Origin of the sequence: Micromonospora sp. KC723 (assembly GCF_004348595.1) — a bacterium.
Taxonomy (GTDB): Bacteria; Actinomycetota; Actinomycetes; order Mycobacteriales; family Micromonosporaceae; genus Micromonospora.
On sequence record NZ_SMKD01000016.1, the window covers coordinates 1 to 56995 of the forward strand.

A 56995-nucleotide genomic window follows, 5' to 3' on the forward strand; every position below is an offset into this window, starting at 1 on the left:
CGGTCCGCCGACGCCACCCGACCCGGCGACAACACCCCCCGGATCATCCACACGACAGGGGCAGTAAGTCATACCGGGCCAGGCGACCGAGCAGTCCCCGGCTGGGGACGATCAAAAAGGTAACGGGGCACAAGATGCCGTCAAACATCGTCAACCGATGACCAGTCGTGGCAGCCCGAGACGCCGGGTGACCAGGCGTCTGCACTGTTCTCGCTGGTAGACCGATCGTGGCTCTTAGTTCCGCTTCAACGTCTGATTTGGCTGCTCGGCGTGGACCAGGAGGTGTACTAGCCTGGCCCAGTGCCGAACGGCGACGAGGATGACGAGCTGGTGCTGGGCGCTCTGGCGTGTTACGAGCGCGCGGTGCACCGGGTGGCGCAGGACTTCGCCCGTCGGGGCGCCGTCATTCAGCCGATGGGCGTGTACCTGGACTCCCTCGACGCCTTGCATGTGTGCTTCGGCAAGCGTGGGCAGGCGCACGTGGGCATCCTGGGCAGCCTGCGTCCAACCGGCGAGCTGGAGCTGGCGGTTGTCGAGCTGGCCGACCTGCTGCAGGAAAAGGAGTTCGATGAGGGCGACACCGCCTGGCCCGGATGTCTGCCCGGCCACTCGCATCCTCCAATCGCAGCCCTCGTCAACGGGTTTGCCTGCTGGCAATGCCCGCAGAATCACGCATCCGTCTTCCCGATCGGTTAGGCAGTCGGCAGGTTGTCGACAGCAACAGTGACAGCAACAGGGGCTGAACAGCGGGAGCCGAAGCCAGCCGGCGGCGGATCAACGCCCGACGTCAGAGACGTGCGCGGACGGGGCCGGACGGCGCGCCCAGAACTTACAAGCGAGGGGTCCAGGCCGCGCCGGTGACTGTAGGGAGGGCCTACTCGGCGACGAAGACGCCCACGCCTGGCAGGGTCTCGGTCATCCCCTTGATCCGTAGCACCTGCATGGCGCGGTCGATCACGGGCTCGGTGACGCCGTAGTGCTCAATCAGCTCTCGACGGCTGGGCAGCTTGGAGCCTGGCGGGAACTCGCCTGACGAGATGCGTCCGGCAAGGTCATCGGCGATCTGCTCGTAGCGGTAACGCGGTGGCACGGTGTTCCCCTCGGTTGGCAACACGAGTAGACCACCTACGTCAGCCCTTGACTACCCAACGGTACCTATGGGGGGTTGCCGAGGAGGTCGATTCCCCCCGTTGGCGCTGTGGGCCGTCCTCGCCGGCGTGGATGTCCGGCGCATCCCCCGCGATCGGGCATCCACGCCTCCGGACACCTGCGGCACGAGGAGGCGGCAATGCGCCCTTCCAGTTCCCCAACGCGGCGGTTCGCGGCCCTGGCCGCTGTGGCGGGCCGATGAAGCGGGTGTCGTACGACGAGTACGTCCTGGCCGTAGCGCTCACTCTCGCCCGTCGCCATCGGCCCGTGTGGTCCTGGCGGCACTGGCGACACATCTGCCGCTGCGGCGCGACCCTGCCGTGCCGAAGCCGCCACCGCATCCCGATCAACCGCGGCCACTGGCCCAGCCAGGACGGCCCGCGATGACCACTCACCACCCGGTCAAGCCGGCCTGGACGTGCGGCGGCTGTGCGGGGGAGTGGCCCTGCCAGACCCGCCACCGGGAGCTGCTGGCGGAGTACGACAAGGCCCCGGTGTTGCTTGCTCTCTACCTGGCCGCCCAGCTCGTTGACGCCGCCCAGGACCTGGCCCACGTCCCCGCCGGTCACCTGCACCACCGGTTCCTCGGCTGGACCCGGTGAGCATCCTTCGGCCCGGGGACGAGAAGTTCCACTACAGCGACGGTTCCCACAAGTGGATCCCGCCGGACCCTGACTACGACCAGGAGGTCTGGGACGAGCAGGTCCGCCAGCACAAGCAGGGCCACCTCAAGAACGAGCGCCCGAAGGTCCGCAGCCAGCGCCTCGTCTGATGCCAGCAGTACAGCAGCGAAGTACAGCAACCGTGCCAGCCGAACCGGACCGAACAGCGCGTTATCAGGCCACTTGACCTCGCATCGAGCCCGGTGCAACCGGCTCGCCGAGAGTTCGCATCGAGGGGGTCAGGGGTTCAAATCCCCTCAGCTCCACCCAGTTCAAAGGCCGTTTCCGTGACTCGGGGACGGCCTTTTTCGATCTTGTGCAGCAGCGGAGTACAGCAGCAGTTGTCGAACAGTTATGCCTCGCCGGTTTCGCCACTACTGAGACGGCTCATGAGCTTGCTCCCTAGGTCCCAGGACGGGTCTTGCAAGCTCTCAACTAGGCAAGTGAGGCTGAAGGCGAGGGGCCAGGAAACTGCGTGCCGATATGTAGGCGGAAGAAGGTCGAGCGGCTCTACCGCCGACCAGTCACGGACTGAGGGAAACCGTATGGCCGCTACGTCGCCCACGAAAGAACGCTCATCAGGCCGAATCGGCTTCCGCAGGACTTGATCTGCTGATTTGTTCAGCAGCGCGAGTGCGCAAAACTCGGGCATTGCTCCTCTGCTTACCCACCTGCCATAGCCAATCACCTCGGCCTCGCCTGCTAGGTCTTCCTGCTCGAGGTGGCACTCCTCGCGAAGTTCCCTAAGTGCCCCGCTCAGGATCGTTCGCTGAAGACTGCTAGCTCCGGCGCCCGCTAGATCACGAGGCTCCAAAGCGCCTGAGCCCGACGGGGCAACCAGGCCAGGGCTGCCCGCGACGTCAAGAGTCTGACACACCACGAGCAACTTACCTTCGGTCGTGAACGCCAGGACGGAGACGCCAACAACGTTTGCGAGCCTGCTGAGCGACAGGTTCCGCAGGTTTCCTCGGCTATCGAAGATCAAGCTACGGCCATGAAGCAGAGGTTCTTGACGGCCAACTTCGCCGACATCGTAGGGTGACAACAAGTTCGTGGAGACGAAGTCGTAGTACCCAACAGGGCGAAAGACTGCAGGACTCTTCGGTGCGTTGGGGATGTCAGCATCCAGTCCTAGCGTCATCCCATTGAACATCATGGACTGCCGCAGGCGGTGAGACAAGAACAACAACGAGAACTTCTCGATATGGGGATGGAGCGTGAACGGTTCCTGGTTGACTTTAACCGGGATCAGATTGTTGCGTAGAAACTCCGTTTCCCGAACCATCTGGATGCCTACGTCTCGAGGTGTGCGGACGACTCGGCCAGCCTTTTCGTGTCCTGACAACAGGTCGCGATAGTCATCCGCTTCCCGTCGCTGAAAGCGGATTTTCCGAGCTTGACGCACGTTTGAAAGTACTTCGGTGGTGGACACGATGATACCGGCGAGCGCGGCGACGACGCTAACTGCGGTCGGCGGATTGCTGAACGCAGTTGCTGCTCCCAGAGCGGTAAGGCTGATGCCCATTGCTGTTACCTGGTAGCGCCGCACGATCCGCCGGCCTATATAGAGACTGGCTTTCAACCGCGTCGTTGCCTTCCACACGAGAGACTCACTCCCAACGCTTTGCTCAGTACGAGGCATGCCCAAGCGGCACAGATAGATGGTGTGGGGTGCCGTCAAGCAGCGGTTGGAACATGTCAGGCGCTGGCCCCTCAGATCAGAGGGCGAGGAGGTCGCCCTCGTGAGCGACGAGGGAGGGCGCGTGCGGCGTGTCTCGTACGACGAGTACCTGTCGGCCACCGCGTTGACTTTCGCCGGCGGCATCGGCCGGTGTGGTCGTGGCAGCACTGGCGGCGCATCTGCCGGTGTGGTGCCGACCTGCCCTGCCGCACCCGGCACCGCGTTCCGATCAACCGGGGCCACTGGCCGCGGGAGGGTGTGCGGTGACCGGCTGTCCGGAGCGGGTGATCCTGGCGGTGCACGTGCCGGGGCTCGACGGCATGTGCGTCGGCTGCCGGGCGTGGTGGGCGCGGCTGGCGCCGTACCCGTGCTGGCAGGTGGACTGGGCGACCAGCCGGCAGGCGCGCGCGAGCGTCGCCCGGTTCCTGGGCGGTGTGCGGTGAGCACTCACGGACCGGTGCTGCCGGTGTGGAGCTGCGGCGGCTGTGATCTGCCCTGGCCCTGCCCCGACCGCAGGCGCAAGCTACGCGCGGAGTATGCCGACGCGCCGGTGTCGCTGGCTCTCCACCTCGGCTCCTACCTCGTCCATCCCACCGCGACGAGCCTCAGCAGGCCGGATGACCTCGGATGACACCCGATCCGGCCGGCTCGCCGCCGCTCGCAAGGGGGTCAGGGGTTGAAGTTCCCTCAGCTCCACCCATATTGCCAATGACCAGCGGAAACGCTGGTCATTGATTGTTTGGCGCAGATCCGGCACAATCCAGCCCGGGAAGTGTCACCCCAGAGCGGTTACCCGCAGCCTCCTGAGGCGCCGTGCTGACGGTGTTTCGGCGACGCTTCTTCTTGGGCCACCAGTGCACGTAGGTCTCCAGCATGATTCGCATGCCGGAGTGCCGTAGGGCGCGTTCTGCGCGTCCGTCGGGTCGGCATCTGAGGATCAGGCGAGCCGCGAAGTGGTGCCACAGGGAGTGCAACGTGCTTTCCTCGGGCCAGCCCGCCGCCTTACGCCAACCACGCCACAGGTGGGACCAGCGCTGATCATGGATCCGTCTGCCCTGTTCGTCGGTGAACAGCAGCGGGACACGCGACGTTGAGTGAAGGTGCCTTCTTCTCTACAGTGGACGATATCACAATGCGGAAGAGGTGGCAGGTGAGTCGTCGTGGGCAGTACCGTCGGCCGAATCTTCACAACAATCGTCCGCCTATGTGGGCGATTGTTGCCGTCGCGCTGGCGGGTCTGACATATCTTGTCTGGAATGGCACCGTTCGTGCTGCTGGCTTCGTTGAACTCCTCGGCACTCTGGCGGGTATCGTCTGTATAGGTGGTGTGGCGGTTTTTGTTCTGTGGATGCTTGCCGTGGCCGCTCGATCTTACGTTCGGAACTATAGAATCGCCATCCCGGCAACTGCCGGTTTCGCGCTCGTCGGCACCATGCTGTGGCAAGTGTTCAGCGGACTGGGGCCAGGCGGGAAGTTCGTAATGGTCGCTGTTCTTTTTGTTTTGTTCTTTGTCGTTCTTTCCATTCTGCAGAATTAATGGTCGAAGTGACTGGCGGGTCGTTTCGCCACGATCGGCAAGTCGCGGTAAGCCCTCTCGCCCGCATCATGAGTTGCCTGTGTGGTCCCGCTGCCCAGGGCGCAGGAATCGGTTGGCGGCTTGCCCGGCGGATCGCAAGACGATCATGCATATACCGTGCTGAGTGGTGCAGACGAGGCTAGGGTGGCCAGCCGGGACTGAGGCGCACCACTCGTGATCTGCTGGTAACGGGAAGCGGTCAACTGGGGTCCGCATGATCATTGGACGCAGATCCGGCACAACCGAGCCCGGACACGGGTGTAGAACGCCGTGAGGCGTTGACGGTTCCTGCCCTGGTCAGAAGCCGGTCCTGCCCAATTCCGGGCGATCGCTAACCGGCTCCCGGCGTTTGTGGGCGGGCGCTTGCCCGGCATGGTGGCCCCGGGCGCGGGGCGCAGACGTCCAATGCTGCTCGTGGAGGCGCTCGAAGCCGTCGAGAAGGAGATCGAGCGCGAACTCGAACTCGAACTGGTCGTCACAGCCCGACCCGACGACCGACGTGTCCTCGTGGGCCGCCGCCATGGCGATCTCCGCGAGGTGGGGGTAGGTCGATGTCAGCTCGCGGGCCACGACGGTCGAATCGGCCGGCGCGGCTTGGGGGGTGAAGAGCTCCTGCGTGAAGCCCAGGATCCGGCTGCCCATGGCGTGCACGACGTGGTGGGTGAGGTCGGCCGAGAAACCGCCGGTCCGGAACGCGCCGATCATCGCGTCCAGGTACGCGAGCACTGCCGGTGTCGGGACCTGGCGCGTCTCGATCGCCCGCGACGCCCACGGGTGCCGCAGCATGGTCCGCCGCGCCGCGAGAATCCGCTGCCGGATCGCAGCCTTCCAGTCGGTGCCGTCCTCCGGTGGGTCGATCTCGCGGACGACGACGTCGATCATGCCGTCGAGCAGCTCGTCCTTGTTCGTCACATGCTTGTACAGCGCCATCGGCACGACGCCGAGCTCCTGGGCGAGCTTGCGCATGCTGAGCGACTCGATCCCGATGTCGTCGGCCAGGGTGACGGCTGTGCGGAGCACCCGGTCCCGGTTCAGGGGGACACGGCGCAGCGTTTCCGTCTGCTCGGCCATCGGCCCGCCTTTCCCTCGTGTGACGGGTCGACGATATCGCCCTTGACAGGTGTACGGCGTACGCCTACCGTCGAGATAGTGATGGTGTACGTCGTACACCTATGTGTTGGTCGGAAGGGGCAGGCGATGAAGGCGATCGTGCAGGACCGGTACGGCGCAGCGGACACCTTGGAGTTCAAGGAGGTGGACCGGCCAGCCGCCACCGGCGACCGGGTGCTCGTACGGGTGCGTGCGGCCGCCGTCAACGCGTACGACTGGCATGTGATGCGGGGTGACCCCCGCCTGGCACGGCTGAGCGTCGGTTTCACGCGGCCGAGAGCCCGGATCCGCGGCCGGGACTTCGCGGGTCGGGTGGAGGCGGTCGGGCCGGCGGTGACCCGTTTCCGGCCCGGTGACGAGGTCTACGGCGACCTCGGCCCGGTCGACGGGGCGCTCGCCGAGTACGTCAGCGTCGCCGAGGACCTGGTGGCGCCGAAGCCGGCCGGCCTGACGCCGGAGCAGGCAGCCGCACTACCTCTCGCCGGGGTCACCGCACTCATGGGCGTGCGTGACCTGGGGCAGGCCGGGCCGGGGCGGCGGATCCTGATCAACGGCGCCTCAGGCGGTGTGGGGACCTTCGCCGTGCAGCTGGCCAAGGCGTTCGGCGCGGAGGTGACCGGCGTGTGCAGCACCAGGAACATCGAGCTGGTCCGCTCCCTCGGCGCCGACCACGTCGTCGACTACACCCGCGAGGACTTCACCACCGACGGCCGCCGCTACGACGTCCTGATCGACCTCGTGGGCAACCGGTCGCTGGCCGACTACCGGCGCGCGCTCACCCCCACCGGGACGCTGATCCTCTCCGGCGGTGGTGCCTACCAGGGCGGCAGCCTCCTCGGGCCGATGCGGCTGATCCTGCGGGGCAAGCTGCTGTCCCGATTCGTCCGGCAGCGACTGCTGGTCCTGACCGCGGTGCCGAGCCGGCGAGCGTTGGCGGTACTCGGCCAACTGGCCGAAGCCGGCGCCCTGACGCCGGTGATCGACCGCACCTATCCGCTGCCCGCGGCGGCCGACGCGCTCCGGTACCTCGAAGGTGGGCACGCACCCGCGAAGGTCGTCATCACGGTCTGGGAACCCTGACCACCGCCCGGGGCGGCAGCACGCCACACCGGCGCGGCCCTCGACGCCGCACCGTGGATCGTGCTCGTCGCCGTCGTCCTAGAAGTAGGACGGGAAGAGGTTGTGGCTGGGCCAGCTGGTCACCCGACGCGACGCGGCCCAGAGGTCCGGGTCGATGGTGGAGTAGCTCAGACCCGAGGCGTCGTCGCGCTGGTTGAACAGCGCGACGAAGGACAGCCCGTTGGAGCCTCGGACGAGCAGGGTGGAGGTTCCGGGCAGGCTACCGGTGTGCCAGGTGTTGCGTCCGGTGCCGCCGCTGACCGGCCGTACCTGCCAGCCGAGGCCGTAGTACCAGCCGCTCGGGTTCACGCCGACCTCCGGTCGCGCGAAGATCCGGCTCAGCGAGCTGTTGTCGAACACCGGTCCGGCGGCGTCGAAGGCCGCCGCCCAGCGGGCCAGGTCGACCGCGGAGGCGGCCCACCGGCCGTTACCCTCCTGCAAACGCATGCTGAACGCGCCGTACGGCGCCGGCACGGTGTCTCCGGTCTCGTTCAGCACGGTCGTGCCCGTGTACTGGGACCGGTACGGCACCTCGCCGGTGAGCGGGGCGACGCTCCAGGCCAGCTTCATCCGGGTGATGCCGAGCGGTGCGAAGAGGCGCTGCTGGACGTACGAGGCGTACGGCAGCCCGCTCACCTTCTCGATGACCTGCCTGGCCAGCCCGTACCCGTAGTTGCTGTAGGCGACCCGCGACCCGGGGGCGAAGTCGAGCGGGCGGCCGGACATGTAGCGGACCACGTCTGCGAGGTGCAGTTCCATGGGTACGCCGAGGGCCCGGGAGATGGTCCGGTCCATGAACATCGGGTCACCGGAGAGGCTCCGGTCCCAGCCGCCGGTGTGTTGCAGCAGACGTGACATGGTCACCTGGGACATCCGCGGATCCAGTTGCTGCCCCGCCGGCGGCACAAGGTTGATCAGCGAGGTGACGGGTGTGGTCAGGCCGAGCTTGCCGTCCTGGGCCAGGGTGGCCACGGCGGCGGCGGTCACCGACTTGGAGACGCTGGCCACCCGGAACAGCGAGGTGGGTTGGACGGTGAGCCCGGCATCCTCGCTGTAGGTGTAGCCGCGGGCCAGCACCAGCCGGCCCTGGTAGGTGACCGCCAGTTGGCCGGCAGGGATGTCGCGGGCCTGCATGAATCCGCGCATGGCGTCGTCGAAGGGCTGGAGCGAGGCCGCGGACCTGCCGGTGACCCGCCAGGTCGGTGCCGCCACGCTGGGCGATCCGACCAGGACACCGCCGGCCAGCGCTCCCAACCCGGCGGTGCCGGCCAACCTGCCGAACGTCCGCCGGCTCGTCCTGATCCGCTGCATGGCGATCCTCCGTCGGGTCCCCGTGGTCCATCCGGCGTCGACCGGCCGGCTCGGTCAGCCTGCCGCATCACGTACCGGAGAGAGAGGTCGGCGGGGTACGGCGGCCGTCCACCCACGACAGTCCCAGCGTCGAAAGCAACACGCGCTCGCCCCGGTGTGATCCCATGTTCCGATGGAATCGACTGTCCAGGCTCGACTGCAACGGGAACGGAACGTCTGGTTGTGTACGGTGCGCCGGGACGGCTCGCCGCACGTGACGCCGGTCTGGTTCGTCCATCACGGCCGGACGTGGTGGATCGGCTGCGACGGCCGCAGCGTGAAGGTGCGTAACGTGCTGGCCAATCCGCGGGTGTCCCTGGCCCTGGAGGACGGGACGGCTCCGGTGGTGGCCGAAGGGCTCGCCCGGGTGCATCGAGGTGACTTCCCGGAGGCGGTCGTCCGGGCGTTCGCGGCCAAATACCAGGGCTGGGAGGTCGCGGCGACAACCCGGCCGGACGACACCCGGGTACTGCTGGAGATTCCCGTACGGCGATGGCTGCTCGCCGGCTCGGCCCAGTGACCTCCCCCCGGTCTCCCGCACCGCCGGGCGGCAACGGTACGGGCCGGTCCCCGCCCGGGGGACCGGCCCGTACTCACCGGGGCGCGGTGGTCACGGCTTCCAGGAGCCGGCCGTCTCGAACTCGTGCTCGTACTCCAGGACGCCGGTCTTGTTCTTGACGTCGAACGCCACCACCCCGGCGCGCTTGCTGCCGCTGGGCAGGCCGTTGCCGGTGCCGAGCAGGTCGCCGCCGCAGCCGGAGAGCGCCGCGGAGATGCCGTTGCTGGTGGTGCCGTCCTCGGCCACCCATTTGAAGAAGAACGGGTTGATCGACCCCTTGCCCTCGGTCACCGTGGCGGTGACGTGCGCGACCAGGAACATGCCCTTCTCGGGCGGCCGGCCGTACGAGCGGCAGGCCTTGGTGAAGGTGCTGAACCTGCGCACGGTGATCTCGATGATGCCGTCGTCGTCCTCGATGACCAGCGTGTCGCCGGGCTTCATATCGAAGGTCTCGCCGTCGTCCGGCGCGCCGGTGGAGGGCCTTGCGCCGGGCAGTTCCGGCAGCGTGGTCGTATTCGGGGTGGGCAGGGACCGCTCGATCTCCCTGGCCTTCTTCTCCGCCTCGTTGCCGACGGTGACGAGGGCCGCCACCCCACCGCCGCAGCAGAGCAGGAGCAGCACCGCCACCACGACGCCGACGACGATCCACACCGTCTTCTTCGAGCCGGACCGCACCGGCGGACCGAGCGGCTGACCGGGTGCCGGCGGGTACGGCCCGGACGGCGGCGGCGGGTAGCCACCGCCGGAAGGCGGGTACGGCGTACCCGACACCGGCGGGTAGCCGCCCGACACCGGCGGCGGGTAGCCGCCGCCGGAGACCGGCGGGTACGGGGTGCCCGACACCGGCGGCATCGAGGCGTTCGGATCGTAGGCCGCTGGGTACGGCGTGCCGGAGACCGGTGGCTGCCCGACACCCGACATCGGCGGGTACGGCGTGCCGGATACCGGCGGCTGCGGGGTGGTGGGGTCGATCGGGGCGAACGGGGTGCCGGGAACCGGCGGCGGTGCGGTCGGGTCGGTGGGGTACTGCGGCACCGGGCCCGTGGGGAACGGGTCCACGGGCGGCTGGTTCGGATCCTGCGGCCCGTGAGGGGGCTGGGGCTGGCTCACCGTACTCCTCGGCACGTCGGTCACGTCACGAACCACCCGACGCTAGTGGGTGTCGGCGAGCCGGGAATGTCTCGGGTCCGACCTGGCCGTTCGGTGTCCGGAGCGGGCCGATCGGTCAGTGCGGCAGCACCGCCGCCGTGCGGACCAGGTCACCCTCGACCACGAACCGGCCGCTGATCACGGCGGGCGGGTCGGCCACTGTGGCCGCCGCCACCCGTGCCGGATCGATCCGGGCGGTGAAGGTCCCTGCCTGCGGATCCAGCTCGACGGTCGCGTCCCGGAAGTCCAACCAGGACCCGACGACCGGGTGCCAGACCTTGTAGACGGTCTCCTTGGCACTGAACAGCACCAGCGGCCACCAGACGCCGACGGGCAACCGGGCCAGCCGTTCCTCCTCCTCGGGGCGGCAGATCAGCCGGCGTACCCCCGGGTTGAGCTCCCGGTGTCGCTCGGCGTCCATTCCCACCGACCGGACGTCGGTGGCTCGGGCGACCGCGGCGGCGCAGTAGCCGTGGGTGTGGGTGATGGTGCCGACCACGCCAGCGGGCCAGACCGGGGAGCGGTCGGCTGCGGCGGGCACCGGCACGGCCGGCAGCCCCAGGCCGGCCAGCGCCCGCCGGGCGCAGACCCGGCCGGCGGTGAAGTCCCGCCGGCGGCTCTGCACCGCCCGTTCGCCCAGCCCGGAGCGCTCGGCCGTCAGCAACTCCCCGGTCCAGTCCGCCGGCCCGGCCACCACGACCGACACGGTCGGCGGCAGCAGGTCACGCATCACGGCTCCCTTCCGGTACGACCACGGCAGGTACGTTCCCGACCGCCATGGCTGGCCAACGTACCGCAACCGGGTGACGGCGGAGGGTGCGTCTCGCGTGGCGCCGGTGACCACCCCGGGTGGGCGGCCACCGGCGTGGCGGGTCAGGGGCGGCGGGGACGGCGGGTGAGCGCGAAACCGACCACACCGGCGACGGCCGCGAGGGCGCCGCCGACCGTGCTCCAGATCCACCGCGAGCCGAGGTCGGGCAGCCAGTCGAAGATTCCGGTCTCCTCCTCGACGGGGGCGGCCGTCGGCTCGGCGGCCAGCACCGTGCCCGCCTTCGTGTTCGGCACCAGCGGCGCCTCCAGCTCGCCGTCGTCCCGGGAGCCCTCGCCGTCCGCGCCGACCAGCAGGTCCACGTCGATCGGCAGGCCGAGGTCGGCCTCGGGCAGCTCGGTCACCGATAGCCGGACGTAGTAGGTGCCCGGCAGTGGGTCCGCCGACCAGGGCTCCGCCCAGGAACGCACCTGCCGCAGCGTGCAGCCGAGCGACACGCTGCCGGCGGCGGCGGCCACGGTGGGGGTCTGCGCCCCGGCCGTGCAGGACTGCCGCCGGCGCAGGCCGTCGAAGACCTCCACCGTCCAGGTGGAGGTGCCACTGCGGGCCTTCGGGAAGGTCACCGTCGCGCTGATCTCGTGCCGTTCGCCGGCCGAGGCGGGGAACGACCAGTAGAGATGGTCGCCGGTGGAGGCGTCCACCCGGACGGGCTGACCGGTCGCGACACCGGTGGCGGTCAGGAAGGACGTCCCGGCCCGGGTGACCGGGGTCGCGCCGGGTGAGGGGGTGGGCGCGGCCGAGGCGGGCGCGGGAGCGGCCAGCAGGGCCATCCCGGCGGCGGCCAGTGCCGCGCCGGTCCAGGCGGTCGGGGTACGCATCCTCAGTTCTCCCTCCACGTGGCCACCCACCAGCGGGTGAGCAGGCCGGCGGCCAGGCCGGTGAGCAGGCCGGCCAGGGTCAGCAGCACCAGCAGCACCCAGCCCCGCCCGAGGTCGGGCGCGGCCGGGGCGGGGGAGGAGGCGACCACGTCGATCATCAGCTCGACCGGCATTCCCGGGGTGGCGCGGGTGCCGGGGCGGGGGGCGAAGGAGTTGCTCACCACCAGGCAGACCGTGGTGGCCGCGATGGTGCCGGTGCTCGCCTCCGGCGTCGGGTCCGCCTCGTCGGTCCGGTCCTCGGTGGCCGACCAGCGCAGGCCGGCGGAGACCACGTCGGTACGCCCGCTGCCGGCGTCCACCCCACGGACCAGTTCCCGGCCGTCGGTGGCGGTGGCCCGCAGCAGCACCCCGTGGTCCCGGTTCACCGGGCGGTCCAGCGCCACGCTGACCGAGGCACGCAGCTCCTGCCCGGGACGGACCGGCACCCGGTACCAGCGGTGCTCGGAGAAGGCCTCTCGGTCGCGGTAGACGCCGGGGCCGAGCAGCGGCGCGCCGTCGCACGCGGACCGGCCGGCGACCACGGTCGGCGTAACCGTGTGGGTGTCCCTGGCCCGGTCCACGAGCTGCTTGATCCGGCCGGTCAGCTCGTCGGCGCTCTGCGCCGCGGTGTACGTGCCGCCGGTCGCGGCGGCGATGCAGAGCAGCTGCCGCCGGACCTTCTCGTCGGGGGCCAGGCCGAGGGTGTCGACCACCAGCTTCGTACCCTGGGCGGCCAGTTCCCGGGCCACCTCGCAGGGGTCCGGCGGGGCGCAGGTGTCCTCGCCGTCGGTGATCAGCACGATCCGTCGGGCGGTGCTGCCGGTGCCGAGGTCCTTGGCGGCCTCGCGCAGGGCCAATCCGACCGGGGTGAACCCGGTGGGACGCAGGGTGGCCACCGCCGCCTTGGCCTGCACCCGGTTCACCGGGCCGACCGGGACGATCTGCTGGGTGTCCAGGCAGCCCTGCTTCTTGTCCCTGCCCCGGTAGGTCGCGCCGAGCACCCGGATGCCGAGCTGGGTCTCCTCGGGCAGCGCGTCGACCACCTCGTTGAACGCCTGCTGCGCCACCGCGATCCGGCTACGCCCGTCGATGTCGTTGGCCCGCATCGAACCGCTGACGTCGAGCACCAGCTCGACCTTCGGCGGCTCGGCGGGTGTCTCCTGGTCCGCCGTGGCCGGCGCCGGACCGGTGAGCGCGGTCGTCGTCAGCAGCCCGACCAGGACGGCCGTTGATCGTCTGAAGTTGATCACCGGGCGGAGTGTAGGGGGCATCCACTTCGGACGGTCATCCGGGTCGCGTGGCCTCCGGCGCGGACCGGTCTGGGCGCACCGTCAGTGATCCATAACTGTCCGTTAGATGCCGGATGTAAACCTTTTGCTCGCCCGTGCATCCGTCAGAAATCTGACCCAAGTCGACCCGTTGTGCCGCTGCCCAACCGTGGCTAAGCTTTGTCTTGCACGCCCCAATCGCCCGCTTCCCCCGTGGCAGGCGATCGGGGCGTGCTTCATGTGTGCCTCCGGGTGTCCGGCCCGTGACCAGGCGTTTCCCCCACCGTCAGATCCAGCGGCCGTCCAGCCACATCCGGGCGGACCAGTCCTGGTACGGAAGCGTGTTGCCCACGAAGACGGGATAGAAGTAGGCGAAGCAGAGCGCCACCAGCAGCACGTACGCGCCGACGATCACACCACCCACCAGGCGCTGGTCGGCCCCCTGCTCCGGGTCCGCCGCCGCCCCTTCCGGGGTGGTCGGCGTGACGATCGCACCCAGCACGTACACCACCGCCAGCACCAGGAACGGCAGCGCCGGGGCGGCGTAGAACGAGAACATCGTCCGGCCGTCGAGGGCGAACCAGAACCACGGCAGCAGCCCGGCCGCGACGCTGAGCAGGATCGCCCCGGCCCGCCAGTCCCGCCGGGCGATGCCCAGCCAGGCCGTGGCGGCCAGCGCCGGCAGGAACGACCACCAGAGCAGCGGCGTGCCCAGCAGCAGGATCTCCGCCGCACAGCTCGGTGCCCCGCAGACGCCTCCCCCGGACCAGTAGAAGGCCACCGGGCGGCCGAGCAGCAGCCACTGCCACGGCCAGGACTGGTACTTGTGCCTGCTTTCCAGACCGGTGTGGAAGTCGAACGCCGCCTTGTGGTACTCGAACAGGTTGTTCAGCGCCCCGATGACCGGGGTGTCGCTCAGCCCCGGCGTGTGCGGGTAGCGCTCGGCCAGCCGGTAGTAGCCGTCGTCGCTGAGCAGCCAGCCCGACCAGGTCGCCACGTACGTCACGACCAGCAGCAACCCGGCCAGCACCAGCCAGGGCAGTTCGTCCAGCAGCGCGTCGCGCCACGGCCGGCGTACCCCGGCGGAGCGGCGCACGCCGACCTCCCACAGCAACGCCAGCAGGCCGAACGCCGGCACGAAGTAGAGCGCGCTCCACTTCACCGCGACCGCGCAACCGAGCAGCACCCCGGCGGCGAGCCGCCACCAGGGCCAGGTACGCCACCCGCCGGCGGGCCGGCCGGCGGGGCCCGGGGCGGTCGGGTCCAGCCCGTCCTCCAGCGCGCGGGCCCAGCGCCGCCGCCGGGAGTCCCGGTCGAGCACCAGGGCGCCGAAGGCGGCCAGCACGAACAGCAGCAGGAAGATGTCGAGCAGCGCGGTGCGGGAGAGCACCAGGTGGAAACCGTCCAGCGCCAGCAGCAGGCCGGCGGCGCAGCCGAGGGTGGTGGAACGGAACAACCGGCGCGCGATCCGGGTCAGCATCAGCACCGACAGGATGCCGGCGAGGGCCGCCGCGATCCGCCAGCCGAACTCCGGGGCGGTGGTCACCAGGTGGCCGGGCACGCTGATGTTGTGCTCCTGGTCCTGGTAGCCGAAGGCCCACTCACCGAGCCCGATCAGCCACTTGCCCAGCGGCGGGTGCACCACGTATGACGGGCCGTTGTCCTTGTAGTTCCACTCGACGCCCCTGTCGATCAGCGCGTAGGCGTCGCGGGCGTAGTAGATCTCGTCGAAGATCTTCCCCGGCGGGTGGCTCAGGCCGAGCAGGCGCAGAATCGCGGCGATGGTCACCACCACGGCCGTGGCCACCCAGGAGTTCACGTCCAGCCGGGCCTCGACGGTGGCCAGCCGGCGGCGGACGACCGCCGTGACCCCGCCGCCCCCGGTGGGGGGCGTCCTCCGTTCGGAACCAGCCTCCGCGCTCTGTGCTGTCGCCGCACTCGTCACCCGCCGATCGTAGGCTCTGGAGGTGCCCGGTGGTGTCCGTCGTCGCCGGTGCTGGCACATCCGTCGATGAGGGAGCGTCACTGGTGGGTGAAATGTCCGAGCTTGGGCGGCTGGTCCTGCTCGGTGCTCCGTTGGGTAACCCGGCCGACGCCTCGGCGCGGTTCCGCGAGGTGCTGGGCACCGCCGACGTGGTCGCCGCCGAGGACACCCGCCGCCTCACCCGGCTCGCCCGGGACGTCGCGGTGAGCGTGCCCGGCCGGATCGTCTCCTACTTCGAGGGGAACGAGGAACGACGCACCCCCGAACTGGTCGAGGTGCTCACCGCCGGGTACACGGTCGCCCTGGTCACCGACGGCGGCATGCCGAGCGTCTCCGACCCCGGTTACCGTCTGGTCCGGGCCGCGCTGGACGCCGGCGTGCCGGTCACCGCCGCGCCCGGCCCGAGCGCGGTGACCACCGCCCTGGCCCTGTCCGGGCTGCCCTGCGACCGGTTCTGCTTCGAGGGCTTCCTACCTCGTACGCCCGGGTCCCGCCGGACCCGGCTGCGGGCCCTCGCCGCCGAGGAGCGCACCCTGGTCTTCTTCGAGGCCCCGCATCGGATCGCCGGCGCGCTGGCCGACCTGGCCACCGCGTTCGGCGCCGACCGCCCGGCCGCGCTCTGCCGCGAGCTGACCAAGACGTACGAGGAGATCGTCCGCAAGCCACTCGGCGCGCTGGCCGACTGGGCCGCCGAGGGAGAGCCCCGCGGCGAGATCACCCTGGTGGTCGCCGGCGCGCCGGCACGACCGGCGGAACGCCCCGACGACGACACCCTGCGCGCGGCGGTGGCCGCGCGGGAGGCCGCCGGCCTGTCCCGCCGCGACGCCATCACCGAGGTCGCCACCGAGTACGCCCTCCGCCGCCGCGACGTCTACACCGTCGTCCACAGCTGACCCGCCCGCGAGGGCCGGCAGCCGCTGCGGGTAGGCGTGGACCTGGGCGGAGCAGGGGACCACGACGCCGGTGGCCGGGCCACCCGAGCCGGGCCGGTGCTACCAGGCGGCGACCAGGAAACCGAGGGTGATCAGGGCGGGGCCGGCCCAGGCCGCCGCCGTGGCCCCACGGCGCTGCCGCGGATCGGCGAGCCGGGTGGCGCCCGTCCCCCGGGCGATCCCGGCGCCGCAGCCGGCCACCACCAGCAGCCCGAGCACCCAGCGCAGGTGCCGGCCCACGCCGGTGTCCACGTACGCGGTGTCGTCGTCCGCCCCGGTCATCCGGGCCGGCAACGCCGTGCCGGTGCCGCGCTTGTCCGGCACCCCGCTGACCCGTACCCCGTGGACGCGGAACCGTTCCCGGTCGGCGGTGAAGATGCCCCGGCACCGCTGGGTCAGGCCGCCCCCGGAGCAGTCCGTGACCACCACCGTCCCGGTGCTGGCGTGCCCGACCGCCAGCCAGAACGGCCCGGCGCTGACCCAGGCGAAGAAGGCGGCGACCAGGCTCAACGCCAGCAGCACCGCCAGGCCCCGCGCCGGGTCCGGTGGGCGGGGGGCGCGGGTGCGCGCCGAGGCGGCCGGCGCCTTCCGCGCCTGCTTCGGCTCCTCCCGCAGGGGCGTGCCGTCCCAGTGCACCTCCTCGATCGGGGGCCAGCAGAACCCGCCGTCGTCCGCCGTACCCGGATCGCGGTCGGGCTCCGCGCGCTGCCCGCGCGGCCGGCGGACCGGAACCCGGCTGGGTACCGCGTCGACCGGGGCCCCGGTCGTCGGCTCGACCTCGACGGCCGGGTCGTCCCACCCGGGGCGCACCCGTGGCTGCGGCGCGAGCGCGCCGTCGCGGGCCGGCCCCGGCGGCCCGGGCGGTCGCGGGGTCGGATCGGTCGCCGCGCCAGGCCCGGTCGGGGCCTGCGCCGGAATACCGGGGGAGGGTTCGTCGGGTCCCGCGCGTCTCGCCGCCACGGCGTTCATTGGACACCGTGGCCACGCCGTCGGAGTGCAGCTCAAGCCGCGTGTCGGCGACAAATCGGGCCGCCGTTCTGCCGGTGCGCGTGGGACGCGCCCTATTGGTTCGCGGGCAGCCGGGGCCGGTCACTAGGCTTGCTGGTCATGAGTCACGTTCTCGCCGCGGTCGCCTGGCCCTACGCCAACGGCCCGCGCCACATCGGCCACGTATCCGGATTCGGCGTTCCCTCCGACGTCTTCGCCCGGTACATGCGGATGGCCGGCCACGACGTGCTCATGGTCTCCGGCACCGACGAACACGGCACCCCGATCCAGGTGCAGGCCGACGCCGAGGGGGTCACCCCGCGCGAGCTGGCCGACCGGTACAACCGGGTCATCGCCGAGGACCTGAAGGCGCTGGGCCTCTCCTACGACCTGTTCACCCGCACCACCACCCGCAACCACTACGCGGTGGTGCAGGAGGTGTTCGCCGGGCTGCACCGCAACGGCTACATCGTCCCCAGGGTCACCACCGGGGCGATCTCCCCGTCCACCGGCCGGACCCTGCCCGACCGCTACATCGAGGGCACCTGCCCCATCTGCGGGTACGACAGCGCCCGCGGCGACCAGTGCGACAACTGCGGCAACCAGCTCGACCCGGTCGACCTGATCAACCCCAGGTCGAAGATCAACGGCGAGACGCCGGAGTTCGTCGAGACCGAGCACTTCTTCCTCGACCTGCCCGCCCTCGCCGACGTCCTGCGCCAGTGGCTGGACACCCGCGAGGGCTGGCGCCCCAACGTGCTGCGGTTCTCGAGGAACCTCCTCGACGACCTCCAACCCCGGGCCATCACCCGGGACCTGGAGTGGGGCGTGCCGATCCCCCTCGAAGGCTGGCAGGACCGACCCGACAAGCGGATCTACGTCTGGTTCGACGCCGTCATCGGCTACCTGTCCGCCTCGATCGAGTGGGCCCGGCGCACCGGCGACCCGGAGGCGTGGCGAAAGTGGTGGTCCGCCGACGGGCAGGGCAAGACCGCCAAGGGTTACTACTTCATGGGCAAGGACAACATCGTCTTCCACTCGGTGATCTGGCCGGCGCTGCTCAGCGGCTACTCCGGCGAGGGCTCCCGGGACGGCGCCCCGGGTGAATGGGGCCGACTCAACCTGCCCACCGAGGTGGTCTCCAGCGAGTACCTGACCATGGAGGGACGCAAGTTCTCCTCGTCCCGCAAGGTCGTCATCTACGTCCGGGACTTCCTGGAGCGCTACGACGCCGACGCCCTGCGCTACTTCATCGCCGTCGCCGGCCCGGAGAGCAACGACACCGACTTCACCTGGGCCGAGTTCCTCCGCCGCAACAACGACGAGCTGGTCGCCGGCTGGGGCAACCTGGTCAACCGGTCCATCTCGATGGCGGCCAAGAACTTCGGCGCGATCCCGCCGATCGACCCGGCCGGGCTCACCGAGGCCGACGAGGCGCTGCTGGCCACCGCCCGCGCCGGCTTCGCCGTCGTCGGCGACCTGATCGCCCGGCACCGGCAGAAGCAGGCCATCGGCGAGGCGATGAAGGTCGTCGCCGAAGCCAACCGGTACCTGTCGGAGCAGGCCCCGTGGAAGCTCAAGGGCGAGGACGACAAACCCCGGATGGGCACCATCCTGCACGTCGCCCTCCAGGTGGTCAGCGACGCCAACACGCTGCTCACCCCGTTCCTGCCGCACTCCGCGCAGCAGATCCACGAGCTGCTCGGCGGCACCGGGGTGCACGCGCCGATGCCGGTCATCGAGGAGGTCGACGACCTCGACGGCGGTCCGGCGTACCCGGTGCTCACCGGCGACTACACGGTCGGGGCGCGCTGGGAGTCCGTCCCCGTGCAGGCCGGCCGTCCGCTCGCCGCGCCCAGACCGGTCTTCCGCAAACTCGACCCGTCGATCGTCGAGGAGGAACTGGCCCGGCTGGCGGGCTGACACCGGCGGGGCGGGCGCCGCCCGCCCCGGCCGGTCGGACCCCGGCCACCGCCGGTGAGGAAGGCGCAGCGGTCAGGCCGGCCCTCGCGGCCCGCCTCATGCCAGCGGGTACGGCACGTCCACCACCCGGTCGTCGGTGACCTCCGGCCCGGGTGCCCACACCTCGTACACGCCCCGCTCCTGGCACTGCGCGCCGGTGTCGGCCACCGCGTCCGGATCCGGGGCGCACAGCCGCAGCCGCAGCCAGCCCGACTCCTCCCGCAACACCTGGCAGCGTGCGCCCCGCCAGTGCGCGTACCGCAGCCGGCGGGCCACCGACTCCACCGGGTACCGGGCCGCCCGCGTCACGGCCAGCACCCGGAACCCGCCCGGCAGGTCCGCCACCGCCTCGTACTCGACACCCGCGTACCCGCCGACCAGCTGGGTCGAGCGGGGCGCGTCGCCGGTCGGCAGGTACTCCTGGTCGGGGGAGATCCCCGGCACCCCGGCCAGCAGGTGCCGGAACCTCGGGCCGACCATCCGCAGCCAGCCCCGCTGCTCCGCCTGGAAGCTGTAGAGCACCACCTCCGTCCCGTCGGCGGTGTACGCCACCAGGCTCGCGTTCGCCGGCAGCGGCAGATCGGTGAAGTCCCGGGTGACGAACTCGGGAATGAGCTGCCCGTTGCTCGGCACGAACCCGGTGCCCAGCACCGGCGGGCCGACCCGGTCCCGGGGCGGCAGCGCCGGCAGGCCCCGGTGCGCCGGGCCGACCGGCACGTCGTAGTCGGTCGGGTCGACGGCCCGCCAGCGCAGCGCGTACGCCACGTCGCCGGCCGCCGCGCCGTCGCCGCGCAGCACCGCCAGCCCCGACGGGGTACGCAGGTGCGCCACGTCGTGCTCGCGGAAGCAGAAACCGTGCGGCAGCCAGCCCCGCACCATTCCGGCGAGTTGCCCGGCGGAGAGCACCTTGACCATCCGGGTGCCCCGCCGCACCACCGCCGAGGCACGCACCGCCACCAGCGTCGGATCCCCCGCGGCCGCCGGCTGCTGGCTGAGCTGGTGCACGTACGACCAGCCCCGCTCGCGGTGCAGCGGCACCAGCAGCGGCGACTCCGGCTCCTCGGCCGGTTCGGCGGCTCCGTGCACCGCGCCCACCTCGGTGACGTGGACGAACCGGCGCCACGGCAACGCCGACCCGGCCCGGGGCGCCCACTCGAAACCGGGTGCCTCCTCGGCGCTGAACAGCTCGTACGCCGCGCCCCGGGCGATCTCCTCCGCCGGGTACGTCGTGCCCTCGAACGTCACGTGCAGTCCGGCGCCGCGGGCCTGGGGTGTGACGGTCATCCTGCGGACAGTAATCGCGCTCGATAGCAGCCGGGTGAACAGTTCGTGGCGTCCCGGAAACGCCACCGTCGGGCGGTGTGTGATGCTGGCCGTGATGAGTGAGCGCACCGAATCCCGCAAGCAGCGCGCCGCCCGCCGGGCCGGGGAGTTCCCGCCGGCCCCGGAGCCGCTGCCCCGCCCCGTGCCGGACAGCCACACCCACCTCGACATCACGGTCAGCGAGGCCGGGGCGCCCGCGCGGGAGCTGGGCCGGGGCGGCGAGCCGCGCGGTCACGACCAGGACGACCCGGTCGCCGCCGCGATCCAGGTGGCCGCCGGCGTCGGCGTGGACCGGCTGGTCCAGGTCGGTGTCGACGTCGACTCCTCCCGCTGGGGCGCCGACGCCGCCGAGAGGTACCCGGCGGTGCTGGCCACCGTGGCGCTGCATCCGAACGAGGCGCCCCGCCTGGCCGACCTGGACGAGGCGTTGCGCCAGATCGAGGCGCTCGCCGGCCGGGACCGGGTACGGGGCATCGGCGAGACCGGCATGGACTTCTACCGCACCGGGGACGAGGGGCGGGCCGCGCAGGAGGAGAGCTTCCGCGCGCACGTCGCCATCGCCAAGCGGTACGGCAAGGCACTGGTCATCCACGACCGGGACGCGCACGCCGACGTGCTGCGCATCCTCGACGACGAGGGCGCCCCCGACACGGTGGTGCTGCACTGCTTCTCCGGCGACGCCGACTTCGCCCGCGAGTGCGTCCGCCGGGGCTACCTGCTCAGCTTCGCCGGCACCGTCACCTTCGGCAGCGCCGGCGCGCTGCGCGAGGCCGCCGCGCTCACCCCGCTCGACCAGATCCTGGTGGAGACCGACGCGCCCTACCTGACCCCGATGCCGCACCGGGGGCGGCCCAACGCGTCGTACCTGATTCCGCTGACGGTCCGGTCCCTGGCCGCGACAACCGGCGCCGACCTGGACGAGCTGTGCGCGGCGATCTCCGCCACCGGCGACCGGGTCTTCGGCCCGTGGTGAGCGGGCCCGGCCCCGCCGCTACGCTACGGGCGTGACCGGACTCCTCGGCCCGGCGGAGATCCGGGAACTCGCCGCCCGGCTCGGGGTGCACCCGACGAAGAAGTTCGGCCAGAACTTCGTGCACGACCCGAACACGGTCCGCCGGATCGTCACCGCCGCCGGGCTCGCCCCGGACGACGTGGCTCTGGAGGTCGGTCCCGGCCTCGGCTCGCTCACCCTGGCCCTGCTGCCGGTGGCCGCCCACGTGCACGCCGTGGAGATCGACCCGGTGCTGGCCGGCGCGCTGCCGGAGACGGCCGCCCGGCACGCCGGGGGAGACGCCGCCCGGCTCACCGTGCACCACGCCGACGCGCTGCGGGTCACCGCCGCCGAGCTGGCCGACCCGGCGCCGACCGCGCTGGTGGCGAACCTGCCGTACAACGTCGCCGTGCCGGTGGTGCTGCACCTGCTCGCCGAACTGCCCAGCCTCCGCCACGGCCTGGTGATGGTGCAGAAGGAGGTCGCCGACCGGCTCGTCGCCGGACCGGGCTCCAAGGTGTACGGCGTCCCGTCGGTGAAGCTCGCCTGGTACTCCCGGGCCCGCGCCGCCGGGCGGGTGCCACCCAACGTGTTCTGGCCGGTGCCGAACGTCGACTCCGGGCTGGTCGCCTTCACCCGCCGCGAGCCGCCCCGCCCCGACGTCGCCCGGGAGGCCGTCTTCGCCGTGGTCGACGCCGCCTTCGCCCAGCGCCGCAAGACGCTGCGCGCCGCCCTGGCCGGATGGGCCGGTGGCCCGGACCGGGCCGCCGCGGCGCTCACCGCCGCCGGAGTGGACCCCGGCGCGCGCGGGGAATCGCTCACCGTGGAGCAGTTCGCCGCGATCGCCGCGTCGGCTCCCGCCCCCACCGACGCCGCCCAGTAGGCTGGCGCCGTCCCACCACGCGTGTACGCGTACGACCGATCGACGGCGGGTGCGAGCCGGCCGTCGACTCCGCCGAGGAGCTGATCGTGGAGAAGCCGTTCGACATCCGCCTGTGCCCGCGGGACCTCGCCCCGTGACCGAGGCCTGGCGACCGGACGACGAGGACGAGCAGCGGCGGCGGGGTGCCAGCGGGCCGGTCAAGGTCCGGGTGCCCGCCAAGGTCAACCTGCACCTCGGGGTGGGGCCGCTGCGTCGCGACGGCTACCACGAGTTGAACACCGTCTACCACGCGATCTCCATCTACGACGAGCTCACCGCCCGCCGAGGTGACACGCTCACCCTTACCATGGAGGGCGAGGGCGCCGGCGAGCTGGCCCTGGACGACTCCAACCTGGTCATCAGGGCGGCCCACGCCCTCGCCGGGTACTCCGGCGTCATGCCGCACGCCCGGCTGCACCTGCGTAAGCAGATCCCGCTCGCCGGGGGGTTGGCCGGCGGCAGCGCCGACGCGGCCGCCGCCCTGGTCGCCTGCGACACCCTCTGGGGCACCGGGCTGTCCCGGGACGAACTGGCCGGCATCGCCGCCGACCTCGGCTCCGACGTGCCGTTCCTGATCCACGGCGGCACCGCTCTGGGCACCGGTCGGGGCGAGGCGGTCAGCCCGGTGCTGGCTCGCCCCACCTCCTGGCACTGGGTGGTGGCCATCGCCGACGGCGGGCTGTCCACCCCGGCCGCCTACCGGGAGCTGGACCGGCTCCGCGAGGCCGGCACCGCCGGTGAGCCGCTGGGCAGCACCGACGCGCTGCTCGCCGCGCTGCGCCAGCGCGACCCCCGGGTGCTCGCGGCGACCCTCGGCAACGACCTGCAGGACGCCGCGCTGGCCATGCGTCCGGCGCTCGCCGAGACCCTGAAGGCCGGTGAGGCGGCCGGCGCGCTCGCCGGCATCGTCTCCGGGTCGGGGCCCACGTGCGTCTTCCTCGCCGCCGACGCGGCGGACGCGGGACGGATGGCGGCCGAGCTGGCGGCGGCCGAGGTGTGTCGGCAGGTCCGGGTCGCCCACGGTCCGGTTCCCGGCGCCCGCGTCATCTGACGCCCACCGCCCCGTCCCGGCCGGTGTGCCGGGGGCGCGTGGTCGACGCCGTTTGCCCACATCGTGCCGTCGAACAGCCCGGATACCCCCAGAATGCCGCAATCCGAGTCGTCCAGGCGGACGGCCGAGGCCGGGGCGCGGACGGTCCGCGTACCCTTGGGGCCGGGCGTCCCGAGGTGCCAGCCGGCACCGGGGCGCCCTGACCATGGGAGGTGAGGTCGTGGCCAACATCGTCAACCTGGACCGGGTGTCCAAGGGGTACGGCGCCGCCGGGCCGCTGCTCACCGACGTCTCGCTCGGCCTCGACGACGCCGACCGGATCGGTGTGGTCGGCCTCAACGGCGCCGGCAAGTCCACCCTGCTGCGGCTGCTCACCCGGCAGGAGGAACCGGACGACGGCCGGGTCACCCACCGCCGCGACCTGCGCGTCGCCTCGTTGCCGCAGAGCCTGACGCTGGCTCCCGACGCCACCGTCCGGGACGTCGTGCTCGGCACCGCCTGGCTGGCCGAGAGCATGGGTGCCGAGCACGAGTGGGCCGGCGACGCCGGTGTAAGGGCCATCCTCGACGGCCTCGGCATGCCCCACCTCGGTCTCGACCAGCCGGTCGGCCCGATGTCCGGGGGCGAGCGCCGCCGGGTGGCCCTGGCCGCGCTGCTGGTCCGCGAGGCCGACCTGCTGATCCTCGACGAGCCCACCAACCACCTCGACGTCGGCGGCGTCGACTGGCTGGCGAGGCACCTGGTCGGCCGCAAGGGCGCGCTCGTCGTGGTCACCCACGACCGGTGGTTCCTCGACGCGGTCTGCACCACGACGTGGGAGGTCGCCGACCAGACCGTCCGGGCGTACGAGGGCGGCTTCGCCGCCTGGACCCTGGCCCGCGTCGAACGGGAACGGGTGGCCGCCGCCACCGAGGCCCGCCGGCAGAACCTGCTCCGCAAGGAGGTCGCCTGGCTGCGCCGGGGCGCCCCGGCCCGGACCTCCAAGCCGAAGTTTCGGATCGACGCCGCCAACGCGCTGATCGCCGACGTGCCGCCGCCGCGCGACACCACCTCACTGCAACGGCTCGCCACCGCCCGGCTCGGCAAGCAGGTGTACGACCTGGAACGCGTCACCCTGCACGCCGGCCCGAAGACCATCCTCGACGACGTCACCTGGCAGGTCGGGCCCGGCGACCGGATCGCCGTCCTCGGCCGTAACGGCGCCGGAAAGACCACCCTGCTGCGCATGCTGGCCGGGGTCACCCGCCCCGACGGCGGGCGGTTCCACACCGGCTCGACCGTCCGGCCCGCCTTCCTCTCCCAGGAGCTGGCCGAGCTCCCCGGCCAGTTGCGGGTCCTCGAAGCCGTCGAGGAGGTGGCCCGCCGGGTGCAGCTCGGCGACCGCGAGATCTCGGCCGCCCAGCTCGCCGAGATCTTCGGCTTCGACGACCGGCGGCTCTGGACCCCGGTCGGTGACCTGTCCGGCGGCGAACGCCGCCGCCTGCAGATGCTGCGGCTGCTCGCCGGGGAGCCCAACGTGCTCCTCTTCGACGAGCCCACCAACGACCTGGACACCGACACCCTCGCCGCGCTGGAGGACCTGCTCGACTCCTGGCCGGGCACGATCATCGTGGCGAGCCACGACCGCTACCTGATCGAACGGGTCACCGACAGCGTGTACGGGATGTTCGGCGACGGCCGGCTGGTGCACCTGCCCGGCGGCGTCGACGAGTACCTGGCCCGTGCCGCCGGGGCGGACCTACCGGCCAAGGCCCTCGCCGACGTCGCCGGGGCGGCCCCCACCGGCGCCGGCATGTCCGCCGCCGAGGCCCGGCAGGCCCGCAAGGAGTTGACCCGGCTGGAACGGCAGATCGGCAAGCTGGAACAGCGGGAGGCGACGCTGCTCGACCAGCTCGCCGCGCACGCCACCGACTACGCGAAGGTCGCCGAACTTGACGCGCAGCTCAAGGAGGTACGCGCCGAACGCGACCGGACCGAGGAGACCTGGCTGCTCCTGGCCGACGAGATCCCGCCGCTCTGACGGCCGACCGGACGGCCCGCCGGCCACCGGGGGCCGTGTGCGGCGTCACACGGCGCGATGCGGGACAATCGTCGTCGACCTCTCATCATCCGAACGGCGTTGGAGACTCAGCCATGGCCCATACCCCCGTCAACCACCCCGCGCGGCCGGTCTACCGGGCGATCGGCGGGCTTGTCGGCCTGTACTTCGTGGTCTTCGGTGTGCTCGGTGTCATCGCGAGCCTGGGCAACGACCTCTTCGCCCAGGATGACACCAAGGTCCTCGGCCAGGGCACGAACCTCGGGTACTCGCTGGTCAGCATCGTCCTCGGCGGCGTGGTGCTGGCCGGTATCGCGATCGGCCGCAACATCGACGTGGCGATCAACCAGTTCCTGGCGTACGCCCTGATGGTGATCGGCCTGGCGTCGCTGGCGTTCCTCCAGACCGACGCGAACATCTTCAACTTCACCATCGTCACCGACATCGTGGTGTTGACGCTCAGCCTCGTCCTGCTGATGGTCGGCATGTACGGCAAGGTCGGCACCGAAGAGGAGCAGGAGGCCTTCGAGAAGGCCCGCCTGGTGCTCTGAGTTCCGGCGAAACCGGGCCCCGATCCCGCCCCGCCGCAGGCGGGACGGGATCGACCGTCTCTGGCCGTGCCTGCTTCCCGGCGTGGGAGCCCGACGGTGTGGTGCCGGCCTGCCCGGCGGTTCGACGGACATCGGCCCCCGGCTGGATGGACAATTCCCCTCAAGCGGTCAGCTTGGACAAAGGGGTTGTCGTGCACCTACCGTTGAACCACCCGGCGCGCCCGCTCTACCGGGCGCTCGCCGGGCTCGTGGGCCTCTACATCCTCGTCTTCGGTGTGTGGGGTGTCTTCCTCACCTGGGGGGACCCGCTGTTCGACCGGGACGCGAACTTCGCCCTGGGGCTCCGTACCAACCTGGCGTTCTCGCTGGCCTCTGTGCTCTTCGGCGCCGTGTTGCTCATCGGCGCGTCCCGCCGGAACAACCTCGGCCACTACATGAACCTGACCGCCGGGGCGGTCTTCCTGGTCACCAGCTTGCTGATGATGGCCGTGCTACAGACGCCCGCCAACTTCCTCAACTTCTCCATGTCGACCGTCATCGTGTCGATGATCTTCGGGCTGATCCTGCTCGGCACCGGCCTCTACGACAAGGTCGGCACCGACGAACACGCCGAGGAGGAACGGCGCACCCGCCGGCACCCGGTCTCCGGGGCCGGCAGCCGTTGACCCGCCGGTCCCGCCCCGGCGGGCTCAGCCCCGTCGACGGATGATCAACTCCGGCTTCGCCTCCAGGTGCGACAACCCGTTCCAGGCCAGGTTGACCAGGTGCGCGGCCACCGTCTCCTTGCGCGGCTTGCGTACCTCCAACCACCAGCGGCCGGTCAACGCCACCATCCCCACCAGCGCCTGCGAGTACAACTCGGCCAGCTTCGCGTCGTACCCCCGGCTGGAGAACTCGGCGCCCAGGATGTGTTCCACCTGGTGCCCGACGTCGTTCATCACGCTGCTGAAGTTGCCCGTCGCCGACATCAGCGGCGACTCGCGGACCAGCACCCGGAACCCGCTGGTCTCCTCCTCGATGTAGGTCAGCAGGGCCAGCGCCGCCTGCTCCAGCAGCTCATGCGGGTGCCCGGCGGTCAGCGCGGTGGTGATCCGGTCCAGCAGGGCCCGCACCTCGCGGTCGACCACCACCGCGTACAGCCCCTCCTTGCCGCCGAAGTGCTCGTAGACCACCGGCTTGGAGACCTTGGCGCGGGACGCCACCTCCTCGATCGAGGTGGCGTCGAAGCCCTTCTCGGCGAAGATCTGCCGGCCGATCAGGATCAGCTGCTCGCGGCGCTGGGCCGCCGACATCCGCACCCGCGACGCCGGTTTCGTGGCCGCCGTCGCCGCCCGGCGCCGCCCGGCGGTGCTTCCGTCCGTCATGCCGTCACCTCGCCGGCGCTCGGTGACGCCCTGTCGTGGGATGTTCGTTCGGGGTGTCCGTCCTCGTCGGCCACTCCGGACATCCTGCCAGGCGACCCCGACAGGCGCCGTCCGTGCTACCGCGGCTCGGCCGGCCGCGCCAGTTTCGCCGCGATCCGCTCCGGCTTCGGCCAGCGCACGTCCCGTGCCGCGCCGACCCGCTCCAGCAGCCAGATGACCCGGGCCGAGACGTCCACCTGGCCGCGCAACACCCCGTGCCGGGCGCTGGTGGGATCGGCGTGGTGCAGGTTGTGCCAGCTCTCGCCGAAGGACAGCAGCGCCAGCGGCCAGAAGTTCGACGCGCGGTCGCCCGGTCGCATCGCGAAGGGCCGCTCACCGTACACGTGGCAGATGGAGTTGATCGACCAGGTGACGTGGTGCAGCAGCGAGATCCGGACCAGACCGCCCCAGAACAGCGCGCTCAGCGCCCCCGACCAGGACCACGTCAGCAGCCCGCCCATCGCCGCCGGCCCGAGCAGCGAGACGACGACCAGCAGCGGGAAGAGCCGGTCCACCCGTCGGGTGTCGCGGTCGGCGAGCAGGTCCGGGGCGAACCGCGCCCGGTTGGACAACTCCCGGCCGAAGAGCCAGCCGACGTGGGCGTGGAAGAGACCCTTCACCAACCCCCGGACGGTCTCCCCGTAACGCCACGGCGAGTGCGGGTCGCCGTCGAGGTCGGCGAAGGCGTGGTGGCGTCGGTGGTCGGCCACCCACTGGATGATCTCGCCCTGGACCGCGAACGAACCCGCCACCGCCAGCGCGATCCGCAGCGGGCGCGACGCCTTGAACGAGCCGTGGGTGAAGTAACGGTGGTAGCCGACGGTGATGCCCAGGCCGGAGACCAGATACCAGCAGCCGGCGACGGCGACGTCGGTGGCGCTCAACCAACCGCCCCAGGCGACCGGCGCCGCGGCGACCAGGGCCAGGAAGGGTACGACCACGAACGCCCAGAGCGCCACCAGGATGCCCCTGGACTGCGGGCCCTGGGTGAGCGGCTTCGGCCCGGTGCCGGCGGGTTGCGTCAGAGAGGTCGACATGGCACCTCGCAGCAGGAAGATTACGCCTACGTCACCGTAACTTAGGCCGCCGCCCCGGCGCGGTGAACAGTTGCCCAGATGAATGAATGCGCTGTCGTGCGGGCGTCGTGACGTGCCGGTGGCGACCGGGTGGTGGGTGAGGCGCCGGTCGCTCGGCGTCGAGGTGCCGAGGTCGAGTCGGAGGCACGGGAGGATCGAACGGATCATGACGGCGATGAGCGATGGCGTCCAGGCCGGGGGACGCTAAGGTGTAGGGGGCAGCCAACCACTTGGTTTGTCCGGTTTAGACCGTCCCGGGTCGTCTAATGGCAGGACGTCAGGTTTTGGTCCTGATTGTAGGGGTTCGAGTCCTCTCCCGGGAGCTTCCGCCCATCGGCCGTCGGTGTCTGGTTAGCATGGCCGCGAGACTGTCGCCTTCCCGACGGGAGCCACGTCGTGCCCCAGCCCCACCTCCGCACCACCGTCGTGCTCGCCGCCGGTGAGGGTAAGCGGATGAAGTCGGCGCTGCCCAAGGTGCTGCAGCCGCTGCTCGGCCGTACCCTGCTCGGCCACGTGCTGACAGCCGCCGGGCCGCTGGGCGCCGACCGCACGGTGGTCGTGGTCGGCCACGGCGCCGAGCAGGTGCGGGCGCACCTTGCCGAGATCGCCCCGGCCGCCACCCCGGTCCTGCAGTCCGAGCAGCTCGGCACCGGCCACGCGGTCCGGATCGCGCTGGACGCGGTGCCGGAGGCGTCCGGAACCGTCGTGGTGATCAACGGGGACGTGCCGCTGCTGCGCGCCGAGACCGTCGTCGCGTTGGTCGCGGCGCACGAGAGGGAGGGCGCGGCGGCCACCGTGCTCGCCGCCGAGGTGCCCGACCCGACCGGCTTGGGCCGGATCGTGCGGGACGCCGACGGCCGGCTGGAGCAGATCGTCGAGGAGCGCGACGCGAGCCCGGCGCAGCGAGCGCTGCGGGAGATCAACGCGGGCATCTACGCGTTCGACGTGGCCCGGCTGCGGGACGCGCTGGGCAAGCTCTCCACCGACAACGACCAGGGTGAGGAGTACCTCACCGACGTCTTCGGGCTACTGGTCTCCGCCGGCGAGCCGGTGGGCGTGCACGTCGCGGCGGACCACGTGGAGACGCTGGGCTGCAACGACCGGGTGGAGCTGGCCGGCCTGCGTCGGCTGCTGCGCGACCGGGTGAACGAGGCCTGGATGCGCAGCGGGGTGAGCATCCTCGACCCGGAGACCACCTGGATCGACGTCACCGCCACGGTGGCCCGGGACGCGGTGATCGACCAGAACACGCAGCTACGGGGCGCGACGGTGGTCGGCGCGGAGGCGGTGGTCGGGCCGGACGTCACGCTGGTCGACACGGTGGTGGGGCCGGCGGCGACGGTGCTGCGCAGCCACGCGGTGGGCGCCGACGTGGGGCCGGGCGCGAGCGTCGGACCGTACGCGTACCTGCGGCCGGCGGCGAGGCTGGCCGAGGGGTCGAAGGTCGGCACGTTCGTCGAGGTGAAGAACTCCGAGGTGGGTGCGGGCGCGAAGGTGCCGCACCTGTCGTACGTGGGGGACGCGACGATCGGCGCGAAGGCGAACATCGGCGCGGCGACGATCTTCGTCAACTACGACGGGGTGAACAAGCACCGCACCACCGTCGGCGAAGCGGCCTTCATCGGCTGCGACACCAGCCTGATCGCCCCGGTCGAGGTGGGCCCGGGGGCGTACGTCGCGGCGGGCAGCGCGATCAGTCAGGACGTACCGGCCGGTGCGCTCGGGGTGACCCGGGCACCGCAGCGTGCCATCGAGGGGTGGGTGGCGCGTAAACGTCCGGGTACGGCGTCGGCCGCGGCAGCGGAGCGGGCGCAGGCGGCAGGGGGGCCGGTGGAGGCCGTTTCCGCAAGCGAAGGTGAGGCAATCCACGGGGGCGCGGAGACGGTGGGTGGAGGGTTGACGGCGGGGGATACTGCAACCGAATAGTCCCCCCACACCGCCGCCGGTACCACCGACCAACGGGAGCAGACGGGCCCATGGGCAGCATCGTCGCCGAAAACCGCAAGAGCCTGATGCTCTTCTCCGGACGTGGCTTTCCGGAGCTGGCGAAGGAGATCGGTGAGGTGCTCGGCGTCGCGCCGACTCCGGCCGACGCGTACGACTTCGCCAACGGCGAGATCTTCGTACGGTTCAAGGACTCGGTGCGTGGTTCGGACGCCTTCGTGGTGCAGTCCGTCACGCACGGCGTCAACACCTGGGTCATGGAAACCCTGATCATGGTGGACGCCCTGAAGCGGGGTTCGGCCAAGCGGATCACGGTGGTCCTGCCGTTCTACCCGTACTCGCGACAGGACAAGAAGCACCGGGGTCGGGAGCCGATCTCGGCCCGGCTGGTGGCCGACCTGTTGAAGACGGCGGGCGCGAACCGGATCCTCACGGTCGACCTGCACACGGCGCAGATCCAGGGCTTCTTCGACGGCCCGGTGGATCACCTCTTCGCGATGGACGTGCTGGCCGAGTACGTGGAGCGCAAGTTCGCGGGTCGGCCGATGACGGTGGTGGCGCCGGATTCGGGCCGGGTGCGGGTGGCGGAGCGTTGGACGGACCGGCTGGGTGGCTGCCCGCTGGCGTTCATCCACAAGACCCGGGATCCGCTGAAGCCGAACCAGGTGGTGGCGAACCGGGTGGTCGGTGAGGTCGAGGGCCGAATCTGCCTGATCGTCGACGACATGATCGACACCGGTGGCACGATCACCAAGGCCGCCGAGATCCTGAAGGAGTCGGGGGCGGCGGAGATCGTGGTCGCCTCGACCCACGCCCTGCTCTCCGACCCGGCGACCGAGCGGTTGAAGAACAGCCCGATCAGCGAGGTCGTGGTGACGAACACGTTGCCGCTGCCGCCGGAGAAGCAGCTCGACAAGATCACCGTGCTGTCCATCGCGCCGCTGCTGGCCCGGGCGATCCGGGAGGTCTTCGACGACGGGTCGGTGACCACCCTCTTCGGTGGCCTGAGCTGACGGGGTGAGCGTGGCGGGCCGGCGCGGCGTCGTGGCTGGTCACGCCGTCGCCCGGTGAGGATGGCGGGGCGGCCGGGCGGCCGTCCGCCGTCCCGCGGAGGAGTGTGGGCGTGACCGAGGGGGACTGCCGGCAACCCCGGAAGCGGCTCGGGTAGACTGGCACGGTTGCCACGGCGAGGGTGCCCGGCGGGCCGCTGAAAAGCGCCGCACGGAGGCACCGTCATCGACGCGGTGCTCCGGGCAGTCGTTCATGACGCATGAGCCCCTGCGAGCCCCTCGCCCCAGCACCGCCAGACGACAAGCCGCCGCAGCGAAAGCATCAGGAGTTTCCCCGTGTCCGAGGTAAAGATCAGCGCAGAGCCCCGTACCGAGTTCGGCAAGGGTGGTGCCCGCCGTACCCGCCGGGCCGGCAAGGTGCCCGCCGTGCTGTACGGCCACGGCGAGAAGCCGAAGCACATCGCGCTTCCCGCGCTGGAGTTCGCCGCCGCGATCCGCAAGGGTGGCGCCAACCAGCTCTTCGCGATCGAGGTCAGTGACGGCACCCAGGTGCTGGCGCTGCCGAAGGCGATCCAGCGTGACCCGATCAAGGACACCTTCGAGCACGTCGACCTGCTGCTGGTCCGCCGGGGCGAGAAGGTCACCGTGGAGGTTCCGGTCCAGCTGACCGGTGAGGCCGCCAAGGACACCCTGATCGTGCACGACCACGACACCCTGTCGGTGACCGCCGACGCGACCAAGGTGCCGGACCACCTGGAGGCCTCGATCGAGGGCTTGGAGGCCGGCAACCAGGTCACCGCCGCCGACGTGGAGCTGCCCGCCGGTGTCGAGCTGGCCGCCGACCCGGAGACCCAGGTCGCCGCGGTGACCGCCGCCCCGACCGCCGAGCAGCTCGAGGCGAGCCTGCCCGAGGTCGAGGCCGCCGAGGAGGAGGCCGAGGCCGGTGTCGGCGAGGTGACCGCCGAGTCGTCCGAGGGCGCCGAGGCCGGCGAGCCGGCCGCCGGTGGCGAGGAGACCGCCGAGGCCAAGACCGAGGCCTGATCGGTCCGCAGCGTTGCCGGCAGGCGTCCCCGTATCTTCCGGGGGCGCCTGCCGGCGTATCGGGCAGGCGTGACACCGGAAGGGACGGGACGTGACGGACGAGGCGGGACCGTGGCTGGTGGTCGGCCTGGGCAATCCCGGCCGGGAGTACGCCGGTAACCGGCACAACGTCGGTTTCATGGTGGCCGACCTGCTGTCGGGGCGGTTGGGCGCGAAGTTCGGCCGGCACAAGCAGGCGGTGGCCGAGGTCGCCGAGGGGCGGCTCGGGTTCGGCGGCCCGAAGCTGGTGCTGGCGAAGCCGCTGACGTACATGAACCTCTCGGGCGGGCCGGTGGCGGCGCTGGCCCAGTTCCACAAGATCCCCGCCGATCGGGTGATCGCGGTGCACGACGAGTTGGACATCCCGTACGGGCAGCTGCGGATCAAGCTGGGCGGTGGCGAGGGCGGGCACAACGGGCTGCGCTCGATGTCGAAGTCGCTGGGGACGAAGGAGTACGTCCGGGTGCGGTTCGGCATCGGCCGCCCGCCGGGGCGGCAGGATCCGGCGGACTACGTGTTGTCGGATTTCGGTGCCGTCGAGCGCAAGGAGTTGGAGTTCCTGGTGGACCGGGCGGCGGACGTGGTGGAGTCGGTGGTCACCAAGGGTGTCGAGCCGACCCAGAACATGTATCACGCTGGGTGAGGCGCGGGGGGCGTACCCACGGAGGAGCCGGTAGTCTGCGCCTTCGTGACGTGGCGCGACCAGCGACGTGGCCGCGCGAGGCGACGGGAGCGTGGTGTGGGCAGTCCTCCGATGATCGACGGCGCGTTCGCCCGATGGCTGGCGGCGCGGGCCGGGCAGGCGCTGCTGGCGTTGCGCGCGGAGATGGGGTTCGAGGACCCGGGCGCGTTGAAGGCGGCGGGGGACAAGGTCTCCCACGAGCTGATCCGCACCGAGCTGGCGCGGTGGCGGCCGGGGGACGCCGTGCTCTCCGAGGAGGACGAGGGGTCGCGGCTGGCCTGGGCGGCGGAGGTGAGCACCGGGGCGTTGTCCCGGCTGACCGCGGACCGGGTGTGGATCATCGATCCGCTGGACGGCACCCGTGAGTTTGCCGAGGAGGGGCGCGCGGACTGGGCGGTGCACGTGGCGCTCTGGGCGCGGAACGCGCCGACGCCGCACGGGCTGGTGGCGGGGGCGGTGGGGTTGCCGGCGCAGCACCGGGTGCTCGGCACGGACTATCCGCCGGCGTACCCGCCGATGACGTTGGAGGCGGCGACCTCGGGCGGCGGTCGGACGCTGCGGCTGGCGGCGAGCCGGAGCCGGCCGCCGGTGTTCCTGACCGACCTGGCCGAGGAGGTGGGCGCGCAACTGGTGCCGATGGGCTCGGCGGGCGCGAAGATCGCCGCGGTGGTGACCGGCGAGGTGGACGCCTACATCCACGCGGGCGGCCAGTACGAGTGGGACTCGGCCGCGCCGGTGGCTGTGGCGACGGCCACCGGCCTGCACGCTTCCCGGATCGACGGATCTACGCTGGAATACAACGAGGCGGATCCGCGCCTGCCGGACCTGCTGGTCTGCCGCAAGGATCTCGCCACTCGGTTGCTTGCAGCGCTGCAGAGACATTCCGGGTAGCCTGAGCGCTTGATCTTGAGATACCCGACCGGAAAGGTCTGGAAGCCATGAGCGGATCCACGCCGAGCGAGGCCGTGTCATGACGGCCCCCGCCCGCTCCTACCAGGTCTCCCACCTCGACGCGCTCGAGGCGGAGAGCATCTTCGTGATGCGCGAGGTGGTCGCCGAGATGGAGCGCCCGGTGCTGCTCTTCTCCGGTGGCAAGGACTCGATCGTCATGCTCCGGTTGGCCCAGAAGGCGTTCGCCCCGGCCAACATCCCCTTCCCCGTCATGCACGTGGACACCGGGCACAACTTCCCCGAGGTGCTGGAGTACCGCGACCAGCGGGTCACCGAGCTGGGCCTGCACCTGATCGTGGCGAGCGTGCCGGAGGCCCTCGCCAACGGCACGGTGCGGGAGTCCGCCGACGGGATGCGCAACCGGATCCAGACGCCGGTGCTGCTGGAGGCCGTCGAGAAGCACCGCTTCGACGCGCTCTTCGGAGGCGCCCGGCGTGACGAGGAGAAGGCCCGGGCCAAGGAGCGGGTGTTCAGCTTCCGCGACGAGTTCGGCCAGTGGGATCCGAAGAACCAGCGCCCGGAGCTGTGGTCGCTCTACAACGGCCGGCACCACCCGGGGGAGTCGATCCGGGTCTTCCCGCTGTCCAACTGGACGGAGCTGGACGTCTGGCACTACATCGCCCGAGAGCGTATCCCGCTGCCGTCGATCTACTACGCGCACGAGCGCGAGGTGATCGAGCGGGACGGCATGCTCTACGCGGTCAACGAGTTCTTCCGCCCCCGGGCGGGGGAGGAACGGTTCAAGGCCCGGGTGCGGTACCGCACCGTGGGTGACGCGTCCTGCACCGCGGCCGTCCGCTCGGACGCCGACACGGTGGAGAAGGTGATCGAGGAGGTGGCCGCCACCCGGATCACCGAGCGCGGCGCGACCCGCGGCGACGACCGGGTCAGCGAGGCCGCCATGGAGGACCGCAAGCGGGAGGGCTACTTCTGATGACCGCCGAGACGATCGCTGCGGGCGCAGCGGAGGCCCGGCCCGCCGGCGGGCCGGAGGCCCGGCCGATGGACCTGTTGCGGTTCGCCACCGCGGGCAGCGTGGACGACGGCAAGTCGACGCTCATCGGCCGGCTGCTGTACGACACGAAGTCGCTCTTCACCGACCAGCTCGCCGCCGTGGAGGCGGTCAGCGCGGCCCGGGGCGACGAGTACACCAACCTGGCGCTGCTCACCGACGGCCTGCGCGCCGAGCGGGAGCAGGGCATCACCATCGACGTGGCGTACCGATACTTCGCCACCCCACGGCGGAAGTTCATCATCGCCGACACCCCGGGGCACATCCAGTACACCCGGAACATGGTCACCGGCGCCTCCACCGCCGACCTGGCGCTGATCCTGGTGGACGCCCGCAAGGGCCTGGTCGAGCAGTCCCGCCGGCACGCCTTCCTCTGCTCCCTGCTGCGGGTGCCGCACCTGGTCCTCTGCGTCAACAAGATGGACCTGGTGGACTACTCGCAGGAGGTCTTCGAGCGGATCGCCGACGAGTTCACCGCGTTCGCCGCGAAGCTCGACGCGCCGGACCTGACCGTGGTGCCGATCTCCGCGCTCAAGGGCGACAACATCGTCACCCGATCGGAGAACATGCCCTGGTACGAGGGGCCGTCGCTGCTGCACCACCTGGAGCGGGTGCACATCGCCAGCGACCGCAACCTGGTCGACGTCCGCTTTCCGGTGCAGTACGTGATCCGGCCGCAGTCCACCACCGTCACCGACTACCGGGGGTACGCCGGCCAGGTGGCCTCAGGCGTGCTCAAGCCCGGTGACGAGGTGATGGTGCTGCCCTCCGGCTTCACCAGCCGGATCTCCTCGGTGGAGACGGCGGACGGCCCGGTGGGCGAGGCGTTCCCACCGATGTCGGTGACCGTGCGGCTGGCCGACGAGATCGACATCTCGCGCGGCGACATGATCTGCCGGCCGAACAACGCCCCCGCGGTGTCGCAGGACATCGAGGCGATGGTCTGCTGGATGGACGAGACCCGGCCGTTGCGGGTCGGCGGGAAGTACGCTGTCAAGCACACCACCCGCTCCGCGCGGGCGATCGTGCGCGCCCTGCACTACCGGCTGGACATCAACACCCTGCATCGGGACGAGGCGGCCGGCGAGCTGAAGCTCAACGAGATCGGCCGGGTCCGGTTGCGGACGACGGTGCCGCTGCTCGCCGACGAGTACCGCCGCAACCGCACCACCGGCGGGTTCGTCATCATCGACGAGACCACCAACCGCACCGTCGGCGCCGGCATGATCGTCGAGGCTGGCTGACATCGCCTGACCGCTGTCGCGGCGGGCGCGGGTGATCGACCTTCTCCGCGCCGACCGGGGGTGTCCCAGCCACGGGACATCCCCGGTCGGCGTACGACGGGCCGGTCGACGCCCGGACGCCGGCCGGCGTCCGGGCGGTGTGCGGCGGGTTCAGTCCAGGCGGGTGGCGCCGGTGGCGGGCAGGATGGTGAAGGTGGCCGGCTCGGTGAAGCCGTGCCGCGCGTAGGCGTCGGCGACCGCGCCGGCCACCCGGTCAGCGGAGGCGGCCTCGACCAGGGCGAGCACGCAGCCGCCGAAGCCGCCGCCGGTCATCCGCGCGCCGAGCGCCCCGGCCGTGAGCGCCGCCTCGACGGCGGTGTCGATCTCCGGCACGGTGATCTCGAAGTCGTCCCGCATGGAGGCGTGCGAGGCGGTCAGCAGCGGGCCGATCTCGGGTGCCCGGCCGGCGCGCAGCAGCGCGACGGTGTCGAGTACCCGCTGGTTCTCGGTGACCACGTGCCGGACCCGGCGACGGGTCTCGTCGTCCGGCAGTTTCGGCAGCGCAGCGTCGAGATCGGCGACCGCCACGTCGCGCAGGGCGGGTACGCCGAGCACGGCCGCCGCCTCCTCGCAGGACTTCCGGCGGGAGGCGTACTCGCCGTCGGCGTGCCGGTGCGGGGCGCGGCTGTCGATGACGAGTATGGCCAGGCCGGCGGCGTCCAGGTCGAACGGGATGTGTTCGACCTCCTCGGTGCGGCAGTCCAGGAAGAGCGCGTGGCCCTCCCGGCAACGGATCGCCGCGGACTGGTCCATGATCCCGGTGGGCGCGCCGACGTAGGCGTTCTCGGCGCGCTGGGCGAGTCGGGGCTGCCGATCGGCGGGCAGGTCCAGCCCGCCCAGGTCGACCAGGGCGGTGAGCACCGCCGCCTCCAGGGCGGCCGAGGAGGAGAGCCCTGAGCCGAGCGGCACGTCGGTGGCGATCGCCAGGCGCGCGCCGGGCACGGCGTGCCCGGCCTCGCGCAGCGCCCAGACCACCCCGGCTACGTACGCGCCCCAGCCGGTGACCCGGCCGGGCTCGTCGACGTCGGCGGCGGCGAACTCGATCTGCGCCTCGGTGGTCTCTGACCAGACCGTCCAGCGTTCGCCGTCCTGTGGTGCGGCGGCCACGACGGTGCGCAGGGACAACGCGAAGGGCAGTACGAAGCCGTCGTTGTAGTCGGTGTGCTCGCCGATCAGGTTGGCCCGGCCGGGAGCCGCCCAGCGGCCCGCCGGCTCCTGGCCGTACGCGGATCGGAAGCCGGCGGTGGCCCGGTCCTCGACGTCGGTCACTGCTGCTCCAGGAGGTGGGTGCGGTAGAAGGTCCAGGCGTCGGCGACCATGTCGTGCAGGGTCGGCTTCTGCGGGGTCCAGCCGAGTTCGGCGCGGGCCAGCGCGGAGGAGGCGACCAGTTCGGCCGGGTCGCCCTCGCGGCGCGGGGCGACCTCCACCGGCACCGGGTGGCCGGTGATCTCGCGGACCACGTCGGCGACCTGCCGGTTGGTGAAGCCGGCGCCGTTGCCGAGGTTGTAGATGCGGTGCTGGCCCGCGGTGGCGGCGGTCAGCGCCAGCAGGTGGGCGCGGGCCAGGTCCTCGACGTGGATGTAGTCGCGGACGCAGGTGCCGTCGACGGTGGGGTAGTCGTCACCGAAGAGCTGGAGCTTCTCCCGGCGGCCGGCGGCGACCTGCAACGCGATCGGGATCAGGTGGGTCTCCGGGTCGTGTCGTTCGCCGATGGCGACGCCGCCGTGCAGGTACGCCCCGGCGACGTTGAAGTAGCGCAGCGAGACGGCGGCCAGGTTGTGCGCGATCGCCTCGGAGGTGAGCGCCAAGTCGACGGCCAGTTTGGTGGCGCCGTACGTGTTGGTGGGGGCCTTGGCCGCCGTTTCCGGGATGGGCAGCTCGGTGGGGTTGCCGTAGACGGCGGCGGTGGAGGAGAAGACCAGGCGGGGCACCCGGGCGGCCCGCACGGCGTCGATGAGCGCGATCGAGCTGACCGTGTTGGCGTGCCAGTAGAGTTCCGGCCGGACCATCGACTCCCCGGCGGCGATCAGCGCGGCGAAGTGCAGCACCCCGTCGAAGCCGGCCTCGGGGGTGAGGACCCGGGCCGCCTCGTGGACCGGTAGGTCGACGTGGGTGGCGTCCGTGGCGAGCGCCTCCTGGTGGCCGGTACGCAGGTCGTCGAGGACCGTCACGTCGTGGCCGTTGTCCAGCAGCATCCGGGTCACCACGCTGCCGATGAAGCCGGCGCCGCCGGTGACGAGCAGTTTCACGTCGGTCCTCCCTGCCTGGCCGTGTCCTACCACCGCCGTCGTGATCACCCTACGACCGGAGCCGGTGCCTGCGCTCCGCGTCGACCACCCGCTATTCCACCATGAACCTCCACGATTGAACAGATCCGAACATGGTCGGTTGTCGCGACCCGGACGGCCCTACCATCACCTACATGCGCACGGGTGGTCCCGGGTCCCGGCGACGATCGCCGGGGCGACCCCGACGGATGCCCGGGCCGGTGGCGCGCGGCGTGGCCCGGCTCGTGGTCCGGGCCGCCGACGGTGCCACCCGGCTCGTCACCGACCTGCTCGGAGCAAGCCCGGCCGCCGGACGGGAACGGATCACCGAGGACGAGCTGCGCGACCTGGTCGCCGCCAACACCGTGCTCGATCCCGACGAGCGCCGGATCATCGACGAGGTGCTGGTCGCCGGGGCGAGCCTGGTGCGCGAGGTGATGATGCCCCGCACCGAGGTGGTCTTCCTCTCCGCCGGGACGGACCTCACCGTGGCCCAGCGGGTGGTCCGAGCCGAACCGCACAGTCGCTATCCGGTGATCGACGGCACCCACGACGACGTGGTCGGCTTCGTGCACCTGCGGGACGTGCTGCTGCGCCCCGACCTCGACCCGTGCGCCACGGTCGGCGAGCTCACCCGCGAGGTGAAGCGGCTGCCCGGCAGCAAGCGGGTGCTCGCCGCGCTGACCGAGATGCGCCGGGAGGGACACCACCTGGCGGTGGTGGTCGACGAGTACGGCGGCACCGCCGGCATCGTCACCCTGGAGGACCTCATCGAGGAGTTGGTCGGCGAGGTCCACGACGGGTACGACGGCGCCGCTGCGGCCCACGCCGGGCTGCCCACCGTGGTGGACGGCCGGCTCAACCTCGCCGACTTCGCCGAGCGCACCGGGGTGACGCTGCCGACCGGGCCGTACGAGACGGTCGGCGGCTTCGTGATGGCCGTGCTGGGCCGACTGCCGGTCGCCGGAGACGAGGTGCCGGTGGCTCCGCCGGACATCGAGCCCGGCGAGCCGGGCGGCGGCTGGCTGCTGCGGGTGCTGGCCCTGGACGGGCGGCGGGTCTCCCGGATCGCGGTCTCCGCCGGGCGCCTGCCCGAGCAGCGGCGCGAGGTCACCGCCCCGGCCCGGGCGGCGGTGCGCCGACCCGCCGGGCCGTCATGACGTACGCCGGGCGTTGCTGACAGAATTGCCGGCATGTCCGACGTACCCGCCCGCCCGCGTGTCTTCTCCGGCATCCAGCCGACGGCCGACTCGTTCCACCTCGGCAACTACCTGGGCGCTGTGCGGCACTGGGTGGCCCTGCAGGAGAGCCACGACGCGTTCTACTGCGTGGTCGACCTGCACGCGATCACCGCCGGGCACGACCCGAAGGTGCTCAGGCAGCGCAGCCGGGTCGCCGCCGCGCAGCTCTTCGCGGTGGGGCTCGACCCCGAACGCAGCACCCTGTTCGTCCAGTCGCAGGTGCCCGAGCACCCGCAGCTGGCCTGGGTGCTGGGCTGCGTCACCGGCTTCGGCGAGGCCAGCCGGATGACCCAGTTCAAGGACAAGTCACAGAAGCAGGGCAGCGAGCGGGCCAGCGTCGGCCTCTTCACGTACCCGATCCTGCAGGCCGCCGACATCCTGCTCTACCAGGCCAACGCCGTTCCGGTCGGCGAGGACCAGCGCCAGCACCTGGAGCTCTCCCGCGACCTGGCGCAGCGGTTCAACTCGCTGTTCGGGCAGACCTTCACGGTGCCCGCGCCGCACATCGTCAAGGACACCGCGAAGATCACCGACCTGCAGGACCCGACGGCCAAGATGTCGAAGTCGTCCTCCTCGCCCGCCGGCATCATCGACCTGCTGGACGATCCGGCCCGGTCGGCCAAGAAGATCCGTTCGGCGGTCACCGACACCGGCCGCGAGATCGTCTTCGACACCGGGACCAAACCGGGGATCTCCAACCTGCTGACGATCTACTCGGCGCTCACCGGCCGCGACATCGACGACCTGGTGGCGGCGTACGACGGCCGGGGCTACGGCGACCTGAAGAAGGACCTCGCCGAGGCGGTCCGGGAGTTCGTCACCCCGATCCAGGAGCGCACCCGTGGCTACCTGGACGACCCGGCACAGCTCGACAAGCTCCTCGCCGCCGGCGCCGAGAAGGCCCGCACGGTGGCCGCGGCGACGCTGGGCGCGGTCTACGACCGGGTGGGTTTCTTCCCACCGGTCCGCGTCGGGTAGCGGCCCGGGATCGTCAGGGTGGAGTCGGTGGCCGGAGGGGTGGCGCGGAGCGTGGATCGCAGGGGCGGGGCGCCGGAAGCCGGCGACACCATCCAGATCGGGATCGCGGTGGACGTCCCGGAGCCGTGGGGCGGCGTGCTCACCCGGCGTCGGGTCGAAGCGGGCGACCCGCAGGTGGTGCCCGCGCACGTGACCCTGCTCGGGCCCACCGAGATCCCCGTCGCCGCGCTGCCGGCGGTCGAGGCGCACCTGACCCGGGTGGCCGCCACGCACCTGCCGTTCACCCTGCACCTGCGGGGCACCGGCACGTTCCGCCCGGTGACCCAGGTGGTGTTCGTGACGGTGGCCGCCGGCATCAGCGAGTGCGAGCTGCTCGCCGCCGCCATCAACGCCGCCCCCGAGCTGCACCGGGAAACCCGCTTCCCGTACCACCCGCACGTCACCGTCGCGCAGGACGTCGCGCCGGAAGCCCTGGATCGGGCGTACGAGGACCTGGCCGACTTCTCCGCGATGTTCGAGGTCGACTCCTTCACCCTCTTCTCGCACAGCGGCGAGGCCCGGTGGCAACCGCGCCGGGACTTCCGACTGGGCGGCTGACACGTCCGGGGCGGCCGTCCGGCCGTCCCGGACCCGAGTGTTCGGCGAGGATGGCGTGGTGGACGCGTGGGGGCGGCTGACGGCGAGCATCGACCGCCGGTTCAGCACGGCCCGGGACCGGTGGCCCGGGTTCGACCACCTGTGGCGAGCGGTCGACCTGTACGGCGCCGTGTTGGGCGGGCGGCTCGCCGCGGCCATCGCCTACTACGGTTTCTTCGCCGTCTTCGCCCTCGCGTTGGTCGCGTACTCCGTCTTCGGGGCGATCCTGGAGGCCAACGACGAGGTCAGCAACGCGGCGGCCCACTTCCTGCGGCGGAACCTGCCCTTCCTCGACCCGCAACAGATCGCGCAGAGCAGCAACACCGTCGGGGTGGTCGGCCTGGTCATCCTGGTCTTCACCGGGATCGGCTGGGTGGAGGCGATCCGCTCCTCGCAGCGGCTGATGTACGGCTTCAACCAGCAGCCCGGCAACCTGGTGGTACGCCGCCTGGTCGACCTCGGTGTGCTGGTGCTGGTCTTCGTGATGCTCGGCGTCTCGGTGGCGGCGGTGGACGCGCTGGAGTCGTTGCTGCGCTTCCTGCTGCGGGCCACCGGCTCGATCGGCCTGACCACGGTCAGCGCGGTGCTCAGTGTGCTGGTCAACGCGGTGATCGCCACGGCGCTGCTGGTGGCGGTGCCCCGGCTGCGGATGAGCCGGCGTCGGCTGCGGCCGGTGGTGCTGCTCGTCGCGGTGGGGATCACGTTGCTGAACACCGTCGGGCGGTACTACATCGTGCGGACCGAGCGGAACCCGGCGTACGCGGTGGTGGCCGGGGCGGTGGCCGTGCTGCTCTACCTCTATCTGCTCAACCAGCTGGTGCTCTTCGGCGCGGCGCTGGCCGCGACCAGCCGGCACGGCCGGGTGGTGGACCTGGCCCACGGGCCCCCGCCGGCGGACCTCGACATCGAGGCCGACGAGGAGATGGATCCGGGGACGCCAGGAGGGGCGGGCTGACGTGCTGATCGAGATCGACGCGGGTTCCGCGGTGCCGCCGTACGAGCAGGTGCGCGGGCAGTTGGCCGCCATGATCGGCGACGGGCGGCTGCCGGTGGGCACCCGGCTGCCCCCGGTGCGGCAGTTCGCCGGTGAGCTGGGGCTGGCGGTGAACACCGTGGCGCGGGCGTACCGGGAGCTGGAGGCGGCCGGGCTGCTGCGGACCCGGGGCCGGCACGGCACGTACGTGGCGCCGGGGCGGGACGACGCGACCGATCGGTTGCAGCGGGCCGCCGTCCGGTACGCCGAGGAGGCGGTGCGCCTCGGCGTCCCCGCGGACCGGGCCCTGGCTCTGGTCCGCGCGGCACTGGACGCCGCCGGGCCGGCCTGAGCGCCGGCCCGGTTTCCACCGGGGAAGGGAGACCTACGGAACATGAAATAGGGCAAATGCCGCTCATCCTGCCTGCTGGACCGACCATGATGAGGCCGTGGGCGCACTCGTGACGTTGGACCTGCCGGACGACTCGCCGATTCTCGGTCTGCCGTGGGTCATCACGTTCGGCCCGCTCGGTGACCCGGCCGAGTGGGAGCCGGTGGTCTGCGGCCCGTACGAGCGACCGCACGCGCTGGCCCTGGCCGAGGCGGTGGTCGCCGAGGAGCAGCTGATGGCGGTGGTCGAGCCGCTGGTGCCGGCGTTGTCCGCCGAGGAGGTCCGCGGCGAGATCGCCGCCGCGCAGCTCGCCGCCGGAGACGAGCTGGCCCGGATCGAGGAGTCCGACCTCTACGGCGACTTCTCCGACGTCGTCGACGAGGAACTGGAGCGGGCGGCCGCACCGGAGGAGCACCCGCCCGCGCCGCTGCCCGCGCCGAGCGAGGAGGAACTGCGGGCCGGTTTCGACCGGATCGCCGAACTGCTGCGCCGCAAGGGGCGGTGAACCACCCGGTCGGCGGTCAGCTCACCGTGGCGGCCTGGAGGTCCACGTTGCCGCACTGGCCGTGGTGGTCGACCTCGGTGATCCAGCTGATCTTCACCTTCTCGCCCCGGGGCACCCGGAACCGGATCTCGAACCGGGCCGTCCGGTTGGTGTGGCGGTCCTCCATCCGCAGGGTGGTGGTCGGGCCACCGGTGGTGAGCCGGACGTCCAGCCGGCCCCGGGCCATCCAGAGGCCGGCGTAGAGCTGCACCGTGCGCGGTTCGCCCGAGCCGACCACCGCGAGGGCGAAGCCCGTGCCCCGTCCGCAGGTGTAGACACCGGTCGGGGTGGGGCCGGTCGACGCCACCGGCGACCCGTCGACCCAGCGGAACGACTCCGGGTTGTTGTGGTAGCTGCCCCGGTAGCCCCAGCCGCCCTCGTCGATGATCTCGCCGGTGCCGCCCTGCTTGCGTACCACGGAGTCGCCGCCCCGCAGACCCCAGTGCGCCCAGTCCCGGCCGCCACCCGCGGTCAGGTCCACCACGTCCGGTACGTCGTGTCGGGTCACCGTGAGTGTTGGTGGTGCGGGCCGGGGCGCCGGCGCCGAGGTGGCCGGCTCCCGCGCGTGGGAGCCGGTTGGCCGCCCGCCCGGTGGATCCGACGGTCCCCCCGTCGCCACCGGCTGCTCGCGCGACCGCAGGCCGGGTGAGGGCCGATCGCCTGGCGGCGCCTCCGGGACGACGGTGAAACCGCCACTGGGCTGACTGACCGGGGTACGTCCGCCGCTGCGGCTTGCCGCGGGTGCGTCGGGGGCGCGGCCGGAGCCGAGGTACGACACCAGGGCCACCACGCAGGCCAGCGCCGTCAGCCCCGACACCGCCCAGCGCCGACGTCGGCCGGGCGTCGGCCGGGCGGCCGGTAGGGCCGGTGACGTCAAGCGGATATGCACCTGGTCGGCGCCGGCCCGGCCGCGGTGCCGGCCCCGCGTGTCCGGGCCGGTCGGTGTGCCGTCCCACCCGGGGGGTGGCGGCGACGACACTTCGGGCGACCGGTCGATGGTCGCGGCCCGGTCCACGACGGAGCGCAGCTGGCGGGGGTTCGGGACCGGGTGCGGCGTGCCAGCGCCCCCGGCCGGCCCCGTGGCGGGTGGGGTCGGCCCGCGCGCGGGCCGATCCGAGGCCGGGAGTGGCCAACGACCGGTGCCCGGCTGGTCCGGGGTGTTCTCGTCTGTCATGAAGCCTTCCCCTACCGCCTGAACAGGCGATCGCGCTTCCTGCCAAGCGCTTTGCGGGGGTGGAAGTGTTACACCCGTGCCGGCCCCGGCGCGCCCGGCGACCGGGCCGGCCGAGGCGGCATGGTGTGCCGTGCGGCGCAACGGACGACACCGGCGTGCCGGGAAGCGGACTCCCCGGGCACGCCGGCGTCACCCCCCACCACAAGGGGCCAGTGGCCCAGCCGCCCGTCGGCGCGGAGCACAACGGACGGCCAGGTCGATGGCGGTTACCCGGCTCGGCGGCGTTCGAACCACACGGCCGCGTCGACCGGCAGGGTGTGCCGCGAGCCCCGCTCGGTGAGTTCGTCACTGGCGACGATCGGCCGGCCGTGGCCCGCGACCTCGGCTGGAGCGCCGCTGAGGTTGACCACGCAGGTCAGGGTGGTGCCGCCGCCGGTGCGGTGGAAGGCCAGCAGGCCCGGCTCGCTCTCCAGCCAGGTCACGCCGCCGGCGGTGCCGGCCAACGCCGGGTGTTCGTGCCGGACCCGCAGTGCCGTGCGGTAGAGCTCCAGTGTCGAACCGGGGACACCGCTCTGGGCGGCCACCGAGAGGGCCCGCCAGGTCGACGGGGCCGGCAGCCAGCTCAGCTCGCTGCCGGCCGGTCCGAAGCCGTACGGGGCCAGCTCGCCACTCCACGGGATCGGCACCCGGCAGCCGTCGCGGCTCTCCCCGGTCCGCAGGAACGCCGGATCCTGGCGGAGCGTGTCGGGGATGTCCAGCACCTCCGGCAGGCCCAGTTCCTCGCCCTGGTAGAGATAGGCGCAACCGGGAAGGGCCAGCATCAGCAGGGCGGCGGCGCGGGCGCGGCGCAGGCCGACCTCGCCGTCGCCGTACCGGGTGACGTGCCGCTGCCGGTCGTGGTTGGACAGCACCCAGGTGGTCGGCGCGCCGACGATGGTCGACTCGGCCAGGGCGGTGTCGATGACCTTGCGGAACGAGTCGACCGACCAGGTGGCGTCGAGGAAGTCGAAGCTGAACGCCTGGTGCAACTCGTCCGGGCCGATGTAGCGGGCCAGCCGCTGCGGGGTCTCCGCCCACGCCTCGGCCACCGCCATCCGCCCGCCGGGGTAGCTGTCCAGGATCGGGCGCCAGGCGCGGTAGATGTCGTGCACCTCGTCCTGGTCGAAGTAGGGGAGGCGGCCCTTGCCGAGCAGTTCGGACTGGCGTCGTCCGGTCGTCATCGAGTTGAAGCCGACGTCCGGCAGCCCCTCGGCCTTGATCATGCCGTGGGCCACGTCGATGCGGAACCCGTCGACACCACGGTCGAGCCAGAAGCGGAGCACGTCCTCGAACTCGGCGCGGACCGGCGGGTGCCGCCAGTTCAGGTCGGGCTGCGCGGGGTCGAACAGGTGCAGGTACCACTGGCCGTCCGGCACCCGGGTCCAGGCCGGGCCGCCGAAGATGCTCTCCCAGTCGTTCGGCGGCAGTTCGCCGTGCTCGCCCCTGCCGTCGGCGAAGTGGTAGAACCCCCGCTCGGGGGAGCCGGGGGCGGCGGCCAGCGCGGCCCGGAACCACGGGTGCCGGTCTGAGGTGTGGTTGGGCACCAGGTCGACGATGATCCGCAGACCCAGGGCGTGCGCGTCGGTGGTCATCGCGTCGAAGTCGGTGAGCGTGCCGAACAGGGGGTCGACGTCGCGGTAGTCGGCGACGTCGTAGCCGGCGTCCACCTGCGGCGAGGTGTAGAAGGGGGTCAACCAGACCGCGTCGATCCCGAGGTCGCGCAGGTACGGCAGCCGTTCCCGGATGCCCCGGAGGTCACCCACGCCGTCGCCGTCGGCGTCGGCGAAGCTGCGGACGTAGACCTGGTATACGACCGCGGAACGCCACCAGTCGTCGGAGGTCGGCGGGGCCGGGTTGGTGGCGTCGGTCATCGGTGAGGTCCCCGTTCTGTGGCGCGGGATGGCGAGTACCCCGCGGTCCGGGGGTCGATGGGGGCGGGTGCCCGAGCAGGATCCTTCCATCCCGCGCAGACTCCTGCTGATCCACTCGGCCGGCGGGCACGCATACCGCCCGCAGGTGCCGGTTCCCGGCCACAGATCACGGATCGGAGACGGCCGGCGAGGCGTCTACTACAAACCGTCGTTGATGGGGGAGGATGTTCGATGTGGAAGCTCTTCGACTGGTACTCCTCTACGTCCATCTGATCGGGTTCGCGCTGCTGCTCGGCGGCGCCCTCGCCCAGTACCTCAGCGGCCGGCTGCGGATCAACCCGGCCATGCTCTGGGGCTCGGTGATCGGTCTGCTGACCGGCATCGGTCTCTCCGCCCCGCTGCGCGACGGCGACGAGCCGGCTCCCGCGAAACTTGTTACCAAGCTGGTGCTGGCCCTGCTGATCTTTGTCATGGTTTTCTTCTCCCGGAAGCGGGCCGACGTCAACCGCGGGCACTTCCTCGGGATTATCTTGTTGACCCTGGTCAACGCTGCCGTGGCGGTGTTCTGGCGGTAGTCTTCGAGGTCCGTCCGATCTCTGGAGGGCGGGCGTTCGGGAGCCGGCCGGGTCACCCGCCGGCACGCTGAGTGATTTCCCCCACGGCAGCATTACGCCGGGGTAACAGCCGTTCAACAGTCGTGCACGATTGTCGGCCGGCGGGTGGGCACGGGCGTACGCTCCCGTCCGTAACGTGGGAAGCCGGCAGCACGGCGCTGGTCGGTACAAGGGCTGCCACCGCATCGAAGCGCGGTGGGCAATGGAAGGAGACGTCTTGCGCGCTGTGCGTGGGATGCGGATCGCCTCCGCCGTCGTGGCGGGTGGGCTCGTGCTGGCCGCCGCCGCGTGTGGTGAGGCCCCGAAGGACGACAACAACGCCGGCACCGGTGGCAAGAAGTACCACGCCTGCATGGTGACCGACGTCGGCGGCATCGATGACAAGTCCTTCAACACCTCCGCCTGGAAGGGCCTGCAGGAGGCGGCGAAGGAGAACGACAACATCGAGCCCAAGTACGTCGCGTCGAAGGCCGAGGCGGACTACGAGGTCAACCTGACCGGGTACGTCAACCAGAAGTGCGACTTCATCCTGGCCGTCGGTGGCCTGATGGCGGACGCCACCACGAAGATCGCGCAGGCTAACCCGAACCAGCAGTTCGGCATCGTCGACGCCAACCCGGGCGTGGCCAACGTCTACCCGATGCAGTTCGACACCGCCCAGGCCGCCTTCCAGGCCGGCTACCTGGCCGCCGGGATGACCAAGAGCGGCAAGGTCGGCACCTACGGCGGCCTGCCCATCCCGCCGGTGACCATCTTCATGGACGGCTTCGCCGACGGCGTGGCGTACTACAACCAGGCCAAGGGCAAGAACGTCCAGGTCCTCGGCTGGGACAAGGCGACCCAGAAGGGCTCCTTCTCCAACTCCTTCGACAAGCAGGACGAGGGCAAGAAGGTCTCCGACGCGCTGGTCGCCCAGGGCGCGGACATCGTCATGCCGGTCGCCGGCGGCGCCGGTCTCGGCACCACCGGCGCGGCCAAGGCATCCGGCGGCAAGTACTCCGCCATCTGGGTCGACGTCGACGGCTGCGAGAGCACCCCGGACTGCCCGGTCCTGCTGACCACGGTCGTCAAGAACATCCCGGACGCCGTCAAGGAGGCCGTGCTCAAGGCCGCCGGCGGCGAGAAGCTCCAAGCCAAGCCGGGCTTCGTCGGCACCCTGGCCAACAACGGCGTCTCCATCGCCCCGTACCACGACTTCGACAGCAAGGTCCCGGCCGACCTGAAGGCCGAGGTCGAGAAGATCAAGACGGACATCGCGGCCGGCACCATCAAGGTCACCTCGAAGGCCCAGCCGACCAAGTGACCGCTTCCCCGGTCGTCGCGGTGGAATCATCGACCGCGAGGGCCGGCGGGCACCAGGCAGACGATCGGCCGCCTCGGCGTACGCGGGCAGGACTCGCGGCCACCGGGGCGGCCGATCCGCTCCACCCCCCTTCGGCGGACCCGGCCGGGCGGCCGGCCGGACGGCAGCTACGCTGCACCATCGCTCGCACTCCAGGAGGTTGCGCTGAGACTCGAACTGCGCGGCATCACCAAGCGGTTCGGTGATCTGGTCGCCAACGACCACATCGACCTGACGGTGGAGCCTGGAGAGATCCACGCCCTGCTCGGCGAGAACGGCGCCGGCAAGTCGACCCTGATGAACGTGCTCTACGGGCTCTACCAGCCCGACGAGGGCGAGATCCTGGTCGACGGCCGGCCGCTGAGGCTGAGCGGCCCGTCGGACGCGATCGCGGCCGGGATCGGCATGGTGCACCAGCACTTCATGCTGGTGCCGGTCTTCACCGTCGCCGAGAACATCATGCTCGGCGCCGAGCAGGTCCGGGGCGGCATCGCCGGCTTCCTGGACCGCCGTCGGGCCCGACGCGAGGTCGCCGAGGTCTCCGAGCGGTACCACCTGCGCGTCGACCCCGACGCGATCATCGAGGACCTGCCGGTCGGTATCCAGCAGCGGGTGGAGATCGTCAAGGCGCTCACCCGCGACGTGGACCTGCTCATCCTCGACGAACCGACCGCCGTGCTCACCCCGCAGGAGACCGAGGAACTGCTCACGGTCATGCGGTCGCTCAAGGCGGCCGGCAAGTCCATCGTCTTCATCACCCACAAGCTCGGCGAGGTGAAGGCGGTCGCCGACCGGATCACCGTGATCCGGCGCGGAAGGACCGTCGGCACCGCCTCCCCCGAGGCGAGCCGGGACGAGCTGGCCGCCCTCATGGTGGGCCGCAGCGTCCGCCTCACCGTGGACAAGCAGCCGGCCACCCCAGGCAAGCCGATCCTGGAGGTCGCCGGCCTGGTCGTCGACGACGACCGGCAGTGCCGCGCGGTCGACGGCGTCGAACTGACCGTGCGCGCCGGCGAGGTGCTGGGCGTCGCGGGCGTGCAGGGCAACGGCCAGACCGAACTGATCGAGGCGATCATGGGCCTGCGGCCGGCGCTGGCCGGCTCGGTGACGCTCGACGGCGAGCAGATCAACGGCTGGTCCACCAAGAGGGTGCTCCGCGCCGGGGTCGGCTACGTGCCCGAGGACCGCAGTGTCGACGGCCTGGTCAAGGAGTTCTCGGTCGCGGAGAACCTGGTCCTCGACATCTACGACCGGCCGCCCTTCGGTAAGGGCCTGGCCCTGCGGCCGGACGCCATCGCGAAGTCGGCGCAGGAGAGAATCGCGCAGTTCGACGTGCGTACCCCGTCGGCCGACGCGGCGGTGGGCACCCTCTCCGGCGGCAACCAGCAGAAGGTGATCGTGGCCCGGGAGCTGTCCCGGCCCCTGAAGCTCTTCATCGCCGCCCAACCGACCCGCGGCGTCGACGTCGGCTCCATCGAGTTCATTCACAGCCGGGTCATCCGGGAGCGGGACATCGGCACCGCCGTCATGGTCGTCTCCAGCGAACTGGACGAGGTGATCGGGCTGGCCGACCGGATCGCGGTGATGTACCGCGGCCGGATCATCGGCATCGTCGGCCCGGACACGCCGCGTGAGGAGATCGGCCTGCTGATGGCCGGCATCACCCCGGACGGCGCCGGGATGACCCCGACCGGCGACACTCCGGCCTCCGCCCCCGAGAGCCCTGGCAACGAGGACAAGGAATGACCAACTCCCACCCGGTGTCGGGTTCCCCGGACAAGGAGCCGGCGACCGAACCGGCGCTGGCCGAGGCCGCCGGCGCCGACCGCGCCGCCACGATGGCCGCCCCGGAACGTCCCGAGGAGCCCCGCCCCTCGCTGGGCCGGCTGTTCCTGGACAACCTCTGGGCGGCCAACACGGTCACCGTGACGGTGCTCGCGTTGCTGCTGGCGATGCTGATCGGCGCGATCCTGATCATCGTGTCGGACCCGGAGGTGCTGGCCACCTACGGCTATCTCACCGCCCGCCCGGCCGACGCGCTCAACTCGTCCTGGGCGGTGGTCAGCGAGGCGTACGCGAACCTGTTCAAGGGCGCGATCCTCGACCCGGAGGCCAGCGGCTTCACCGCCGCCATGAGCCCGATCTCCGAGACGCTCACGTACACCGCGCCGCTGGTCTTCACCGGCCTGTCGGTGGCGTTGGCCTTCCGTGGCGGCCTGTTCAACATCGGCGCCCAGGGCCAGGCGACCCTCGGCGTCATCCTGGCCGCCGTGACCGGTTTCGCGCTGCCGCTGCCGCCCGTGGCGCACCTGCTCGTCGCGCTGCTCGCCGGTGCGATCGGCGGTGCCGTGTGGGGCTTCGTCCCGGGCATCCTCAAGGCGCGGACCGGCGCCCACGAGGTGATCAACACGATCATGCTCAACTACGTCGCGGTCTACTTCCTCTCCTGGATCATCGTCCAGAACGGGGTGCAGAACCCGGGCCGGGCCGACGCGATCAGCAAGCCGGTCGACTCCTCGGCCCAGCTGCCCCGGCTGCTCGGCGCCGACCTGCGGGTGCACGCCGGCATCCTGCTCGCGGTGCTGGCCACCTGGTTCGTGGCCTGGTTGCTCAACCGCTCCACGCTCGGCTTCGAACTGCGTGCCGTCGGCGCCAACCCGGACGCCGCGCGGACCGCCGGCATCAGCATCACCAAGACGTACGTGCTGGTCATGGTGCTCGCCGGCGCGCTCGCCGGGCTCGGGGGCAGCCAGATGGTGCTCGGCACCACCGCCAACGCGCTGACCCCGCTGGTGGTCGCCCAGATCGGCTTCGACGGCATCCTGGTCGCGCTGCTCGGCCGGGTGAAGCCGTGGGGCGTGCTGCTGGCCGCGCTGCTCTTCGGCGCGTTGCAGGCCGGCGGCAACCGGATGCAGTCGTACTCGGGGATCTCGCTGGAGTTGGTCACCGTGCTCCAGGCGCTGATCGTTATCTTCATCGCCGCGCCGGCCCTGGTGAAGGCGATCTTCCAGCTCCGGGCCGCCCGCGCCGCCCGGCTGCAGACGAGCCTCGCGAAGGGCTGGTGAGGCATGTCCACCACGGCTGTTCCCGATGTCGCCGTCGCCCCGGTCGACCAGGGCTTCTGGACCCGCCACCGCAAGACCGGCGCGGTCCTGCTGGCGCTGGGCCTGCTCGCCACGGTGCTGTTCGGTGCGCTGGCCACCGGCCAGCAGGCGCGTTTCACCCTCAGCGAGACCGAGGGCGGCGCGGCGTTGGAGATCAACGGCACCGTCGGCGCGATCCTGTTCGGTGTCGTCACCCTGCTGGCCGGCGGCGCGTTGCTGGCCGGTATGCCGAAGCGCCGGTTCACCCTGGTGCTCGGGGTCGGCCTGCTCGCCTTCGTGTTGAGCTTCCTCTGCTGGCAGGTCTCCGCCGCCCCCGAGGGACGCAACTTCATGCCCCTGGTGAACGTGGTCCGGGGCACCTTCGTCCTGGCGCTCCCGCTGATCTTCGGCGCGCTGGCCGGCGTGCTCTGCGAGCGGTCCGGCGTGGTCAACGTGGCCATCGAGGGGCAGTTGCTGATGGGCGCCTTCAGTGGCGCGCTCTTCGGCAGCCTCTCCGGCAGCGTCTGGGTCGGCCTGGTCGCCGCGGCGGTCGGTGGCGCGTTCATCTCGCTGCTGCTGGCCGTGTTCGCCATCCGCTACCTGGTCGACCAGGTGGTCATGGGCATCGTGCTCAACCTGCTGGCGGTCGGCGTCACCGGCTTCCTCTACGAGCGGCTGATGCAGCCCAACGCGGAGCGGTACAACAGCGCTCCCCGCTTCGCCAACTGGGAGATCCCGCTGCTCAAGGACATCCCGTTGATCGGGCCGGCCCTGTTCCGCGGCAACATCTTCCTCTACCTCGGCCTGCTGCTGGTGCTGGTCATCCACATCGCGCTGTTCCGTACCCGGTGGGGCCTGCGGACCCGTTCGGTGGGCGAGCACCCGACCGCGGCCGACACCCTGGGCGTGAGGGTGCTGCGGCTGCGTTACCGCAACGTGATCATGGCCGGGGTGGTCGCCGGCATCGGCGGCGCGTCGTACACGCTCGCGCTCTACACCTTCACCAAGAACATGATCGGCGGTAAGGGCTTCATCGCCCTGGCAGCGTTGATCTTCGGCCGGTGGAGCCCGACCGGCGCGCTGCTCGCGGCGCTCTTCTTCGGCTTCGCCGACCAACTCGCCACCTACCTCGGTGCGATCGGCAGCGCCATCCCGAGCCAGTTCCTGGCGATGCTGCCGTACCTGGCGACGATCCTCGCGGTGGCCGGGCTGGTCGGCCGGGTCCGGGCACCGGCGGCGGACGGCAAGCCGTACGTCAAGGGCTGAGCCCTCCGTGCGCCTGACCGGCGTGAATTGGGCAGAATGATGGGATGACGGAGATCGACTGGGAGCGGCTGCGGGCCGCCGCCACCGAGGTGATGCGGCACGCGTACGTGCCGTACTCGAAGTTCCCGGTCGGCGCGGCCGCCCTGGTCGACGACGGCCGGATCGTGGTCGGCTGCAACGTGGAGAACGCCGGCTACGGCGTCACCCTGTGCGCCGAGTGCGGTGTGGTCTCCGCGCTGCACGCCACGGGCGGCGGCCGGCTGGTCGCGATGTCGTGCGTGGACGCCACCGGCGAGCCGCTGATGCCCTGCGGCCGGTGCCGGCAGCTGCTCTGGGAGAACGGCGGCCCGGAGTGCCTCGTCGAGACGAGGGACCGGCCGCTGCGGATGGCCGAGCTGCTGCCGCACGCCTTCGACGTGGCCGACCTGGAGGCGGTCACCCGGGAGCGCCCGGTGCCGGTGGTGCCGGACCGGCTGGCCGCCTGGCGGGGGCGGGGCACCGTCTTCGTCCACCCCGACCTCTCCGCCGGGCAGCAGGTCTGGACGGCGTACTGGGAGCGGTCGGCGGGTGACGCGGACGCCGCCGAGACGGGGGTGCTGGAGGAGGGCCCGAGCTGGGACGACCCGGCCGAGGCGATCACCTGGGGGCTGGCCCGGACGCCCAGGGTGGTGGTGGTCGACGCGTCGGGCACCATCTTCTGGGCCGGCGAGGGGGAGCCGCCGATGGAGATCCCTACGCGCTGGGGTGGTTGAGCTTGGGGATCGGGCCGTGGGCCGGTATCTGCAACGACTTCAGAAGGAACTCAAGGTGAGTGCGTTCACGGCGGTTGACGTCATCCGGACCAAGCGGGACGGGGGAGTGCTGAGCGACGCCCAGATCGACTGGGTCGTCGACGCGTACACCCGGGGGCTGGTCGCCGACGAACAGATGTCGGCGCTGGCCATGGCGATCCTGCTGCGCGGCATGACCGGACCGGAGATCGCCGGGTGGACGGCCGCGATGATCGCCAGCGGGGAGCGGCTCGACCTCTCCGCCGTCGAACGGCCGACCGTCGACAAGCACTCCACCGGCGGCGTCGGTGACAAGATCACCCTGCCGCTGACCCCGCTCGTGGCCGCCTGCGGCGCCGCCGTGCCGCAGCTGTCCGGGCGCGGTCTGGGCCACACCGGCGGCACCCTCGACAAGCTGGAGTCCATCCCCGGCTGGCGGGCCGCGCTGAGCAACGACGAGTTCATCGACCAGCTCCGGGACGTCGGCGCGGTGATCTGCGCGGCCGGCGCGGGGCTCGCGCCGGCCGACCGCAAGCTGTACGCGCTGCGCGACGTCACCGGCACCGTCGAGGCGATCCCGCTGATCGCCAGTTCGATCATGAGCAAGAAGATCGCCGAGGGGACCGGCGCGCTGGTGCTCGACGTGAAGGTCGGCTCCGGCGCGTTCATGAAGTCCGTCGACGACGCCCGGGAGCTGGCCCGCACCATGGTCGGGCTGGGCGGCGCGCACGGCGTACGGACCGTCGCCCTGCTCACCGACATGTCCACCCCGCTCGGCCTGACCGTCGGCAACGCGATCGAGGTGACCGAGTCGGTGGAGGTGCTGGCCGGTGGCGGCCCGGCCGACGTGGTGGAGCTGACCCTGACGTTGGCCCGGGAGATGCTGGACGCGGCCGGCCTGCCGGACGCCGACCCGGCCGCCGCGCTGCGGGACGGCCGGGCGATGGACGCCTGGCGTGCGATGGTCCGCGCCCAGGGCGGCGACCCGGACGCGCCGATGCCGACCGCCAACGAGGTCGAGGTGGTCCGCGCCCAGGCCGACGGCTTCGTCTCCACCGTCGACGCGTACGCGATCGGGGTGGCCGCCTGGCGGCTCGGCGCCGGCCGGGCCCGCAAGGAGGACCCGGTCAGCGCCGCCGCCGGTGTCGTGCTGCACAAGCGGCCCGGCGACCCGGTGCGGGCCGGGGACCCGCTCTACGAACTCCGTGCCGACCAGGCGACCCGGATCCCGGCGGCCCGGGCCGAGGCCGAACGGGCGGTCCGCGTCGCGCCCGTCGCGCCGGCCCTGCCGTCGCTGGTGATCGAGCGGATCAGCTGACCGGCCGGCCCCGGCCCGGCCGGCCGGGGCTCACCACCCTGCCGGTCGGGGGGCTATATTCCCTGGCCAACGGGGGTTGGCCGGTATCACCTAGCTGCGAAGGGACAGGGACCTGAGCCGTGCGCGCATCCGCCCCCGACCCCCGGGAAGTACGTGAGGCGAGCCTGGACGAGTTGTCCCGGCTGGGCCTGCCGTTGCCGCCCGCCCAGTTCCCGCTGGTGTGGGAGCCCGGTGACGAGATCGAGCTGCGTCCCACCGCCGAGATCGAGGCGCGGATCGCCGTCCTGCACCTCATCCTGGCCCGGTGTTTCGGCATGCCGCCGCGGGCGGCGCTGGAGTGGCTGCTCGCCTCCCACCTGGTCGAGATGGTCACCCCGCCGGAGTGGGAGTTCGTGACGGCCGGCAAGGGTGACCACCGTTCCTTCGTCCTGCACCACGACGCCCTCTTCTCGCTGGCCTGGGTGCTCGGGCTGACCAAGCAGCTCGACCCGACGATCCCGGTGGACGAGCGGCTGGTGGAACGGATGCCGCACATCGCCGGCGGGGAACTGTTCGGCCAGTGGCGGGCCCGCGTCCTGGCCGCGCCCCAGCACCCGGCGGACGCCGCCGCCCTGCTCGACCTGCACTACTGCCTGGACTGGGCGTACCTGGAGACGGAGAGGGCCGGTCGGCCGCTGCCCGGCCTGGTGGACGCCAACGCGATCGGGCAGCGCCGCTGGGCGTTGGAGTGGGCGGTGGTGCTGCGCGGGCCGTACCACGAGGAACCGCCGGGCTGGGAAGAGGTCGACCTGTCCACCTGAGTCAGCGGGGCCGCCAGACGGTCAGCCGGACCTCGGCGGTCACGGCGACCGGCCGGGGGAGCCCCGCGATCCGGGCGGCGAGTCGCGCCGGCTCGGTGTGCCAGGCACTCGGACCCATCCCGACCAGGGTCGTCACCTCGTCACCGGTCAGCGCGAGCCGGGCGGTGTGCACCTCGTCGCGTACCGGGTCGAAGTGGCCGGCGAGACTGTCGGCGACCCGGTCCGCCTTGGCCGGGTCGACCCGGAGCAGGTCGAGCGCGTCGACCAGCTCGGCGAGATGGGCCCCGGTGGGGGTGACCACCAGCAGCGCTCCGGCCGGGTCGAGCACCCGGTGGAACTCGGCGCCGTTGCGCGGCGCGAAGACGTTGAGCAGCACGGCGGCGGAGGCGTCGGCCAGGGGCAGCCGCTGCCAGGTGTCGGCCAGCGCGGCGGCGGCGCGGGGATGGGCGCGGGCCGCGCGGCGCAGCGCCGGCTTGGAGACGTCCAGGGCCAGGCCGACGGCGCCGGGCAGCGCCGCCAGCACCGCCGCGAGATGCCGGCCGGTGCCCGCCCCGACGTCCACCACCAGGGGGTACGGCCCGACGCCCGGCTGCCCGTCCGACCGGTCGCCGGTGGGTTCCGGGGCGACGATCCGGGTGGCCGCCTCGGCGAGCGCGGCGGAGACGACGTCGTAGTGCCCGGCGGCCAGGAAGTCCGTCCGGGCGGCCACCATCGCGGCGGTGTCCCCGACGTGCGGGGCGCGGCCGGTGAGCAGGTTGACGTACCCCTGCCGGGCGACGTCGAAGCTGTGCCGGCGCGGGCAGCGCAGCGCCCGGGTGTCGGGGGCCGGGGCCAGCGGTTCGGCGCAGACCGGGCAGCGCAGCCGGGCGAGCACCCGTGGATGCGCCCCGGCCCAGGGCTGTTCGGGCGGGCGCGGCGCGGTCACCCGGTGAGCCTACGTGAGCTGATCGGGAGCTCCGGCCGGGCGCGCGGCTGCCGCTGGTGCCGCCGGCCGGGTGCCACCCGGGGGTGAGCCCGCCAGCTTCTACGCTGGTGACATGTCAACCAGATTGTGGGAGCTGTTCGGAGACCGGGGTCGCGGCGTGCTGGCGACCCTGCGTCGCGACGGCCGGCCCCAGCTGTCCAACGTCGACTACCTCGCCGAGCCGGGTCTGATCCGCTGCTCGACCGTCGGCGACCGCGCCAAGGCGCGCAACC

The 56995-nt window shown here is 71.8% G+C and carries 54 protein-coding genes, 1 tRNA gene and 1 pseudogene (1 of these 56 cut by a window edge); 38 read left to right on the forward strand and 18 right to left on the reverse strand.

Annotated elements, in window-relative coordinates; translation table 11 throughout:
- The first annotated feature begins 300 nt into the window (after nt 1-300).
- A complete protein-coding gene (locus E1165_RS06155; RefSeq protein ID WP_132388592.1) occupies nt 301-696 on the forward strand; it encodes a hypothetical protein in 396 nt (131 codons plus the stop codon).
- 178 nt (nt 697-874) lie between these two features.
- Here E1165_RS06155 and E1165_RS06160 read toward each other — a convergent pair whose 3' ends face one another.
- Entirely contained in the window at nt 875-1114 is a 240-nt protein-coding gene (locus tag E1165_RS06160) for a GntR family transcriptional regulator (protein WP_132388594.1), read from the reverse strand.
- Between the two features lie 418 nt (nt 1115-1532).
- Between E1165_RS06160 and E1165_RS06170 the strand changes: the two genes are divergently transcribed.
- The gene (locus tag E1165_RS06170; protein ID WP_132388598.1) at nt 1533-1751 is read left to right on the forward strand and encodes a flavin reductase; all 219 of its coding nucleotides are present in this window, start codon (nt 1533-1535) and stop codon (nt 1749-1751) included.
- A complete protein-coding gene (locus E1165_RS28860) occupies nt 1748-1921 on the forward strand; it encodes a hypothetical protein (RefSeq protein ID WP_165945158.1) in 174 nt (57 codons plus the stop codon). The genes E1165_RS06170 and E1165_RS28860 overlap by 4 nt, the downstream gene beginning before the upstream one ends.
- Nucleotides 1922-2163: 242 nt before the next feature.
- On the opposite strand, the gene E1165_RS06175 is transcribed toward E1165_RS28860, so the two are convergent.
- Nucleotides 2164-3414, reverse strand: a complete 1251-nt coding sequence (locus E1165_RS06175) for a hypothetical protein (protein WP_132388600.1) — start codon at nt 3412-3414, stop codon at nt 2164-2166.
- Between the two features lie 114 nt (nt 3415-3528).
- Here E1165_RS06175 and E1165_RS30655 point away from each other — a divergent pair.
- Both E1165_RS30655 and E1165_RS06195 read left to right on the forward strand, forming a co-directional pair.
- Nucleotides 3529-3935, forward strand: a pseudogene (locus E1165_RS30655) (hypothetical protein).
- A gap of 761 nt (nt 3936-4696) precedes the next feature.
- Nucleotides 4697-5029 (forward strand): hypothetical protein, encoded by a 333-nt coding sequence (locus E1165_RS06195; RefSeq protein WP_132388604.1) that lies wholly within the window; start codon nt 4697-4699, stop codon nt 5027-5029.
- Nucleotides 5030-5365: 336 nt separating this feature from the next.
- Here E1165_RS06195 and E1165_RS06200 read toward each other — a convergent pair whose 3' ends face one another.
- The gene (locus E1165_RS06200; RefSeq protein ID WP_132388606.1) at nt 5366-6139 is read right to left on the reverse strand and encodes a TetR/AcrR family transcriptional regulator; all 774 of its coding nucleotides are present in this window, start codon (nt 6137-6139) and stop codon (nt 5366-5368) included.
- A 126-nt stretch (nt 6140-6265) separates the two neighbouring features.
- On the opposite strand from E1165_RS06200, the gene E1165_RS06205 reads away from it, so the two are divergent.
- Nucleotides 6266-7258, forward strand: coding sequence for an NAD(P)-dependent alcohol dehydrogenase (locus E1165_RS06205; RefSeq protein WP_132388608.1), 993 nt, complete (start codon nt 6266-6268; stop codon nt 7256-7258).
- A 78-nt stretch (nt 7259-7336) separates the two neighbouring features.
- On the opposite strand, the gene E1165_RS06210 is transcribed toward E1165_RS06205, so the two are convergent.
- Nucleotides 7337-8608 (reverse strand): serine hydrolase, encoded by a 1272-nt coding sequence (locus E1165_RS06210; RefSeq protein WP_132388610.1) that lies wholly within the window; start codon nt 8606-8608, stop codon nt 7337-7339.
- Between the two features lie 172 nt (nt 8609-8780).
- Here E1165_RS06210 and E1165_RS06215 point away from each other — a divergent pair, with 172 nt between their 5' ends.
- Nucleotides 8781-9167: a nitroreductase/quinone reductase family protein gene (locus E1165_RS06215; RefSeq protein WP_132388612.1), complete on the forward strand. Its 387-nt coding sequence runs from the start codon at nt 8781-8783 to the stop codon at nt 9165-9167.
- Between the two features lie 90 nt (nt 9168-9257).
- On the opposite strand, the gene E1165_RS06220 is transcribed toward E1165_RS06215, so the two are convergent.
- The 5 genes from E1165_RS06220 to E1165_RS06240 all read right to left on the reverse strand — a co-directional run bounded on the left by E1165_RS06220 (nt 9258) and on the right by E1165_RS06240 (nt 15254).
- Entirely contained in the window at nt 9258-10316 is a 1059-nt protein-coding gene (locus E1165_RS06220; RefSeq protein ID WP_132388614.1) for a hypothetical protein, read from the reverse strand.
- A 115-nt stretch (nt 10317-10431) separates the two neighbouring features.
- Complete coding sequence (locus E1165_RS06225) at nt 10432-11085, reverse strand: 4'-phosphopantetheinyl transferase (RefSeq protein ID WP_132388616.1); 654 nt, start codon at nt 11083-11085, stop codon at nt 10432-10434.
- Between the two features lie 143 nt (nt 11086-11228).
- Nucleotides 11229-12002, reverse strand: a complete 774-nt coding sequence (locus E1165_RS06230) for a peptidase (RefSeq protein WP_132388618.1) — start codon at nt 12000-12002, stop codon at nt 11229-11231.
- A 2-nt stretch (nt 12003-12004) separates the two neighbouring features.
- Nucleotides 12005-13291, reverse strand: coding sequence for a VWA domain-containing protein (locus tag E1165_RS06235; RefSeq protein WP_132388620.1), 1287 nt, complete (start codon nt 13289-13291; stop codon nt 12005-12007).
- A 304-nt stretch (nt 13292-13595) separates the two neighbouring features.
- Nucleotides 13596-15254: a dolichyl-phosphate-mannose--protein mannosyltransferase gene (locus tag E1165_RS06240; protein WP_243704618.1), complete on the reverse strand. Its 1659-nt coding sequence runs from the start codon at nt 15252-15254 to the stop codon at nt 13596-13598.
- 92 nt (nt 15255-15346) lie between these two features.
- Here E1165_RS06240 and rsmI point away from each other — a divergent pair, with 92 nt between their 5' ends.
- On the forward strand, nt 15347-16186 hold the full coding sequence (gene rsmI, locus E1165_RS06245) for a 16S rRNA (cytidine(1402)-2'-O)-methyltransferase (RefSeq protein WP_371687306.1): 840 nt from the start codon (nt 15347-15349) through the stop codon (nt 16184-16186).
- A 99-nt stretch (nt 16187-16285) separates the two neighbouring features.
- On the opposite strand, the gene E1165_RS06250 is transcribed toward rsmI, so the two are convergent.
- Nucleotides 16286-17185, reverse strand: a complete 900-nt coding sequence (locus E1165_RS06250) for a hypothetical protein (RefSeq protein ID WP_243704619.1) — start codon at nt 17183-17185, stop codon at nt 16286-16288.
- Nucleotides 17186-17332: 147 nt separating this feature from the next.
- On the opposite strand from E1165_RS06250, the gene metG reads away from it, so the two are divergent.
- The gene (metG, locus tag E1165_RS06255; RefSeq protein ID WP_132388626.1) at nt 17333-19135 is read left to right on the forward strand and encodes a methionine--tRNA ligase; all 1803 of its coding nucleotides are present in this window, start codon (nt 17333-17335) and stop codon (nt 19133-19135) included.
- Between the two features lie 96 nt (nt 19136-19231).
- Here the strand turns inward: metG and E1165_RS06260 are convergent, their stop codons facing one another.
- Entirely contained in the window at nt 19232-20458 is a 1227-nt protein-coding gene (locus tag E1165_RS06260) for a hypothetical protein (RefSeq protein ID WP_132388628.1), read from the reverse strand.
- Between the two features lie 82 nt (nt 20459-20540).
- Here E1165_RS06260 and E1165_RS06265 point away from each other — a divergent pair, with 82 nt between their 5' ends.
- The 6 genes from E1165_RS06265 to E1165_RS06290 all read left to right on the forward strand — a co-directional run bounded on the left by E1165_RS06265 (nt 20541) and on the right by E1165_RS06290 (nt 26715).
- Nucleotides 20541-21470 carry a TatD family hydrolase gene (locus E1165_RS06265; protein WP_132388706.1) on the forward strand — a complete coding sequence of 310 codons (930 nt, stop codon included), beginning with the start codon at nt 20541-20543 and terminating at the stop codon, nt 21468-21470.
- 31 nt (nt 21471-21501) lie between these two features.
- A complete protein-coding gene (rsmA, locus tag E1165_RS06270; protein WP_132388630.1) occupies nt 21502-22371 on the forward strand; it encodes a 16S rRNA (adenine(1518)-N(6)/adenine(1519)-N(6))-dimethyltransferase RsmA in 870 nt (289 codons plus the stop codon).
- A 133-nt stretch (nt 22372-22504) separates the two neighbouring features.
- Nucleotides 22505-23461, forward strand: coding sequence for a 4-(cytidine 5'-diphospho)-2-C-methyl-D-erythritol kinase (locus E1165_RS06275; protein WP_132388632.1), 957 nt, complete (start codon nt 22505-22507; stop codon nt 23459-23461).
- Between the two features lie 220 nt (nt 23462-23681).
- Entirely contained in the window at nt 23682-25481 is a 1800-nt protein-coding gene (locus E1165_RS06280; protein WP_132388634.1) for an ABC-F family ATP-binding cassette domain-containing protein, read from the forward strand.
- Nucleotides 25482-25594: 113 nt separating this feature from the next.
- Entirely contained in the window at nt 25595-26050 is a 456-nt protein-coding gene (locus E1165_RS06285; RefSeq protein WP_132388636.1) for a DUF4383 domain-containing protein, read from the forward strand.
- A gap of 146 nt (nt 26051-26196) precedes the next feature.
- Complete coding sequence (locus E1165_RS06290; protein WP_132388638.1) at nt 26197-26715, forward strand: DUF4383 domain-containing protein; 519 nt, start codon at nt 26197-26199, stop codon at nt 26713-26715.
- A gap of 24 nt (nt 26716-26739) precedes the next feature.
- Here the strand turns inward: E1165_RS06290 and E1165_RS06295 are convergent, their stop codons facing one another.
- The gene (locus tag E1165_RS06295) at nt 26740-27414 is read right to left on the reverse strand and encodes a TetR/AcrR family transcriptional regulator (protein ID WP_132388639.1); all 675 of its coding nucleotides are present in this window, start codon (nt 27412-27414) and stop codon (nt 26740-26742) included.
- A 116-nt stretch (nt 27415-27530) separates the two neighbouring features.
- Nucleotides 27531-28490 (reverse strand): acyl-CoA desaturase, encoded by a 960-nt coding sequence (locus E1165_RS06300; protein ID WP_132388641.1) that lies wholly within the window; start codon nt 28488-28490, stop codon nt 27531-27533.
- A 291-nt stretch (nt 28491-28781) separates the two neighbouring features.
- On the opposite strand from E1165_RS06300, the gene E1165_RS06305 reads away from it, so the two are divergent.
- The 8 genes from E1165_RS06305 to cysN all read left to right on the forward strand — a co-directional run bounded on the left by E1165_RS06305 (nt 28782) and on the right by cysN (nt 36452).
- A tRNA-Gln gene (locus E1165_RS06305) sits at nt 28782-28852 on the forward strand.
- Nucleotides 28853-28925: 73 nt separating this feature from the next.
- Complete coding sequence (gene glmU / locus E1165_RS06310; RefSeq protein WP_132388643.1) at nt 28926-30455, forward strand: bifunctional UDP-N-acetylglucosamine diphosphorylase/glucosamine-1-phosphate N-acetyltransferase GlmU; 1530 nt, start codon at nt 28926-28928, stop codon at nt 30453-30455.
- Nucleotides 30456-30505: 50 nt separating this feature from the next.
- Nucleotides 30506-31486, forward strand: a complete 981-nt coding sequence (locus E1165_RS06315; protein ID WP_132185852.1) for a ribose-phosphate diphosphokinase — start codon at nt 30506-30508, stop codon at nt 31484-31486.
- A 333-nt stretch (nt 31487-31819) separates the two neighbouring features.
- Nucleotides 31820-32524, forward strand: coding sequence for a 50S ribosomal protein L25/general stress protein Ctc (locus tag E1165_RS06320; protein ID WP_132388645.1), 705 nt, complete (start codon nt 31820-31822; stop codon nt 32522-32524).
- A gap of 91 nt (nt 32525-32615) precedes the next feature.
- Nucleotides 32616-33206: an aminoacyl-tRNA hydrolase gene (pth, locus tag E1165_RS06325; protein ID WP_132388647.1), complete on the forward strand. Its 591-nt coding sequence runs from the start codon at nt 32616-32618 to the stop codon at nt 33204-33206.
- Nucleotides 33207-33317: 111 nt separating this feature from the next.
- A complete protein-coding gene (locus tag E1165_RS06330; RefSeq protein ID WP_132388708.1) occupies nt 33318-34136 on the forward strand; it encodes an inositol monophosphatase family protein in 819 nt (272 codons plus the stop codon).
- A 79-nt stretch (nt 34137-34215) separates the two neighbouring features.
- A complete protein-coding gene (gene cysD, locus E1165_RS06335; RefSeq protein WP_132388649.1) occupies nt 34216-35130 on the forward strand; it encodes a sulfate adenylyltransferase subunit CysD in 915 nt (304 codons plus the stop codon).
- On the forward strand, nt 35130-36452 hold the full coding sequence (gene cysN / locus E1165_RS06340; protein ID WP_132388651.1) for a sulfate adenylyltransferase subunit CysN: 1323 nt from the start codon (nt 35130-35132) through the stop codon (nt 36450-36452). Before cysD ends, cysN begins: the two co-directional genes overlap by 1 nt.
- 150 nt (nt 36453-36602) lie before the next feature.
- Here cysN and galK read toward each other — a convergent pair whose 3' ends face one another.
- The gene (galK, locus tag E1165_RS06345) at nt 36603-37760 is read right to left on the reverse strand and encodes a galactokinase (RefSeq protein ID WP_132388653.1); all 1158 of its coding nucleotides are present in this window, start codon (nt 37758-37760) and stop codon (nt 36603-36605) included.
- Nucleotides 37757-38740, reverse strand: coding sequence for a UDP-glucose 4-epimerase GalE (gene galE / locus E1165_RS06350; RefSeq protein ID WP_132388655.1), 984 nt, complete (start codon nt 38738-38740; stop codon nt 37757-37759). Before galE ends, galK begins: the two co-directional genes overlap by 4 nt.
- Nucleotides 38741-38967: 227 nt before the next feature.
- Between galE and E1165_RS06355 the strand changes: the two genes are divergently transcribed.
- The 6 genes from E1165_RS06355 to E1165_RS06380 all read left to right on the forward strand — a co-directional run bounded on the left by E1165_RS06355 (nt 38968) and on the right by E1165_RS06380 (nt 43482).
- Nucleotides 38968-39918, forward strand: a complete 951-nt coding sequence (locus E1165_RS06355) for a hemolysin family protein (protein ID WP_243704624.1) — start codon at nt 38968-38970, stop codon at nt 39916-39918.
- Nucleotides 39919-39951: 33 nt separating this feature from the next.
- A complete protein-coding gene (gene trpS, locus E1165_RS06360; RefSeq protein WP_132388659.1) occupies nt 39952-40977 on the forward strand; it encodes a tryptophan--tRNA ligase in 1026 nt (341 codons plus the stop codon).
- Between the two features lie 18 nt (nt 40978-40995).
- Entirely contained in the window at nt 40996-41574 is a 579-nt protein-coding gene (locus E1165_RS06365) for a 2'-5' RNA ligase family protein (protein ID WP_132388661.1), read from the forward strand.
- A 58-nt stretch (nt 41575-41632) separates the two neighbouring features.
- Nucleotides 41633-42568: a YhjD/YihY/BrkB family envelope integrity protein gene (locus E1165_RS06370; RefSeq protein WP_132388663.1), complete on the forward strand. Its 936-nt coding sequence runs from the start codon at nt 41633-41635 to the stop codon at nt 42566-42568.
- A 1-nt stretch (nt 42569) separates the two neighbouring features.
- Nucleotides 42570-42938 carry a GntR family transcriptional regulator gene (locus tag E1165_RS06375; RefSeq protein ID WP_132388665.1) on the forward strand — a complete coding sequence of 123 codons (369 nt, stop codon included), beginning with the start codon at nt 42570-42572 and terminating at the stop codon, nt 42936-42938.
- A 97-nt stretch (nt 42939-43035) separates the two neighbouring features.
- Nucleotides 43036-43482 carry a hypothetical protein gene (locus E1165_RS06380; RefSeq protein ID WP_132388667.1) on the forward strand — a complete coding sequence of 149 codons (447 nt, stop codon included), beginning with the start codon at nt 43036-43038 and terminating at the stop codon, nt 43480-43482.
- Between the two features lie 16 nt (nt 43483-43498).
- Here E1165_RS06380 and E1165_RS29760 read toward each other — a convergent pair whose 3' ends face one another.
- Together E1165_RS29760 and E1165_RS06390 are read right to left on the reverse strand one after the other, a co-directional pair.
- Nucleotides 43499-44029, reverse strand: a complete 531-nt coding sequence (locus tag E1165_RS29760; protein WP_243704620.1) for a hypothetical protein — start codon at nt 44027-44029, stop codon at nt 43499-43501.
- Between the two features lie 932 nt (nt 44030-44961).
- Nucleotides 44962-46605: a glycoside hydrolase family 13 protein gene (locus tag E1165_RS06390; RefSeq protein WP_132388671.1), complete on the reverse strand. Its 1644-nt coding sequence runs from the start codon at nt 46603-46605 to the stop codon at nt 44962-44964.
- A 233-nt stretch (nt 46606-46838) separates the two neighbouring features.
- On the opposite strand from E1165_RS06390, the gene E1165_RS06395 reads away from it, so the two are divergent.
- From E1165_RS06395 to E1165_RS06430, 8 genes are all read left to right on the forward strand, one after another.
- On the forward strand, nt 46839-47180 hold the full coding sequence (locus E1165_RS06395) for a hypothetical protein (RefSeq protein WP_132388673.1): 342 nt from the start codon (nt 46839-46841) through the stop codon (nt 47178-47180).
- A 274-nt stretch (nt 47181-47454) separates the two neighbouring features.
- The gene (locus E1165_RS06400; RefSeq protein ID WP_207916673.1) at nt 47455-48522 is read left to right on the forward strand and encodes a BMP family protein; all 1068 of its coding nucleotides are present in this window, start codon (nt 47455-47457) and stop codon (nt 48520-48522) included.
- A gap of 264 nt (nt 48523-48786) precedes the next feature.
- On the forward strand, nt 48787-50307 hold the full coding sequence (locus E1165_RS06405) for an ABC transporter ATP-binding protein (RefSeq protein WP_371687307.1): 1521 nt from the start codon (nt 48787-48789) through the stop codon (nt 50305-50307).
- A complete protein-coding gene (locus tag E1165_RS06410) occupies nt 50304-51626 on the forward strand; it encodes an ABC transporter permease (RefSeq protein WP_132388677.1) in 1323 nt (440 codons plus the stop codon). Before E1165_RS06405 ends, E1165_RS06410 begins: the two co-directional genes overlap by 4 nt.
- 3 nt (nt 51627-51629) lie before the next feature.
- On the forward strand, nt 51630-52910 hold the full coding sequence (locus tag E1165_RS06415; RefSeq protein WP_132388679.1) for an ABC transporter permease: 1281 nt from the start codon (nt 51630-51632) through the stop codon (nt 52908-52910).
- 44 nt (nt 52911-52954) lie between these two features.
- Nucleotides 52955-53662 carry a cytidine deaminase gene (locus tag E1165_RS06420; protein WP_132388681.1) on the forward strand — a complete coding sequence of 236 codons (708 nt, stop codon included), beginning with the start codon at nt 52955-52957 and terminating at the stop codon, nt 53660-53662.
- A gap of 55 nt (nt 53663-53717) precedes the next feature.
- Nucleotides 53718-54998, forward strand: a complete 1281-nt coding sequence (locus E1165_RS06425; RefSeq protein WP_132388683.1) for a thymidine phosphorylase — start codon at nt 53718-53720, stop codon at nt 54996-54998.
- 119 nt (nt 54999-55117) lie between these two features.
- Nucleotides 55118-55798 carry a DUF4272 domain-containing protein gene (locus E1165_RS06430; protein WP_132388685.1) on the forward strand — a complete coding sequence of 227 codons (681 nt, stop codon included), beginning with the start codon at nt 55118-55120 and terminating at the stop codon, nt 55796-55798.
- A 1-nt stretch (nt 55799) separates the two neighbouring features.
- Here E1165_RS06430 and E1165_RS06435 read toward each other — a convergent pair whose 3' ends face one another.
- Nucleotides 55800-56672 carry a putative RNA methyltransferase gene (locus tag E1165_RS06435; RefSeq protein WP_132388710.1) on the reverse strand — a complete coding sequence of 291 codons (873 nt, stop codon included), beginning with the start codon at nt 56670-56672 and terminating at the stop codon, nt 55800-55802.
- A gap of 163 nt (nt 56673-56835) precedes the next feature.
- On the opposite strand from E1165_RS06435, the gene E1165_RS06440 reads away from it, so the two are divergent.
- Nucleotides 56836-56995: the 5' portion of a PPOX class F420-dependent oxidoreductase gene (locus E1165_RS06440; RefSeq protein ID WP_132388687.1), read on the forward strand. It continues 254 nt past the right edge of the window; the window shows 160 of its 414 coding nt (coding positions 1-160); the start codon lies at nt 56836-56838; the stop codon falls past the right edge of the window.

Excerpts from the sequence above, each read along its gene's own strand:
- E1165_RS06260 (WP_132388628.1), bottom strand. The coding sequence starts at position 20,458 with ATGACCGTCACACCCCAGGCCCGCGGCGCCGGACTGCACGTGACGTTC.
- E1165_RS06290 (WP_132388638.1), top strand. The coding sequence starts at position 26,197 with ATGGACAATTCCCCTCAAGCGGTCAGCTTGGACAAAGGGGTTGTCGTG.
- trpS (WP_132388659.1), top strand. The coding sequence starts at position 39,952 with ATGTCCGACGTACCCGCCCGCCCGCGTGTCTTCTCCGGCATCCAGCCG.
- E1165_RS06285 (WP_132388636.1), top strand. The coding sequence starts at position 25,595 with ATGGCCCATACCCCCGTCAACCACCCCGCGCGGCCGGTCTACCGGGCG.
- E1165_RS06170 (WP_132388598.1), top strand. The coding sequence starts at position 1,533 with ATGACCACTCACCACCCGGTCAAGCCGGCCTGGACGTGCGGCGGCTGT.
- E1165_RS06400 (WP_207916673.1), top strand. The coding sequence starts at position 47,455 with ATGCGGATCGCCTCCGCCGTCGTGGCGGGTGGGCTCGTGCTGGCCGCC.
- E1165_RS06210 (WP_132388610.1), bottom strand. The coding sequence starts at position 8,608 with ATGCAGCGGATCAGGACGAGCCGGCGGACGTTCGGCAGGTTGGCCGGC.
- E1165_RS06215 (WP_132388612.1), top strand. The coding sequence starts at position 8,781 with ATGGAATCGACTGTCCAGGCTCGACTGCAACGGGAACGGAACGTCTGG.
- E1165_RS06330 (WP_132388708.1), top strand. The coding sequence starts at position 33,318 with ATGATCGACGGCGCGTTCGCCCGATGGCTGGCGGCGCGGGCCGGGCAG.
- metG (WP_132388626.1), top strand. The coding sequence starts at position 17,333 with ATGAGTCACGTTCTCGCCGCGGTCGCCTGGCCCTACGCCAACGGCCCG.
- E1165_RS06355 (WP_243704624.1), top strand. The coding sequence starts at position 38,968 with ATGCCCGGGCCGGTGGCGCGCGGCGTGGCCCGGCTCGTGGTCCGGGCC.
- E1165_RS06300 (WP_132388641.1), bottom strand. The coding sequence starts at position 28,490 with ATGTCGACCTCTCTGACGCAACCCGCCGGCACCGGGCCGAAGCCGCTC.
- E1165_RS06315 (WP_132185852.1), top strand. The coding sequence starts at position 30,506 with ATGGGCAGCATCGTCGCCGAAAACCGCAAGAGCCTGATGCTCTTCTCC.
- rsmI (WP_371687306.1), top strand. The coding sequence starts at position 15,347 with ATGTCCGAGCTTGGGCGGCTGGTCCTGCTCGGTGCTCCGTTGGGTAAC.
- E1165_RS06200 (WP_132388606.1), bottom strand. The coding sequence starts at position 6,139 with ATGGCCGAGCAGACGGAAACGCTGCGCCGTGTCCCCCTGAACCGGGAC.
- E1165_RS06420 (WP_132388681.1), top strand. The coding sequence starts at position 52,955 with ATGACGGAGATCGACTGGGAGCGGCTGCGGGCCGCCGCCACCGAGGTG.
- E1165_RS06295 (WP_132388639.1), bottom strand. The coding sequence starts at position 27,414 with ATGACGGACGGAAGCACCGCCGGGCGGCGCCGGGCGGCGACGGCGGCC.
- E1165_RS06410 (WP_132388677.1), top strand. The coding sequence starts at position 50,304 with ATGACCAACTCCCACCCGGTGTCGGGTTCCCCGGACAAGGAGCCGGCG.
- E1165_RS06225 (WP_132388616.1), bottom strand. The coding sequence starts at position 11,085 with ATGCGTGACCTGCTGCCGCCGACCGTGTCGGTCGTGGTGGCCGGGCCG.
- E1165_RS06390 (WP_132388671.1), bottom strand. The coding sequence starts at position 46,605 with ATGACCGACGCCACCAACCCGGCCCCGCCGACCTCCGACGACTGGTGG.
- cysN (WP_132388651.1), top strand. The coding sequence starts at position 35,130 with ATGACCGCCGAGACGATCGCTGCGGGCGCAGCGGAGGCCCGGCCCGCC.
- E1165_RS06195 (WP_132388604.1), top strand. The coding sequence starts at position 4,697 with ATGTGGGCGATTGTTGCCGTCGCGCTGGCGGGTCTGACATATCTTGTC.
- E1165_RS06205 (WP_132388608.1), top strand. The coding sequence starts at position 6,266 with ATGAAGGCGATCGTGCAGGACCGGTACGGCGCAGCGGACACCTTGGAG.
- E1165_RS06415 (WP_132388679.1), top strand. The coding sequence starts at position 51,630 with ATGTCCACCACGGCTGTTCCCGATGTCGCCGTCGCCCCGGTCGACCAG.
- E1165_RS06230 (WP_132388618.1), bottom strand. The coding sequence starts at position 12,002 with ATGCGTACCCCGACCGCCTGGACCGGCGCGGCACTGGCCGCCGCCGGG.
- E1165_RS06265 (WP_132388706.1), top strand. The coding sequence starts at position 20,541 with ATGCTGGCCGTGATGAGTGAGCGCACCGAATCCCGCAAGCAGCGCGCC.
- cysD (WP_132388649.1), top strand. The coding sequence starts at position 34,216 with ATGACGGCCCCCGCCCGCTCCTACCAGGTCTCCCACCTCGACGCGCTC.